Annotated in this window: 51 protein-coding genes and 1 tRNA gene (2 of these 52 running past the window's edge); 27 read left to right on the top strand and 25 right to left on the bottom strand. The window is 65.9% G+C overall.

Features of this window, described 5'->3' with window-relative positions; translation table 11 throughout:
• The 4 genes from J2X50_RS13815 to J2X50_RS13800 all read right to left on the bottom strand — a co-directional run.
• Positions 1-285, bottom strand: partial view of a DUF4870 family protein gene (locus J2X50_RS13815; RefSeq protein ID WP_429095800.1) — the 5' portion only. Its footprint begins 93 nt before the window's first position; 285 of the gene's 378 nt are visible here — the first part of the coding sequence; it begins with the start codon at positions 283-285; its stop codon lies off the left edge, out of view.
• Complete coding sequence (gene glcE / locus J2X50_RS13810; protein ID WP_429095799.1) at positions 282-1,535, bottom strand: glycolate oxidase subunit GlcE; 1,254 nt, start codon at positions 1,533-1,535, stop codon at positions 282-284. The genes J2X50_RS13815 and glcE overlap by 4 nt, the downstream gene beginning before the upstream one ends.
• Before the next feature lie 232 nt (positions 1,536-1,767).
• Positions 1,768-3,264, bottom strand: coding sequence for an FAD-linked oxidase C-terminal domain-containing protein (locus J2X50_RS13805; RefSeq protein ID WP_429095797.1), 1,497 nt, complete (start codon positions 3,262-3,264; stop codon positions 1,768-1,770).
• 322 nt (positions 3,265-3,586) lie between these two features.
• Positions 3,587-4,930: a DUF3422 family protein gene (locus tag J2X50_RS13800; RefSeq protein WP_429095795.1), complete on the bottom strand. Its 1,344-nt coding sequence runs from the start codon at positions 4,928-4,930 to the stop codon at positions 3,587-3,589.
• Positions 4,931-5,108: 178 nt separating this feature from the next.
• Between J2X50_RS13800 and J2X50_RS13795 the strand changes: the two genes are divergently transcribed.
• Positions 5,109-5,906 (top strand): FCD domain-containing protein, encoded by a 798-nt coding sequence (locus J2X50_RS13795; RefSeq protein WP_429095793.1) that lies wholly within the window; start codon positions 5,109-5,111, stop codon positions 5,904-5,906.
• Entirely contained in the window at positions 5,903-6,661 is a 759-nt protein-coding gene (locus J2X50_RS13790) for a metallophosphoesterase family protein (RefSeq protein ID WP_429095791.1), read from the top strand. The genes J2X50_RS13795 and J2X50_RS13790 overlap by 4 nt, the downstream gene beginning before the upstream one ends.
• Here the strand turns inward: J2X50_RS13790 and J2X50_RS13785 are convergent.
• Both J2X50_RS13785 and J2X50_RS13780 read right to left on the bottom strand, forming a co-directional pair.
• Positions 6,645-6,782, bottom strand: a complete 138-nt coding sequence (locus J2X50_RS13785) for a hypothetical protein (RefSeq protein ID WP_340036423.1) — start codon at positions 6,780-6,782, stop codon at positions 6,645-6,647. The two genes, J2X50_RS13790 and J2X50_RS13785, sit on opposite strands and share 17 nt — an antisense overlap.
• Positions 6,783-7,090: 308 nt before the next feature.
• Positions 7,091-7,789 carry a type 1 glutamine amidotransferase gene (locus J2X50_RS13780; RefSeq protein WP_429095789.1) on the bottom strand — a complete coding sequence of 233 codons (699 nt, stop codon included), beginning with the start codon at positions 7,787-7,789 and terminating at the stop codon, positions 7,091-7,093.
• An 81-nt stretch (positions 7,790-7,870) separates the two neighbouring features.
• On the opposite strand from J2X50_RS13780, the gene J2X50_RS13775 reads away from it, so the two are divergent.
• Positions 7,871-8,518, top strand: coding sequence for a hypothetical protein (locus J2X50_RS13775; RefSeq protein WP_429095788.1), 648 nt, complete (start codon positions 7,871-7,873; stop codon positions 8,516-8,518).
• A gap of 31 nt (positions 8,519-8,549) precedes the next feature.
• Positions 8,550-9,281 (top strand): 16S rRNA (uracil(1498)-N(3))-methyltransferase, encoded by a 732-nt coding sequence (locus J2X50_RS13770; RefSeq protein ID WP_429095787.1) that lies wholly within the window; start codon positions 8,550-8,552, stop codon positions 9,279-9,281.
• On the opposite strand, the gene J2X50_RS13765 is transcribed toward J2X50_RS13770, so the two are convergent.
• Positions 9,282-10,193 (bottom strand): alpha/beta hydrolase family protein, encoded by a 912-nt coding sequence (locus tag J2X50_RS13765; protein ID WP_429095785.1) that lies wholly within the window; start codon positions 10,191-10,193, stop codon positions 9,282-9,284.
• Between the two features lie 77 nt (positions 10,194-10,270).
• On the opposite strand from J2X50_RS13765, the gene J2X50_RS13760 reads away from it, so the two are divergent.
• The 3 genes from J2X50_RS13760 (at position 10,271) to J2X50_RS13750 (ending at position 13,432) form a co-directional block, all read left to right on the top strand.
• Positions 10,271-10,852 (top strand): TetR/AcrR family transcriptional regulator, encoded by a 582-nt coding sequence (locus tag J2X50_RS13760; protein ID WP_429095783.1) that lies wholly within the window; start codon positions 10,271-10,273, stop codon positions 10,850-10,852.
• A 143-nt stretch (positions 10,853-10,995) separates the two neighbouring features.
• Positions 10,996-12,369 carry a glutamate--cysteine ligase gene (locus J2X50_RS13755; RefSeq protein ID WP_429095782.1) on the top strand — a complete coding sequence of 458 codons (1,374 nt, stop codon included), beginning with the start codon at positions 10,996-10,998 and terminating at the stop codon, positions 12,367-12,369.
• Between the two features lie 160 nt (positions 12,370-12,529).
• Positions 12,530-13,432 (top strand): DUF937 domain-containing protein, encoded by a 903-nt coding sequence (locus J2X50_RS13750; RefSeq protein ID WP_429095781.1) that lies wholly within the window; start codon positions 12,530-12,532, stop codon positions 13,430-13,432.
• Positions 13,433-13,659: 227 nt separating this feature from the next.
• On the opposite strand, the gene J2X50_RS13745 is transcribed toward J2X50_RS13750, so the two are convergent.
• Positions 13,660-13,950, bottom strand: coding sequence for a DUF1127 domain-containing protein (locus J2X50_RS13745; RefSeq protein ID WP_429095780.1), 291 nt, complete (start codon positions 13,948-13,950; stop codon positions 13,660-13,662).
• 176 nt (positions 13,951-14,126) lie between these two features.
• Here J2X50_RS13745 and J2X50_RS13740 point away from each other — a divergent pair, with 176 nt between their 5' ends.
• Both J2X50_RS13740 and xseA read left to right on the top strand, forming a co-directional pair.
• Positions 14,127-15,083, top strand: a complete 957-nt coding sequence (locus tag J2X50_RS13740) for a LysR substrate-binding domain-containing protein (protein WP_429095779.1) — start codon at positions 14,127-14,129, stop codon at positions 15,081-15,083.
• 56 nt (positions 15,084-15,139) lie between these two features.
• Positions 15,140-16,705, top strand: coding sequence for an exodeoxyribonuclease VII large subunit (gene xseA, locus J2X50_RS13735; protein WP_429095777.1), 1,566 nt, complete (start codon positions 15,140-15,142; stop codon positions 16,703-16,705).
• A gap of 14 nt (positions 16,706-16,719) precedes the next feature.
• Here the strand turns inward: xseA and J2X50_RS13730 are convergent, their stop codons facing one another.
• Entirely contained in the window at positions 16,720-18,570 is a 1,851-nt protein-coding gene (locus tag J2X50_RS13730; RefSeq protein ID WP_429095775.1) for an AsmA family protein, read from the bottom strand.
• A 183-nt stretch (positions 18,571-18,753) separates the two neighbouring features.
• Between J2X50_RS13730 and J2X50_RS13725 the strand changes: the two genes are divergently transcribed.
• On the top strand, positions 18,754-20,712 hold the full coding sequence (locus tag J2X50_RS13725) for an acetoacetate--CoA ligase (protein ID WP_429095773.1): 1,959 nt from the start codon (positions 18,754-18,756) through the stop codon (positions 20,710-20,712).
• Between the two features lie 257 nt (positions 20,713-20,969).
• On the opposite strand, the gene J2X50_RS13720 is transcribed toward J2X50_RS13725, so the two are convergent.
• The 3 genes from J2X50_RS13720 to J2X50_RS13710 form a co-directional block, all read right to left on the bottom strand.
• Positions 20,970-22,661, bottom strand: a complete 1,692-nt coding sequence (locus tag J2X50_RS13720; protein ID WP_429095770.1) for an ABC transporter permease — start codon at positions 22,659-22,661, stop codon at positions 20,970-20,972.
• A 105-nt stretch (positions 22,662-22,766) separates the two neighbouring features.
• Entirely contained in the window at positions 22,767-23,807 is a 1,041-nt protein-coding gene (locus J2X50_RS13715; RefSeq protein WP_429095768.1) for a Fe(3+) ABC transporter substrate-binding protein, read from the bottom strand.
• A gap of 241 nt (positions 23,808-24,048) precedes the next feature.
• Complete coding sequence (locus J2X50_RS13710; RefSeq protein ID WP_429095766.1) at positions 24,049-27,459, bottom strand: PAS domain S-box protein; 3,411 nt, start codon at positions 27,457-27,459, stop codon at positions 24,049-24,051.
• Positions 27,460-27,701: 242 nt separating this feature from the next.
• Here J2X50_RS13710 and J2X50_RS13705 point away from each other — a divergent pair, with 242 nt between their 5' ends.
• The 3 genes from J2X50_RS13705 (at position 27,702) to J2X50_RS13695 (ending at position 28,812) form a co-directional block, all read left to right on the top strand.
• Positions 27,702-28,160 (top strand): phasin, encoded by a 459-nt coding sequence (locus tag J2X50_RS13705; RefSeq protein ID WP_429095765.1) that lies wholly within the window; start codon positions 27,702-27,704, stop codon positions 28,158-28,160.
• A 257-nt stretch (positions 28,161-28,417) separates the two neighbouring features.
• Positions 28,418-28,494, top strand: a tRNA-His gene (locus J2X50_RS13700).
• Between the two features lie 123 nt (positions 28,495-28,617).
• Positions 28,618-28,812, top strand: a complete 195-nt coding sequence (locus tag J2X50_RS13695; protein ID WP_429095762.1) for a hypothetical protein — start codon at positions 28,618-28,620, stop codon at positions 28,810-28,812.
• A 114-nt stretch (positions 28,813-28,926) separates the two neighbouring features.
• On the opposite strand, the gene J2X50_RS13690 is transcribed toward J2X50_RS13695, so the two are convergent.
• The 6 genes from J2X50_RS13690 to J2X50_RS13665 form a co-directional block, all read right to left on the bottom strand.
• Positions 28,927-29,238 carry a hypothetical protein gene (locus J2X50_RS13690; protein WP_429095760.1) on the bottom strand — a complete coding sequence of 104 codons (312 nt, stop codon included), beginning with the start codon at positions 29,236-29,238 and terminating at the stop codon, positions 28,927-28,929.
• Positions 29,239-29,381: 143 nt separating this feature from the next.
• On the bottom strand, positions 29,382-30,200 hold the full coding sequence (locus J2X50_RS13685) for an ABC transporter permease (RefSeq protein ID WP_429095758.1): 819 nt from the start codon (positions 30,198-30,200) through the stop codon (positions 29,382-29,384).
• A 1-nt stretch (position 30,201) separates the two neighbouring features.
• Complete coding sequence (locus J2X50_RS13680) at positions 30,202-31,113, bottom strand: ABC transporter permease subunit (protein WP_429095755.1); 912 nt, start codon at positions 31,111-31,113, stop codon at positions 30,202-30,204.
• Between the two features lie 8 nt (positions 31,114-31,121).
• On the bottom strand, positions 31,122-32,261 hold the full coding sequence (locus J2X50_RS13675) for an ABC transporter ATP-binding protein (protein WP_347964494.1): 1,140 nt from the start codon (positions 32,259-32,261) through the stop codon (positions 31,122-31,124).
• Positions 32,262-32,330: 69 nt separating this feature from the next.
• Positions 32,331-33,428: a polyamine ABC transporter substrate-binding protein gene (locus tag J2X50_RS13670; RefSeq protein ID WP_429095753.1), complete on the bottom strand. Its 1,098-nt coding sequence runs from the start codon at positions 33,426-33,428 to the stop codon at positions 32,331-32,333.
• Between the two features lie 238 nt (positions 33,429-33,666).
• Complete coding sequence (locus tag J2X50_RS13665; protein ID WP_429095750.1) at positions 33,667-34,629, bottom strand: DMT family transporter; 963 nt, start codon at positions 34,627-34,629, stop codon at positions 33,667-33,669.
• Positions 34,630-34,884: 255 nt separating this feature from the next.
• Between J2X50_RS13665 and J2X50_RS13660 the strand changes: the two genes are divergently transcribed.
• Complete coding sequence (locus J2X50_RS13660; RefSeq protein ID WP_429095748.1) at positions 34,885-36,942, top strand: putative bifunctional diguanylate cyclase/phosphodiesterase; 2,058 nt, start codon at positions 34,885-34,887, stop codon at positions 36,940-36,942.
• A gap of 3 nt (positions 36,943-36,945) precedes the next feature.
• On the opposite strand, the gene J2X50_RS13655 is transcribed toward J2X50_RS13660, so the two are convergent.
• Complete coding sequence (locus J2X50_RS13655; protein WP_429095746.1) at positions 36,946-38,385, bottom strand: helix-turn-helix domain-containing protein; 1,440 nt, start codon at positions 38,383-38,385, stop codon at positions 36,946-36,948.
• Positions 38,386-38,630: 245 nt separating this feature from the next.
• On the opposite strand from J2X50_RS13655, the gene aceA reads away from it, so the two are divergent.
• From aceA to J2X50_RS13640, 3 genes are all read left to right on the top strand, one after another.
• Positions 38,631-39,920, top strand: coding sequence for an isocitrate lyase (gene aceA / locus J2X50_RS13650; RefSeq protein WP_340036394.1), 1,290 nt, complete (start codon positions 38,631-38,633; stop codon positions 39,918-39,920).
• Between the two features lie 98 nt (positions 39,921-40,018).
• Entirely contained in the window at positions 40,019-40,261 is a 243-nt protein-coding gene (locus tag J2X50_RS13645; protein ID WP_018426579.1) for an SMc00767 family acetate metabolism repressor, read from the top strand.
• 218 nt (positions 40,262-40,479) lie between these two features.
• Positions 40,480-40,935, top strand: coding sequence for a response regulator (locus tag J2X50_RS13640; RefSeq protein WP_340036392.1), 456 nt, complete (start codon positions 40,480-40,482; stop codon positions 40,933-40,935).
• A 2-nt stretch (positions 40,936-40,937) separates the two neighbouring features.
• Here the strand turns inward: J2X50_RS13640 and J2X50_RS13635 are convergent, their stop codons facing one another.
• Positions 40,938-41,648, bottom strand: coding sequence for an HAD family hydrolase (locus tag J2X50_RS13635; RefSeq protein WP_340036391.1), 711 nt, complete (start codon positions 41,646-41,648; stop codon positions 40,938-40,940).
• Positions 41,649-41,788: 140 nt separating this feature from the next.
• On the opposite strand from J2X50_RS13635, the gene J2X50_RS13630 reads away from it, so the two are divergent.
• The 5 genes from J2X50_RS13630 to J2X50_RS13610 all read left to right on the top strand — a co-directional run bounded on the left by J2X50_RS13630 (position 41,789) and on the right by J2X50_RS13610 (position 46,407).
• Positions 41,789-43,222: a glutamine synthetase family protein gene (locus J2X50_RS13630; RefSeq protein ID WP_340036390.1), complete on the top strand. Its 1,434-nt coding sequence runs from the start codon at positions 41,789-41,791 to the stop codon at positions 43,220-43,222.
• A 134-nt stretch (positions 43,223-43,356) separates the two neighbouring features.
• On the top strand, positions 43,357-44,643 hold the full coding sequence (locus J2X50_RS13625) for an NAD(P)/FAD-dependent oxidoreductase (protein ID WP_429095742.1): 1,287 nt from the start codon (positions 43,357-43,359) through the stop codon (positions 44,641-44,643).
• A gap of 96 nt (positions 44,644-44,739) precedes the next feature.
• Positions 44,740-45,150 carry a DUF5602 domain-containing protein gene (locus J2X50_RS13620; protein ID WP_429095739.1) on the top strand — a complete coding sequence of 137 codons (411 nt, stop codon included), beginning with the start codon at positions 44,740-44,742 and terminating at the stop codon, positions 45,148-45,150.
• Positions 45,147-45,671: a plastocyanin/azurin family copper-binding protein gene (locus J2X50_RS13615; protein ID WP_429095736.1), complete on the top strand. Its 525-nt coding sequence runs from the start codon at positions 45,147-45,149 to the stop codon at positions 45,669-45,671. The genes J2X50_RS13620 and J2X50_RS13615 overlap by 4 nt, the downstream gene beginning before the upstream one ends.
• A 28-nt stretch (positions 45,672-45,699) precedes the next feature.
• The gene (locus J2X50_RS13610; RefSeq protein WP_429095733.1) at positions 45,700-46,407 is read left to right on the top strand and encodes an RNA polymerase sigma factor; all 708 of its coding nucleotides are present in this window, start codon (positions 45,700-45,702) and stop codon (positions 46,405-46,407) included.
• On the opposite strand, the gene J2X50_RS13605 is transcribed toward J2X50_RS13610, so the two are convergent.
• Complete coding sequence (locus J2X50_RS13605; protein ID WP_429095731.1) at positions 46,394-47,518, bottom strand: beta-ketoacyl-ACP synthase III; 1,125 nt, start codon at positions 47,516-47,518, stop codon at positions 46,394-46,396. The genes J2X50_RS13610 and J2X50_RS13605 overlap by 14 nt on opposite strands.
• Positions 47,519-47,626: 108 nt before the next feature.
• The gene (locus J2X50_RS13600) at positions 47,627-48,373 is read right to left on the bottom strand and encodes an SDR family oxidoreductase (RefSeq protein WP_429095728.1); all 747 of its coding nucleotides are present in this window, start codon (positions 48,371-48,373) and stop codon (positions 47,627-47,629) included.
• 267 nt (positions 48,374-48,640) lie between these two features.
• Here J2X50_RS13600 and zwf point away from each other — a divergent pair, with 267 nt between their 5' ends.
• The 5 genes from zwf (at position 48,641) to J2X50_RS13575 (ending at position 53,491) form a co-directional block, all read left to right on the top strand.
• Complete coding sequence (zwf, locus tag J2X50_RS13595) at positions 48,641-50,110, top strand: glucose-6-phosphate dehydrogenase (RefSeq protein WP_429095726.1); 1,470 nt, start codon at positions 48,641-48,643, stop codon at positions 50,108-50,110.
• A gap of 4 nt (positions 50,111-50,114) precedes the next feature.
• On the top strand, positions 50,115-50,810 hold the full coding sequence (gene pgl / locus J2X50_RS13590; RefSeq protein WP_429095724.1) for a 6-phosphogluconolactonase: 696 nt from the start codon (positions 50,115-50,117) through the stop codon (positions 50,808-50,810).
• Between the two features lie 157 nt (positions 50,811-50,967).
• Entirely contained in the window at positions 50,968-52,791 is a 1,824-nt protein-coding gene (edd, locus tag J2X50_RS13585; protein WP_429095722.1) for a phosphogluconate dehydratase, read from the top strand.
• Between the two features lie 53 nt (positions 52,792-52,844).
• Positions 52,845-53,096 carry an AbrB/MazE/SpoVT family DNA-binding domain-containing protein gene (locus J2X50_RS13580; RefSeq protein ID WP_347964477.1) on the top strand — a complete coding sequence of 84 codons (252 nt, stop codon included), beginning with the start codon at positions 52,845-52,847 and terminating at the stop codon, positions 53,094-53,096.
• Entirely contained in the window at positions 53,093-53,491 is a 399-nt protein-coding gene (locus J2X50_RS13575) for a type II toxin-antitoxin system VapC family toxin (RefSeq protein WP_429095719.1), read from the top strand. Before J2X50_RS13580 ends, J2X50_RS13575 begins: the two co-directional genes overlap by 4 nt.
• A gap of 7 nt (positions 53,492-53,498) precedes the next feature.
• On the opposite strand, the gene J2X50_RS13570 is transcribed toward J2X50_RS13575, so the two are convergent.
• From J2X50_RS13570 to J2X50_RS13560, 3 genes are all read right to left on the bottom strand, one after another.
• On the bottom strand, positions 53,499-53,849 hold the full coding sequence (locus J2X50_RS13570) for an MliC family protein (RefSeq protein WP_429095716.1): 351 nt from the start codon (positions 53,847-53,849) through the stop codon (positions 53,499-53,501).
• Between the two features lie 90 nt (positions 53,850-53,939).
• The gene (locus J2X50_RS13565) at positions 53,940-55,469 is read right to left on the bottom strand and encodes an ABC-F family ATP-binding cassette domain-containing protein (protein ID WP_429095713.1); all 1,530 of its coding nucleotides are present in this window, start codon (positions 55,467-55,469) and stop codon (positions 53,940-53,942) included.
• A 316-nt stretch (positions 55,470-55,785) separates the two neighbouring features.
• Positions 55,786-56,563 carry the 3' portion of a vWA domain-containing protein gene (locus J2X50_RS13560; protein WP_429095711.1) on the bottom strand. Its footprint extends 872 nt past the window's final position, so the window shows 778 of its 1,650 coding nt (coding positions 873-1,650); its start codon lies beyond the right edge, outside the window; its stop codon occupies positions 55,786-55,788.

Raw genomic sequence — 56,563 nt, 5'->3', positions numbered from 1 at the left:
CGCGAACATCAGGATGATGCCGATGAACAGGAACATCAGCACGAAGGAGGCCAGCGCGTAGAGCAGGCCGATCCAGAAGGTGCGGATGAGCCAGGTGTAGTGGGTCTCGACGATGCCGCCGGCCTTGCCGCGGTTCATGTAGGCCAGGATGATGCCGATGATGCCGGTAATGCCGATGACCAGCCCGGCGAGATAGAGAACATAGATCACCTGGACGTTGGTCGGGCCAGGTTCGAGCCAGCGGTCGGTCTGGCGTGGCGTGGGGGTCGGCTGCGTGTCGCTCATGAAGTGGCTCCCTCTGTTGCACGCGCCAAGGTAGCAGAGTCGGGCGAATGCACCATCCGGCCGGGATTGAGGATGTGCCTGGGGTCAAACTCGGCCTTGAGCCGCGCGGCAAGCGCGGCAAGGGCCGGCGGCTGCGGCTCGAAGACGGGAATCGCGGCGCGCCAGGCTGGCGCGGCGCGGACCAGCGTCGCATGGCCGCCGCTGAACTTCCTGATCAGCGCGCGCAGCAAGTCCGCCTCCGGCTCGCCTTCCATGCGCAGCCAGACCAGGCCGCCCTGCCAGTCGTAGAAGGCATCCACTGCTGCCTGCATGCGCAGCGCCAGCACCATGTGGTGGGCGTTGGCCGGCGGCATGGAAATGCGCCAGACGGGCTTGTCCGTGCCGTCGGCGAAGGGCCGGCAGTCGCGCACGTCGCGCCACAGCGCCCGCGAGGCCTCGTGGGCGATCTCCTCGATGGGGCCGGCGTTGCCGAGCAGATGCCGGAGCTGGCCGAGACGATAGGCGACCGACGGGCCAAAGCCCTCGACACGCAGCAGGGTGGCCGGATCGCCACCGAGCCTGCCGTCGAGGACGCGGCCCGCCATGCGCTCGGGCAGGTGGGCGGAGGAAGAAACCTCGGCGCTGGACCCCATGGCGATCGACATCGCAGCGGTGGCGTTATCGTCCAGCAGTCCTCGGATAGCGAGCGTGGTCTCGGTTTCCGCAGCCGGAAGCACCTTGAAGGTGAGGTCGGTGACGACGGCCAGCGTGCCCCACGAGCCGGCCATGGCCTTGGAGAGATCGTAGCCGGTGACGTTCTTGACGACGCGGCCACCCGACTTGAAGGCCTCGCCGCGCCCGGACACCGCGTGGATGCCGAGGATATGGTCGCGGGCGGCACCGGCCTTGAGGCGGCGCGGACCGGCGAGATTGGCCGCCAGCACGCCACCGATTGTGGCACGCCCGGGCGCCTGTCCCAGCAAGGGGCCGTAGTCCATCGGCTCGAAGGCGAACTGCTGGCCGTTGTCGGCGAGCAGTTTCTCGATCTCGGCCAGCGGCGTGCCTGCCCTTGCCGACAGCACCAGTTCGGCGGGCTCGTAGAGGGTAACGCCCGCGAGTTGCGACAGATCGAGCGTATGTTCGCATTGCAGCGGCCGGCCGAGCGCGCGCTTGGAGCCTTGGCCGAGGATCTCCAGCGGCGCGCCTTCGGCAGAGGCCCATTGGACCGCGGAGAGGACATCAGCTGCGGTGGCGGGGGTAAAGGTGGTCATGGGTTGAGCCCGCCAGGAACGTCCGAAAGGCCGCGTTTCTTCCCACCCCCCTCTGGCCTGCCGGCCATCTCCCCCACAAGAGGGGAGATTGGCAGTTGCGGCCGCAGCCTCCACCTTTCGGCGCTGGCGATTGGCGAAGGAGGCGATGACAGCTGCTCTCCCCCCTTGTGGGGGAGATGGCCGGCAGGCCAGAGGGGGGTGGGACAGAGCGCCAGCATCAAATTTTCACCCCTCAGAACCTCGGAATGTCCGGAAACGCCACCTGGCCGCGGTGGACATGCATTCGGCCGAGCTCGGCGCAACGGCGCAACTGCGGGAAGACCTTGCCGGGATTGAGCAGATGATTGGGGTCGAAGGCGCATTTGACCCGCATCTGCTGGTCGAGATCAATGTCGTCGAACATCTCCGGCATCAGGTCGCGCTTTTCGACCCCGACGCCGTGCTCGCCGGTCAGCACGCCGCCGACCTTTACGCATAGGCGCAGGATGTCGGCGCCGAACTCTTCCGCTTTCTCCAGCTCGCCCGGCTTGTTGGCATCGTAGAGGATCAGCGGGTGGAGATTGCCGTCGCCGGCGTGGAAGACGTTGGCGACACCTAGGCCGTAGCGCTCCGACAGTTCGCGCATGCCGGCGAGCACGCGCGGCAGTTCCTTGCGCGGGATGGTGCCGTCCATGCAGTAGTAGTCGGGCGAGATGCGGCCGACGGCCGGGAATGCCGCCTTGCGGCCGGCCCAGAAAGTCAGCCTCTCCTGCTCGGACTGGGAGATGCGGCAGGTGGTGGCGCCGTTACGGTTGGCGATCGCCTCGACCAGGCCGATCAGATGGTCGACCTCCACTGCGGGGCCATCCAGCTCGACGATGAGCAGCGCCTCGACGTCGAGCGGATAGCCGGCATGGACGAAGTCCTCGGCGGCGCGGATCGCCGGGCCGTCCATCATCTCCATGCCGCCGGGAATGATGCCGGCGCCGATGATGTCGGCGACGCACTGGCCGCCCTCTTCGCTTGTCGGGAAGCCGATCAGCAGCGCCCGCGCCGTCTCGGGCTTCTGGAGGATTCGGACGGTGACCTCGGTGACGACGCCGAGCAGCCCTTCCGAGCCGGTCATGACGCCGAGCAGGTCATAGCCCTCGGCGTCGAGATGCTTGCCGCCGAGCCGCACCACCTCGCCGTTCATCAGCACCATCTCGATGCCGAGCACGTTGTTGGCGGTGAGCCCGTATTTCAGGCAGTGCACGCCGCCGGAATTCTCCGCGACGTTGCCGCCGATCGAACAGGCGATCTGCGACGAAGGATCGGGGGCGTAATAGAAGCCGTCCTGCTCGACGGCGGTCGTGATGCCGAGATTGGTGACGCCCGGCTGGGCCGTGACGGTGCGATTGGGATAGTCGATCTCGAGAATACGGTTGAAGCGGCTCATGACCAGAAGCACCGCGTCCTCGAGCGGCAGCGCACCGCCCGAAAGCGAAGTGCCCGCGCCGCGCGGCACGACGCGGATGTTGCGCTCATTGCAGTATTTCAACAACCGCGACACCTGGGCGACGGTTTCGGGCAGCACGACGACCAGCGGCAGCTGACGATATGCGGTCAGGCCATCGCTCTCGAAGGCGCGCATCTCATTGACCGTGTCGACCACGCCCTCGCCCGGCACGATGATGCGCATGTCGGCGACGATCTCGGCGCGGCGGGCAAGCGTCGCCGCATCGGGCTTGGGCATCAATATGCCGGACATCGGTCACCTGCGGTCGAGAACTGGTAAAAAGCTTTTACCAGTTGAGGCGAACGCATGCAAACCGGAAGAAGGTCGATGACAGAAGCGGCGCGCCGGGACCTTCCCGCAGCGTCAATCTGCCGCTGGCAACGCCCTTGCTTCTCCCCTTTTGGGAGAAGGCGGATCAGCGCGAGGCGCCAAGACGGATGAGGGGTGCTGGACGGACGGAGCGTGAGGTAGCAGAGGGGCTTGGCGTACCGAACACCGGCCGTCGCGCACTCCGGCCAACACCCCTCATCCGCCCCTTCGGGGCACCCCCGCAAGGGGAGAAGGCAAAGCGCCGCTATTCTCCGGGGTGCAGCTTGGATTCGCTATGGGCGCGGCGCACCCGGCGGACGCCCCACCAGACGAGCAGCACGGCAAGCGGCACGGCGGCGGCGGTGACGATCTCCGGCGCGAAGGCGTGGTCGACCGCCGAAGCACCCTTGGCGATATATCCGACCAGGCCGACGACGTAGTAGGACACGGCGGCGACCGACAGGCCTTCGACGGTCTGCTGCAGCCGCAGTTGCAGCCGGGCGCGGTTGTTCATGGAGGCAAGCAGGTCGCGGTTCTGCTTCTCGACCTCGACGTCGACCCAGGTGCGCAGCAGCGTGGTGGCGCGGGTCAGCTTGCGCGAGAGATTGGCCTGGCGCTCCTCGACCGAACGGCAGGTGCGCATTGCCGGCGCGACGCGGCGCTTGAGGAAGCCGGCCCAGGTGTCGTAGCCCGGCACGACCTCCTCGTCGAGCGCTTCGAGGCGCTCGCGGACGATGCCGTCATAGGCGCGGCTGGCGCCGAAGCGGTAGAGGCTGGAGGCGGCGTCGGCCTCGAGCTCGGCGGCAAGCTCGGTGAGGTCGGCAAGCAATGCCTGGCTGTCGCGCGTCTCGATCGCCTTCATCTCGCGGGTGATCTGGGCAAGCCGGTCCTCGATGCGGCGGACGCGGCCCGAAAGCGACAGCGCCATCGGCAGGCCCAGCATCGCCAGGGTACGGTAGGTCTCGATATCGGTCAGCCGTGCCGAAAGCGCGCCGGTCCGCGCCGGCGTCAGTCCGCGGTCGAGGATGAGGATGCGGGTCAGGCCATCGCCGTCCTGGCGGAAGTCGGTGACGATGGCGGCGGCCCCGCTCTCGACCAGCGAGTAGCACAGGCTGGTGGGATCGAAGGTCGCGATCAGCTTCTCGCTGGCCGGCGTCCACTTGCGGATCTCGAGCCGGATGCCGGAGATGACGGTACCGGGCGGGCTGAAGCCGTTGCCGAAGGGCGAATCCTCCTGGGCGCGGCCACCGTCGCTCAGCGGCCCTTCCCACAGATAGGTAGAGAACTCGGTGTGGCGCTCCCAGCGCAGCGAGCCCTGGCCCCACTTCATCGCATGGTGGCGGGCCTGGCGGTCGGGCGCGGCGATGCCGAGGCGGCGCGACAGTTCCGAAAGCACCGCCTGGTCGACGGCGGACCCGCCCTCGGTCATGAAGGAAAGCTGGACCAGCACGCGCGGGCTTTCGACCAGCGGATGCGGCCGCGAATGGACCTCGCCGAGGGCGCCGGGACGTCCCTCATGGGCCGGAAAACCCATGACGCTGCCGGTCGCGCGCGGCAAAAACTCCAGTGAGGACGGCTCGGCTGTCACTTGCGGCTCCCTCGATGCCATGACCTTCCTGCCTCTAGGTAAGTTTACCGCAACAGGCAAACGCCAACTTTAGCGGCGGCTGATACTGTGCATCACAAGTGGCACATCGAGATACTGCCGGAGTGGATAAATAATTTGACCAGTCGGGGGCCTCCCACCTATCCTTGCGGCCAAGGACAGAGCTTCCGGACAGCACCCCTTGAGCGACATCTTTTCCAGGATCGAGCATTCGCGCACCGCCGACGAGGTGGTTGAGCAGATCGAAAGCCTGATCCTCGAAGGCGTGCTGCGGGCCGGCGACCGGCTGCCCGGCGAACGCGAGATGGCCAAGCAGCTCGACGTGTCGCGGCCGATCCTGCGCGACGCGCTGAAGGCGCTCGAAGCGCGCGGCCTGATGGTGTCGCGCCACGGCGGCGGGACGCATGTCGCCGACGTCATCGGCCAGGTGTTCTCCAAACCGGTCATGGAACTGATCGTCAGCCACAGGAAGGCTGCTTCCGACTACCTCGAATACCGGCGCGAGATCGAAGGGCTCGCCGCCGAATACGCCGCGCGGCGGGCGACCAGGGAGGACCTGGCGATGCTCGACGGGATCATGCAGCGCATGGAGGCGGCCTATGGCCGGGCCGACTTCGAAGAGGAAGCGGCGATCGACGTCGAGTTCCACCACGCGGTCGGCGAATGCGCCCACAACATCATTTTGCTGCACACGCTGCGCTCCTGCTACCGGCTCCTGTCCGACGGCGTGTTCCAGAACCGGCTGGTGGTATTTGCACTGCCGGCGGCGCGCGACGCGCTCTTCGACCAGCACAAGGCGATCCACCGCGCCGTGGCCGCAGGGGATGCCGCCGGCGCGCGCAAGGCGGCGATGGACCATATCAGCTATCTCGAACGCGCCATGGCCGAGGCCGAGCGCAGCAGCGACTGGCAGCGCATTTCCCGCCTCAGGCTGAAGCAGCGGCTCGAAACCGGCGGAGCCGACCGGAAACAGCCATGACCGGCATGCATTTTCTCGATGCCCGAGGCCCGGAGGGCATTCGCCTTTATGCGGTGGGCGACATCCACGGCCATCTCGACCTGCTCGTCGAAATGCATGCGCGCATCGCCGAGGAGATCGCCCGCGACCGGCCGCCCGACTGGCGCATCATCCACCTGGGCGACCTGGTCGACCGCGGTCCCGACTCGAAAGGCGTGATCGAGTTCCTCATCGCCGCCGTCGCGCGCGACAACCGCAACATCGTGCTCGCCGGCAACCACGACCAGGGGTTTCTCGACTTCCTCGACTATCCCGATCCCGCCGGGCTTTTCGCCCGCAACGGTGGGCCGGAGACGGCGTGGTCATACGGCGTCGCATTGCGGATGGCCGATGCGCTCGGCCTGCATCAGACCCATGCCGCACTGGTCAGGGCGGTTCCCGACAGCCATCGGCGCTTCCTGCGCCGGCTGCCCGCCTCGGCAACGTTCGGCGATTTCTTCTTCTGCCACGCCGGCATCCGGCCGCAAGTCCCGCTCGACGAGCAGGACCCGCGCGACCTGCTGTGGATCCGCGGCGAATTCCTGAACTATCCGGCGCTACACCCGAAGGTGATCGTGCACGGCCATACACCCCAGGCCGAAGCCGAGGTGATGCCCAACCGCATCAACATCGACACGGGCGCGTTCCATTCAGGCAGGCTCACGGCGCTCGTCGTCGACGGAGCCGAAAAGCGACTGATTTCAGTAGAGGTGGCGCGCGTCAGCGGGCGGCGGTGACGCCGTAGCCGTCGACGACGTTGTGATCGGACGCGGCGTCCGCGGAATAGATTCCGAAGCCGCCGAGCACGATGGCCGACAGCATGGCGAGGGACAGGAGCACTGCTTTCACAGGGGTCATCTCAGGTTGAGCTTCCTGCACTCTGCATGAGCAGAGTTACGAACAAGTTTACGAAAAGTTGCTGCACGGCACTGCTGCCCGGCCAGTCGAGCCGAGCTTGTAGGGTCGTTCTGTATCGGGCTTGTGTCGCTCCGAATGCGGGAACGGTTCATTCGCGATACCATTTCCGCCCGGCGCGGGAGTTCTCATAGAAAGGCTTTTCGGCACAATCCAGCGGGCAAACGACCGTCCACAGCGGATTTCTTTCGCAGTGCCAAAAATGTCACGAAATGGGATGGCGGACGGTGATCGGCTGCCGCCGTCAGCCGTCAGATCGCGGCCACCCAGGCGCGCGCCAGGGCCATGCCCACGGCATCCGCCTCGGGCCCATGACGGGCAGCCTCGGCCTCGTGCCGTTCGGGCCAGTCGGGATTGGCGCTGGCGATCACGTCGGCGAAGGCCTCGTTCCATTCGCGGACCATCGCCCGGTCGGCTTCGAAATGGAACTGGATGCCATAGCCGGCGCGGCCGACCCTGAAGGCCTGGTTGCCGGTGACGGAACTTGCGGCAAGGCGCACGGCATCGCCGGGCAGGCTGAAGGTGTCGTCGTGCCACTGGAAGATCGGGAAACTGTCGGGGAGCTCGGCGAAGACCGGATCTTCGAGGGCCTCCTCGGTGAGCGAAATGCCGTGCCAGCCGAACTCGGTGGCGCCGCCGATGCGGTTGTGGCCGCCGAAGGCGCGTGCCAGCAGCTGGCTGCCGAGGCAGATGCCGAGCACCGCCTTGTCCCTGTCGACGAATTCGCGCGCCAGTTCGAGCAGTTGCGGGAAATAGGGAGAATGGCCGTCGTCGAGCGCATTCTGCCCGCCGCCGAGCACGACGAGCGCATCGTGGCCGTCCGCATCCGCGGGCAGCGGCTCGCCGAGATAGGCGTTGCACTGGACGATCTCGGCGCCCGCCTCGGTGAGGGCCGCACCCAGCTGGCCGAGACCCGTCTTCTCAAAATTCTGGACGATCAGAACGCGCATTTCGGCCCTTCGAGCGGTGGCGTGACAAAGCTGCGGCGAGCCCTATCATGCGGTCCCCGACGCAGCCAAGAAGGATCGGCTATGCCACTTCAGAACAGGGTCGATCCGGCCGGGGAAATCCACGCGCATCCGGCGCGCGGCCTGTTCACGGGCAATCGCGGCATCATCCACGATCCCGAAACCCACACGCTGCTCCGGCGGCGCTGGGCTACCAAGGCGTGGATCACTTGCGCGCTGCACTTCAAGGGCGTCAGGCGCGTGCCCATGGGGCGCAACCGTCCCGGCGGCAAGACCGGCTGGACGGAGCTGTTCTTCCTCGACGAGGTAACCGCCCTCGCCGCCGGGCACCGGCCCTGCCACTATTGCCGGCGCGACCGGGCCAGGGAATTTGGCGCAGCCTTTGGCCGTGCCTTCGGCGTCGACAGCCCGAAGGTCGCCGAAATCGACCAGCGCCTCCACGGCGAGCGCCTCGCCTCGGGCGGAATCCCAGTCACGATCGAGTGCCGCGGCCTCGCCCTTTTGCCCGCCGGCGCGATGGTCTCGGACGGCGCGTCGGACTATGCGATCCGCCAGGGCCAGGCTCTGCGCTGGAGCTTTTCCGGCTATGACGCACGGTTCGGCCTCGACGAACTTGCGGATACCAAGCTGTCCGTCATCACGCCGGAGACGACGCTCGCCGTGCTCAGGCAGGGTTATCGGCCAGATTGGCATCCGAGCGCCGGCCCTTGACCGCCGTGCCGCCCTGCCGCATTGCTCGACCATGCGCGCGAACTACAAGATGCAGCGGCTTTTCGTGCCGCACGACCTCTCCGCCGGTGCTGCCTTCGACGCCGACCCGCAGCAGAGCCACTATCTCGGCAACGTGCTGCGCCTCGGCGATGGCGCGGCGGTACTGCTGTTCAATGGCCGCCATGGCGAGTGGACGGCGAAGGTTGCCGGGCGCACAAAGAAGGCGGTGCGGCTCGAAGTGCTGGAACTGCAACGGCCGCAGCCGGAACATCCCGACCTCGTCTACTGTTTCGCGCCGCTGAAGGTGGGCCGGCTCGACTATCTCGTGCAGAAGGCGGTGGAGATGGGCGCGGGTACATTGGTGCCCGTCATCACCCAGCATACCCAGGTGAAGCCCGGCATCGACCGGCTGCGCGCCAACGCCGTCGAGGCAGCCGAGCAATGCGGCATCCTGGCCATCCCGGAGGTGACGGAAGCGGTGAAGCTGGAGCAGCTGCTCGCCGGCTGGGACAAGGAGCGACGGCTGATCTTCTGCGACGAGGACGCCTCGACCAACAACCCGATGGCGGCGTTGCAGGGCATCAAGGAGCGCAAGCTCGCCCTGCTGGTTGGGCCGGAAGGTGGGTTCTCCGACGAGGAGCGCCGCATGCTGCGCGCGCTTCCTCACGTCACTGCCATTCCGCTCGGCCCCCGCATCCTGCGCGCCGACACGGCTGCGGTGGCAGCACTTGCCGTCATCCAGGCGACCATCGGCGACTGGTAGTCAGGCAAGAACCTTTGCCGGCCACGGGTTGAGGCCGTCGCGCAGCCAGAGCAGCGTGTCGAGCCAGAAATCCGTCGCATGGCGGCTGTGGAACAGGCCGAAATGGCCGACCTCCTGCCTGTCGAAATCAGCTGGCGACAGCAGCACCTGAGTCGCGTTTGCGCCTGAATAGTAAGCAAGCGCCCGGCCAATCGCGCGCGGCGTGCCAAGGCCGTCGTCGCTGACGCCCACGGCGAGGATAGGCGCCGTGACGGCGGCAAGGCGCCTGAGCACCGCCTCCCGTTCGCTCTCGGGGTGGCCAAGTTCCATGCAGGCGCGGCGAAAGCTCCATTCATTGGCGACGCCGGCGGGAAGATCCTCGAGCCAACCGAGCCGCCTGCCTGGAAAATAGCCGCACAGGGCCGTGAGCGCGGGCATGGCGACGTGCCATTTCAGGAAAAGCCGAGCCCGCCGGTCTGCGGCGTAGTCGCGCCACCAGGCATATTGCGCGCCGACGGTGAGCATGCGGGCGATGGCGGGCGCCGATTCGGCCAGTCCGGGCAGGAAGCCGCCGATGCTGTGGCCGACGACCATCAGCGGCGCGCCGCGATCGAGGCGCCTTGCCACACGCAGCACCGCTTCGAAGTCGCGCTCGCCCCAGTCGCGCCAGCGATAGCCGCAGCCGCGCAGTTCCGCGGGTCGCGATGCGCCGATGCCGCGATAGTCGTAGGTTACGACGTCGAAGCCATGTCCGGCGAGAAAGGCAGCATAGCGATGGTAGTAGCGCGCCAGAACGCCGGTGGCCGGGTTGACGATGACCGTACCGGTCTTTTCGCCCCGAGCATGCGGCCAGATGTGGCCGCGCAGCGCCACGCCGTCGCCGCAGGCGATTTCGACCGCCCTCTGCTCGACCATTGAAACCGCTATCGACATGGGGACCTCGCATCTTCCACCGAAGGGTTAGCGAAATCCGCCTTCCGATTACACTCACTAGTCGGTATATATATGAAATGAAAACACCCGAGAAACCAACGCGTGAGCGCATCGTCGACGCGGCCTCGAAGCTGTTCTACGGCGAGGGCATCCGCGCCGTCAGCGTCGATGCCGTGGCCGAGAGGGCCGGGCTGACGAAGCGCACGCTCTATTACCATTTCCAGAGCAAGGACGAGCTGATCGCCGCCTATCTCGAAGGCCGCGACCAGCCGAACCTCGCCCTGTTCCAGCGCTGGTTCACGGAATCCCAGGGCGGCCTCGCGGAAAAGGTGGAAGCCATCTTCCTGAACCTCGCAAGGGCCGCGCGCCATCCGAAATGGAAAGGCTGCGGCTTCCTGCGCACCGCCGCCGAGCTCGCCGACATGCCCGGACATCCTGCGATCAAGACCGGCATTGCCCACAAGAAGCGCGTCGAAGCGTGGCTGCGCGAGGTTTTTGCCGAAGCGGGAGCGGCTGAACCGGAGATTCTCGCCCGCCAGGTCGTGCTTCTGCTCGACGGGGCGTTCGCGGTGGTGCTGCTCAACCGCGACGCCAGCTACATGGAAACGGCGGGCGAAGCCGCGGCGACGCTTGTTCGGACCGCACTTCCGGCGCGATAGTCAAGGCAAGGACTTGCCAGGGGCACCGCGCATCGCGAAAACCATTCAATTCCAGTTGACGAAGGCTCAGGATTTTTCGCTTGATCGGCAAGCGCTGGATCGTCCATCAAGCGCCACCGTCCTTCCGCCCAGGAGAAGCTTTAATGGCGCGCGACACCACCGACTTCCAGCCCATCGAGGGAATGGATGAGCTCGTCGGCTATCTGGCTGCCGGCAACAAGCCGCGCGACAAGTGGCGGATCGGCACCGAGCACGAGAAGTTTCCGTTCTATGTCGACGGCAACGCCCCCGTGCCCTACGGTACCGACCGCGGCATCCGCGCCCTGCTCGAGGGCATGCAGAAGACGCTCGGCTGGGACCCGATCATCGACGCCGGCCGCATCATCGGCCTGGTCGAGCCGACCGGCCAGGGCGCCATTTCGCTGGAGCCGGGCGGGCAGTTCGAGCTGTCGGGCGCGCCGCTGGAGACGATCCACCAGACCTGCCGCGAGGGCAACGCGCATCTGGCGCAGCTGCGCGAGATCGCCGAGCCGCTCGGCATCCGCTTCCTCGGCCTCGGCGGCAGCCCGAAATGGACGCTGACCGATACGCCGCGCATGCCGAAGTCGCGCTACGACATCATGACAGCCTACATGCCGAAGGTCGGCAGCAAGGGCCTCGACATGATGTACCGAACCTGCACGATCCAGGTGAATCTCGACTTCGAGAGCGAGGCCGACATGCGCCGCAAGATGCAGGTCGGGCTCAAGCTGCAGCCGCTGTCGACGGCGCTCTTCGCCAACTCACCCTTCACCGACGGCAAGCCGAACGGCATGCAGAGCTGGCGCGGCGACATCTGGCGCGACACCGACAACCAGCGCTCCGGCCTGCTCGAATTCTGCTTCTCTCCGGAATTCGGATTCGCCGACTATGCCGAATGGGCGCTCGACGTGCCGATGTATTTCGTCATCCGCGACGGCCGCTACCACGACATGACGCACATGACCTTCCGCCAGTTCATGAACGGGGCGGCGCGCAACGAAGTGACCGACGGCATGCCGACCATGGGCGACTGGGCCAACCACCTGTCGACGCTGTTCCCTGACGTGCGGCTGAAACGTTTCCTCGAAATGCGCGGCGCCGACGGCGGCCCGTGGCGGCGCATCTGCGCCCTGCCCGCCTTCTGGGTGGGTCTGCTCTACGATGCCGCGACGCTCGATGCGATCGACGACTACACCCGCGACTGGACCTACGCCGAAGTGCTGGCGATGCGCAACGCCGTGCCCGAGCAGGGCATTTCGGCGCCGTTCCGCAACACGACGCTGCGCGAGATCGGCCGCGAGGTCCTGGCCCTGTCGCGCCAGGGGCTCGTCAACCGCGGGCGCAAGAATCGCGACGGCTTCGACGAATCCGGCTTCCTCAGCACGCTCGACGAGGTGATCGCCCGCGGCACGACCAGCGCCGAGGAGATGCTCAACGCCTACCACACGCGCTGGGGCGACTCGATCGAACCGGCATTCATGGAGTACGCGTACTAACTATCGAGCATCCGACTGACGCGGTCCACTTTGCTGAATCTGCGCACCGGCCCGAAGATCGATTCCGATTTTCGGGCCGGCGCGCATTGGCGAAAGCCACTTCATTCCAAGCCGGAAACACAATAGGCTCCCCCGCAGCCAACGACCTGCGGAGGAAAACATGCTGCCCCTGTTCGACATGCTGGCCAATGCCCAGAACGGCAATGGCATGGAGGCACTGGCGCGCCAATTCGGGCTCTCCCAGCAGCAGACGCAATCCGCCATCGAGGCGCTGATGCCCGCCTTCAGCCAGGGCCTCAGGCGCAACGCCTCCGACCCCTACGGCCTGGGCTCGTTCCTGCAGGCGATGGCCACCGGCCAGCACGCCAAATATTTCGACGACGCCAGCCGCGCCTTCTCGTCCCAGGGCGTGGACGAGGGCAACGGCATCCTCGGCCATCTGTTCGGCTCGAAGGACCTGTCGCGGGCGGTGGCGGCGCAAGCCGCGCAGGCCACCGGCGTCGGCCAGAACATCCTGCAGCAGATGCTGCCGGTCGTGGCTTCGATGATCATGGGCGGGCTGTTCAAGCAGTCCACCGGCCAGATGCAGGCCGCGGCCGGCTTCGGCGGCGGCAACAACCCGCTCGGCGACATCATCGAGCAGATGATGCGGCAGGGTGGCGGCATGATGGGCGGCGGCCAGCAGCCGCAGCGGCCGGCGCCGCAGCCGACCCAGGCGCCCGACCCGTTCGACAATCCGTTCGGAAAGATCCTCAAGGATATGTTCGGCGGCGGCCAGGTGCAGCAGCCGGTGCCGCGCCAGCCGCAGCAATCTCCCTACGGCGACAACCCGCTGGGCAAGATCTTCGAGGAGATGCTGGGCGGAGGCCGCGGCCAGCCTGCCCCGCAGCCTCAACCGCGCCAGCCGCAGCCGCAGCAGAACCCCAGCGGCCGGCCGCGCAATCCCTATGACGACCTGTTCGGCAAGATGTTCGAGACCGGCAGCCAGCAGCGCGACGACTACCAGAAGGGCGTCGAATCGATCTTCGAGCAGTTTTCGCGCGGGATGGACAGGTATCGGTAGGGGAATAGGGGAGTAAGGCAGTAGGGGAATAGGGCAATGAAAGTCCTAACCTACTGCCCTACTGCCCTACTGCCCTACTGCCCTACTGCCCTACTGCCCTACTGCCCTACTGCCCTACTGCCCTACTGCCCTACCCAACGAAAAAAGCCCGGTCCCTTGGGAGGACCGGGCAGCTTGCAGGCAGAGCCGGCGGGGAACCGGCTGGGAGTGGGAAGCCTGCGAAACTCTCAGGCGACGCGACGGGCCAATTGCTCGACGTTCTCGCTGCGCGCCTGGCGGATCGAGCCCAGCCGTGCGGTCGGATCGCTGGCGAACGGCAGGTCGATGGCGACATGGAGATCGCCACGGGTGAGACCGATATCGGCCAGTTCGGTGTCGGTCATTTCGCCGAGACGATAGAAGGCACGCCGATTTTTCCAGGCGCGCAAAACGTCGGCGAAGTGGGTGACGATACGCATCGCATTCACCGGGCGAGCCGCGGAATGCGCCGTCTCAGTGCAATGGTCGAGCGCAGTCATGTCGATCTCCTCTCTGATCGGGGACAAACGGGCCCCTTCCGGTCGGCACTCCTTTTTCGCCGCCCCGGTTCCGATTCACATGCCTCATGTGGACGCTAGAACATTGCCATCGCTGTATTGATTAATCCAACGAATGTTTTTAATGTATCGCATCAAAGTTCATGATGGAAACGACCATGGCCGCTCCACTCGACCTTGACCAGCTCCACACCTTCATCTCGATCGTCGACACGGGCAGCTTCACGCGCGCGGCAGACGAGGTCCACCGCACCCAGTCGGCGGTGTCGATGCAGATGCGGCGCCTGGAGGATCGCATCGGCAAGCCGCTGTTCGAAAAGGACGGCCGCATGAACAAGCTGACAGAAGAAGGCGAAAGGCTGCTCTCCTATGCCCGCCGGCTGCTGCAGCTGAACCGCGAGACGCTCGCCGCCTTCGACGATCGGGCGCTCGAAGGTACCATCCGCATCGGCGTGCCCGACGACTATGCCGACCGCTTCCTGCCCGAGATCATGGCGCGGTTTTCCCGCTCCAACCCGCGCGTCGAGCTGTCGGTCGTATGCGAGCCCACCGTCAACCTCGCCGACCAGATCCGGCGCGGCAATCTCGACATCGCGCTGGTGACGGAGTGCGCCGACACCAGACCCACCGAGATCGTGCGCAACGAGCCGCTGCTGTGGGTGTCGTCGGCCGCGCACATGGTGCACGAGGAAGAGATCCTGCCGATGGCCTTCGGGCGGCCGACCTGCCAGTGGCGGCGCATGGCGACCGAGATTCTCGACGCCAGCGGCCGGCAGTATCGCGTGCTGTTCACCAGCTGGTCGGCGACCGTCATCACGGCGGCGATCCTGGCGGGGCTGGCCGTATCCGTTCTTCCGGAATGCGCGCTCAGGCCCGGCATGCGGGTGCTGGGCGATGCCGACGGCTTCGGCCCCCTGCCCGACTGCAAGATCGGCATCCTGCGCGGCCATTCCAGCCGGCCCGAGATCGTCGATGCGCTCGCCCGCCATATCAGCGAGAGCCTGGACAACATCTCCGTGCCGATCCCGGAGGACGCCGGCACCTTCGACTTCCAGGCCCTGATGGCCAATCGCGGGCGCAGGCACAAGCCGAGCCACATTATGCCGGGATGGTAGGCCGCGCCTGACGCTCCAAGCTTGACGAGCCGGGCCTGCCGGACCTCAATCGCGCCATGACCGAGCTTGCCACCGAATCACGCACCAACGCTGCCGAATACACTGTCAGCGAAATCTCCGGCGCGCTGAAGCGCACGGTGGAGGACGCCTTCGGCAATGTGCGGGTGCGCGGCGAAATCTCCGGCTACCGCGGACCGCACTCGTCGGGCCACGCCTATTTCGCCCTGAAGGACGACCGCGCCCGCATCGAGGCCGTGGTGTGGAAGGGCACCATGAGCCGGCTGAAGTTCCGTCCCGAGGAAGGGATGGAGGTCATCGCCTCGGGCAAGCTCACCACCTATCCCGGCTCGTCGAAATACCAGATCGTCATCGACAATCTCGAGCCGGCAGGTGCGGGCGCGCTGATGGCGCTGCTCGAGGAGCGCAAGCGCCGGCTGGCGGCCGAAGGCCTGTTCGACGAGCGGCGCAAGCAGCTTCTGCCGTTCATGCCGATGGTCATCGGCGTCGTCACCTCGCCCACGGGCGCGGTCATCCGCGACATCATCCACCGCATCAAGGACCGCTTCCCGCTGCATGTCATGGTGTGGCCGGTGCGGGTGCAAGGAGAGACGTCGGGCGCCGAGGTGGCGGCGGCCGTCAACGGCTTCAACGAATTTCCGGACGACGGTCCGATCCGCCGGCCGGACCTTCTGATCGTGGCGCGCGGCGGCGGCAGCCTCGAGGACCTCTGGGGCTTCAACGACGAGGCGTTGATCCGCGCCGTCGCCGCCTCGCATATTCCTGTCATCTCGGCGGTCGGCCACGAGACCGACTGGACGCTGGTCGACCTCGCCGCCGACATGCGCGCGCCGACACCGACGGGCGCTGCCGAACTCGCCGTACCGGTGAAGGCCGAACTCGAAGCGACGCTCGCCAATCTGCACGCCCGTCTGAAGGGCTGCATGTCGCGCAACGTCGAGCGCAAGCGCCAAGCGGTGCGTGCGGCCGCCCGCGCCCTGCCGACGCCCGACCAGTTGCTCGCGCTGCCGCGCCGGCGCTTCGACGAGGCGACGAGCCGGCTGGGCCGCGCACTCACCGTGTCGACCGAGCGCAAGCGCGCCAGGCTGTCCGCGGTGCGGCTGTCGCCGGCCACGCTGTCGCGGCGGATCGCCGAGACCCGGCGTCACCTCGACCGCGACATGCTGCGGGCGGATGCGGCGCTGCGGGCCATGGTGCGCGAGAAGCGTGTCCGCTTCGACCGCACCCAGGGGCGGCTTTCGCCCGAGCCGCTGGCACGCAGGCAACTGGCTTCCAGAGACAAGGTCACCCTTTTGGAGCGCCGCGCCACCCAGGCCGTGGGCCTTCGCCTCGAACGGGCGCGTACCCGGCTGTCGCAGGCGGACCGGCTGATGGCGACCCTGTCGCACAAGGCGGTTCTGGCGCGCGGCTTCGCGCTGGTGCACGATGCCGAAGGCACCGTGCTCAAGCGCGCCGGCGACGTTGCTGCCGGCATGGCACTTTCGATCGAATTCGCCGACGGGACCGCCGATGCCATGGCCACCAGCGGCGAGGCACGCCCGAAGTCGGCAGCCAAGCCGGCCGCCAAGGCCAAGGAAACAGGCAAGCAGGGCAGCTTGTTCTAATTCTCCAGGCATGTTCAGTCGCGCGAGGGCACGGGCGGCGCCACGGTCTCGGGTGCCGCGAGCGGCGAGATGAACGGGGCTCCCCAGGAGCCGCCGACGAAGAAGGCGATCCGCTTGGCCAGGTTGCTCGTCGAAGCGGTCGGATCCCTTGGCTCGATCGCGCCCGACAGGGCGAGCCCGCGGCCGAGATAGGGCACGATCCCGGTGAGCCAGATGCGGTTGCCTGGCGTACGCGCCTCGGCCTTGTCGATCCTGGCCACGCCGTTGGAGATTGCCGCCTTCAGTTCGACGCCGTCGACCGGCAGCGTCCCTTCCGCGACCTCGTCGAGAGAGAAGAAGCCGCCTTCCGCCGCGCGCGCCGCGAAGGCCTGAAGGTCGAGACCGGCGATCGCGCCGACGCCGAAGGTGGCCGAGATCGAGCCGTCGGCGTTCTGCAGCAGGGTTTCCCAATTCGTACCCGGTCCCTTGAGGATCACGGAAACCGTTCCGCGGCCGATCGGCACCAGGTGGCTCATGCCTGCGGCCGTGCCGAAGGCGCCGCCGTCGATGTCGGTGGCAAGCAGCCGAAGCTCGGCCTGCGTGCCGCCCGGCTTGCGGTCGAAGCGGACGCCGGCCTGGACATTGCCGCCAAAGGCCTCCGCATCGGAAATGTCGAATGCCGCGAGGCCGCCCTTGACCTGCGCGGTTGCCGCAACCTCGGCCAGTGTGATCGAACCGGCGGTCGCCTTGGCGGCCGAGAGCCTGAGGTCGAGATTGACGCGATCGGCGAAGCTGGTGTCGATCGACGTGGGGCTACCGCCGGGCGGGGCAAATGCCGACGCGAAGGCGATGACATCGATGGTGTCGAAGGCAAGCGTGCCGGCGATGGAAGGCACCGAATGGAGCGACAGTTCGAGCACGCCCGTGCCGGGACTGCCGTTCAACGTGACCTGCGCGCCCTCCAGCTTGAGGCGCGCCGGGTTGCCGGAGACCTTCGCCGAAACCGCGATCGGCCCGACCGGGCTGTCGGGCAGGATGCCGGGCCGCGACCACTCCAGCACGCGCCGCAGCGAAGGCGCGGCAAGCTTGGCCTGGCCGTCGAAATGGGCTTCGCCGGCGAAACCCGCGACACCATCGAACGACGCTTCGACGGGAGCTGCCTTCAGCGAGGCAGAGAGCGGTGCCTCGCCTCCGGCAAACAAAAGCAGCGGCCGCGGCGACGACATTTCCACCGCCACCGGCTCACCCCGCCACACGCCGGTTGCGCTCAGGCTGCCGGACTTGTTGAGCGCACCCCAGCTGACCTTGCCGGTGAGGTCGCCGAGCAGTTCGTCCTCACCCTTGTCGGTTGCGGCGACGACACGGCCATCGACGAACTCGATCACGCCGAACTCATCCGCGGGAAGCCTGGCGAGATCGGGCGCGCTCGGATCGGAAGAGACCGCGCTCCGGGCGCGCTCGATCGAACGGATGATGCGCCCGCCGCGCGAACGCGGCCACACGTAGGTGCCGTCGGCTGCGCGTTTGAGGCGAAGCGTGGGCCGTTCGAAATGTGCATCGGAAAAATCGACATTGCCCAGGGCGGCCGACAGCGACGACAGCTCGATCTCGACACGCTCGGCCTCGAAGACCGGTGCGTTGCTCGGGTCGTCCCAGTCGCTCAGCGTCACGTCGGTGAGCGTGGCGCGGAAGTCGGGCCATATCTCGATGACGGGCGCACCTTCGATGGAAACGCGAAAGCCGCTCCATGCGCTCAGCTCGAAGGCAATGCGATCCCTGACGATCCGGGTGGAGGCGATGAAGGGCAACGCGACGATCACGGCGGCGACCAGGACGGCAATGCCGGCAATCGCCCAGATGCTGCGCCTGAACAGTGGTGATGGCATGTTGCCCTTGTGCCGCCCGTGCTGCGCCTTTGTGAGAACCGGGTGTAACCGACCGACGCGGCATTTCAAGTCTTTGTGGCCATGCGATGGCGTTTGCGCACAGCGCATTGGCGCAAACCGACATCTCCTTGATCTGCTGCAGTGCGACATGCATAAACCAAACCGGTTCTGGGAGAGACGCAGATGTCAATTGAAATGCCCCTCTGGACACCCTCGGCCGAGCGGATCGCGGCGGCACCGTTGACGGCCTTTGCGACGAAGGCGGAGAAGCGGGCGGGACGGTCCCTTTCAGGCTATGCCGAACTGCATGCCTGGTCGATTGCCGAGCGCGAGGCGTTCTGGGACCTGGTCTGGGATTTCTGCGGCGTGATCGGCCAGAAGGGCGGCCGCGTGCTTGCCGACGGCGACCGGATGCCGGGGGCGAGGTTCTTCCCCGAGGCACGGCTCAACTTCGCCGAGAACCTTCTGCGCGGCTCGGGCAGCGGCGAGGCGATCGTCTTCCGCGGCGAGGACAAGGTTTTCCGCCGCATGAGCTGGGACGAGCTGCATAGTCTCGTGTCGAAGCTGCAGCAGCTGTTCGTTTCGCTCGGCGTGCAAAAGGGCGATCGCATCGCGGCGATGATGCCCAACATGCCCGAGACGGTGGCCGCGATGCTGGCGACCGCCTCGCTCGGGGCGGTGTGGTCGTCCTGCTCGCCCGACTTCGGCGAACAGGGCGTGCTCGACCGCTTCGGCCAGATCGAGCCGAAAGTGTTCATCGCTCCCGACGGCTACTGGTATGCCGGAAAGCGCATCGAGGTCGGCCAGAAGATCGCCGCGGTGGCCGACAGGCTGCCCAGTGCGACCAAGGTGCTGGTCGTCGACTATCTCGGCACGGCCAAGGAGGTTGCATCCGGCATCGCCAAGGCCGAGGCGCTCGCCGATGCGCTAGCGCCGTTTGCAGCGAAGCCGGTGACGTTCGAACCCCTCCCCTTCGACCATCCGCTCTACATCCTGTTCTCCTCGGGCACGACCGGCATTCCCAAATGCATCGTGCATTCGGCCGGCGGCACGCTGCTGCAGCACCTCAAGGAGCAGCGCCTGCATGCGGGACTCGTTCCGGGCGACCGCTTCTTCTACTTCACCACCTGCGGCTGGATGATGTGGAACTGGCTGGTGACGGGGCTCGCCTCGGAAGCGACGCTTTTGCTCTATGACGGCTCGCCATTCCATCCCGACGGCAACGTGCTGTTCGACTTCGCCGACGCCGAGAAGATGACCTATTTCGGCACTTCGGCGAAGTTCATCGATTCCGTCCGCAAGGCCGGCCTGCGCCCCATCGCCAGCCACGACCTGTCGACCGTGCGCACCCTGTCGTCGACCGGCTCGCCGCTGTCGCCGGAGGATTTCCAGTTCGTCTATGACGGCATCAAGACGGACGTCCACCTCGCCTCGATCTCGGGCGGCACCGACATCGTCTCGTGCTTCGTGCTCGGCGTGCCGATCGAGCCTGTCTGGATGGGCGAGATCCAGGGGGCAGGCCTCGGCATGGCGGTCGACGTCTGGGACGATGCCGGCCGGCCGGTGCGCGGCGAGAAGGGCGAACTCGTCTGCACCAGGGCGTTCCCGTCGATGCCGGTCGGCTTCTGGAACGATGCCGGCGGCGAAAAATACCACGCCGCCTATTTCGACCGCTTCGCCAACGTCTGGTGCCATGGCGACTTCGCCGAATGGACCGCCCATGGCGGGCTGATCATCCACGGCCGCTCCGACGCCACGCTCAATCCCGGCGGGGTACGCATCGGCACGGCCGAGATCTACAATCAGGTCGAGCAGCTGCCGGAAATCCTGGAGGCGCTCTGCATCGGGCAGGATTGGGAGGGCGACGTGCGCGTCGTGCTGTTCGTCCGCCTCGCGCCGGACGTCGCACTCGACGCCGACCTCGAAAAGCGCATCCGCACAAAAATCCGCACCGGCGCCAGCCCGCGCCACGTGCCGGCGAAGATCGTCGCGGTCAGCGACATCCCGCGCACCAAGTCGGGCAAGATCACCGAGCTTGCCGTGCGCGACATCGTCCACGGCCGCCCGGTCAAGAACAAGGAGGCGCTCGCCAATCCCGAGGCCCTCGAACTCTACAGGGATGTGGAACAACTGCGGAGCTGACGGGCCGCGGCCGAGCTATGGTAAATGACTCGTGAAGGGCAAATTTACCTAGACTTCAGGAGTGGTACACTTTCGTAAACATTTCATATGCGCGGTAATGAGCTGTTAAGGTTCGGCCGCGATAGTCGAGCCTAACTTGAGGGAGAAATCCCTTTCCTCGCAGGAGGATGGCGTATTTGCTCAAGTCCCCGTTGAAACAGCATCATCTCCAGGGCGCCCGTCGGGCGCCTTTTTCTTTGCGTGCTTGAGATTGGGACCTACAGCGAAGCCTCGGCGTCGCGCACCAGCGCGCCAGACAAAAGCACCACCGGCACCATGGCGGTGATGATGATGACGATCGCGGCCACCGCCCCTTCTTCCGGCACGCCGCGCGAGGCGTTCTCATAGACGTAGGTGGCAAGTGTGCTGAAGCCGAAGGGCCTGAGCAGGATCGTTGCCGACAGTTCCTTCACCGTGTCGACGAAGACCAGCATCGCGGCGGTCAGGATCGCCGGCCTGAGCAGCGGCAGCAGCACCTTCGCGGCACTCTGGCTGGGCGTCTTGCCGAGGCTGCGGGCTGCCTCGTCGAGGCTGCCGGGGAGCTTTTCCATGCCGGAGCGGATCGCGCCCTCGGCGAGAGCGACGAAACGTATGGTGCAGGCAAGCACGACGGCCGCCGCCGATCCGGTGAGCAAGAGGCCCGTCGAGAAGCCGAACTGGGCGCGCGCGAAGCCGTCGACGACGTTGTCGAAGCGCGCCAGCACGAAGAGCAGACCGAGGCCCAGGATGCCGCCCGGCAGCGCATAGCCCACCGAGGCGAGCCGCACGGTCGCCGCCATGGCGCGGCCCTTGGACAGGCGCTGCGCATTGAGCAGGAACAAGGCGATTGCCACGGTGACGATCGCCGTGATCGAGGCGGTCATCAGGCTGTTGAGGAAGGCCCTGGCCACATCGGGCGAGGTGAACTGTTCGAGCCTGCGCGAGGCATATTGGCCGAACACGGTGATCGGCACGCCGAAGCCGCACAGGATAGGCAGGGCGACCGCGACCGGCAGGGCGCAGCGCGTCCACCCCTTCAGGGCAACGCGCGGCGGATGCACCTTGAGGTGCGTGCCGCGCCCGGCGTGGAAGCGCTGCCGCCGGCGCGCCCACTGCTCCGCCACCAAAAGCAGGACGACGAGCACCAGCATAAGAATGGCAATCTGCGCTCCGCCTTCCAGGCTGCCGCGGTTGAGCCAGGTGGTGTAGACGGCGACCGTCAGCGTTCGCACGCCGAAATACTCGGCTGCACCGATGTCGTTGATCGTCTCCATCAGCACCAGCGCCACGCCGGCGACGATGGCCGGACGGGCTACCGGCAGCAGCACGCGCCAGAACACGCGCGCCGGACGCGCCCCGAGCGTACGGGCGACATCGGCGATGTTGCGCCCCTGCATGAGGAAAACGATGCGGGTGGTCAGGTAGACGTAGGGGTAGAGCACGGAGCCGAGCACGAAGGCGGTGCCCCAGGTGGAACGGATGTCGGGGAACCAGTAGTCGCGTATCGTCTCGAAGCCGAAGAGCGAGCGCACCAGACTCTGCACCGGCCCCTGGTACTGGAAGAACTCGCCGAAGGCATAGGCGGCGAGATAGGGCGGCACGGCCAGCGGAAGCACCAAGGCCCAGGACAGGACGCGGCGGAAGGGAAATTCGTAGGCGACGACGGCCCAGGCGCAGGCGACGCCCGCGACCGTCGTGAGCATGGCCACCATGGCCAGCAGGGCAATCGTCGTCCGTGTCGCGCCGGGCAGCACATTGTCGATCAGGTGAGGCCAGTCCTCGCCCGTGCCGGAAAGCGCGACGAAGGCCAGCGACAGCACCGGCAGGACCACGACGAGGCCGATGGCGAGCGCAAAGGCACTGTGCAGCGGATGGCGCAGCCGTTTGACCGGCAGCGGCCGTCCGTTCGGGACTTCGGCCGTCCCGATCACGCTTCCGCTCTTGTTGCCGCCCGTCAGCAAGTCATTTCCCCTGCAATGCGGAAAAGCCGGGCCGATTGCCCGGCCCGGCCAAGTCCGCAGATCCTGTCAGCCCGATCAGCTGTTCGGGCCGTCGTCGAGACCGACGCGGTCGACCATCTCGGAAGCGGCCTTGCGGCCCTTGGCGATGTCGACGAGCGGCAGCGTATCGGCGTTGAGCGTGCCGAAAGCCTTGACCGTCTCGGACGGCTCGAGGCCCGGCTCCACCGGATATTCGTAGTTCTTCTCCGCGTAAACCTGCTGCGCCTTGTGGCTGGCCAGGAAGCGGATCAGCTTGACCGCGTCATCGCGGTTCGGCGCATATTTGGCAAGGGCCGCGCCGGAGATGTTGACGTGGGTGCCGCCGTTCTCGAAGGTCGGGAACAGCACGTTTATGGCGTTGCCCCACTCCTTCTCCTTCGGGTCCTTGTCGTTGTTGCGCATCAGTCCGACGTAATAGGTGTTACCGATGGCGATGTCGCATTCGCCGGCGGCGATGGCGCCGGCCTGCGGGCGGTCGCCGCCGTCGGGCTTCTTGGCGAGATTGGCCTTGAGGCCCTTCATCCACTCCTCGGTCTTTTCGGGACCCCAGTGGGCGATCGCGGCAGAGAAGAGCGCGAGATTGTAGTCGTGCTGGCCGGAACGCATGCAGATCTTGCCCTTCCACTTCGGGTCGGCCAGCTCGGCATAGGTGATCGCGGTATCCTTGACGCGCTCCTTCGAGGCATAGACGACGCGGGCGCGCTTGGTCAGGCCGAACCAGTGGCCCTCGGGATCGCGGTATTCGGACGGCAGCAGCTTGTTGACCTCTTCGTCGACCAGCGGCTGGGTGACGCCCTTCTCCTTGGCCGAGGTCAGGCGGGCGATGTCGACGGTCATGATGACGTCGGCGGGCGAATTCTCGCCCTCTGCGAGGATGCGTTCCTCAAGTCCCTTGTCGAGGAAGAGCACTTCCGTCTTGATGCCGGTTTCGGCGGTAAAGGCATCCAGAACGGGCTTGATGAGGTCGGGCTGACGATAGGTGTAGATGTTCACGACGCCGTCGGCGAGCGCCGAACTGGTGAAAAGTGCCGCAAGGGCGAAGCCGGCCACGATCGACCGCGCGTTTCCAATCTTCATCTTTCTCTCCTGGCCAAAGGGGTCAAAAACCCTCGGGGGAACAATTCATCGCAGCCTCGCAAGCGAAGCTGCCTTTCCTATCCCCAATCTGACTGGAAAGGTCAAGATTAAAGTCTAGCAAATTCAATAGTTTAGAACTATTCTAAACTGGACTGTTGCACACTGGATTCAAGACCTTGCCGGCGCTGCTGGGCAAATATGCACCCAATAGCCGCAACCTGCGCTCACAATGCCGCAGCGGCTATTCGGCGAGAACGCGCGTGGACGGGAACGTGACCTCGACCAAAGTCCCCTCGCCCGGGGTCGAGGCGATGCTGAATCGCGCGCGGTTGGCCTCCACCATGGCCTTGGTCAGCGGCAGGCCGAGGCCGGTGCCGTCGCCGCGCGCGCGCTTCAGCGAATTGATCTGCTTGAACGGCTTCAGCGCCTGCTCGATCTCGGCCAGCGACATGCCGATGCCGGTATCGCGTACCCGCATGACGATGTCGCCGGAGGTCTCGTAGGCGGTCGACACGATGACCTGGCCGCCCGCCTGGGTGTAGCGGACAGCGTTGGAAAGGATGTTGAGCGCGATCTGGCGCACGCTGCGCCGGTCGGCGACGACCTCGGGAAGCCGCGAAGCCAGGCTCGACCTGATGATGACGCGCTCGCGGTTGGCCTGCGGCTGCATCATCGCCACGGTCTCGGCCAGCGTGTCGTTGAGCGACACGGCCTCGTAGTCCATCTCCTGCTGGCCCGCCTCGATCTTGGAGATGTCGAGCAGGTCGTTGACCAGGTCGAGCACATGGTTGCCGGAGCGGTTGATGTCGCGCAGATAGTCGCGGTAGCGGTCGTTGGCGACCGGCCCGAACTTCTCGTCGATCATCAGTTCGGAGAAGCCGATGATGGCGTTGAGCGGCGTGCGGATCTCGTGGCTGATGCGGGCGAGGAAGTCGGTCTTCTGGGACGACGACCGCTCGGCCGCGGCGCGTGCCTGCGTCAGCTCCTCCTCGGCGCGCTTCCACGGCGTGATGTCGCGCACGACGGCGCAGAAGCCGGCATCGCTCGGCAGGCGGCCGATGGTCATGAACAGCGGGATGAAGCGGCCCTGGGCCTCGCGCCCTATCACTTCGCGCCCATCGTTCAGAACGCTTGCCACGCCGTGCTCGGAAAGCCCCGAAAGGTAGTCGCGCGCGGCGCGCTGGCTCTCGATGGCGAAGAGCGAATGGAACGGCTTGCCGGCGACCTCGTCGCTGTCGAAGCCGAACAAGGCTTCCGCCGGGCGGCTGATCGAGCGGATGGCGCCGTCGCGGTCGATCAGCACCACGCCGTCGGTCGCCGTGTCGATGATGGTGCGCATCTCGGCGAGGCGCGCCTCGAGCTCGGCTATCTGATCCGAGGCACCGTCGAATTCGTCGTCGCCGCTGATGCGGCGCACGACCAGCATCAGCGCTTTCCCGTCCTGCCAAGGTACCGAGCGGAGCACCGCTTCAATCGGAAACTCCTCGCCGTCGCGGGTCTTCAACCTCAGATCGTGATCGGAACCAGGTTCGTCGCCGTAGCTCTCGGCAAACAGCGCATCGAGCCCACCGGCGCGCGCCAGTTCGTCGACCGAGCCGTAGCCGGTAAGGTTCAGGAACTCGGCATTGGCATAGTGCAGCATGTCGCCGGCATGGATGAGCACCGGCACCGGCAATTGCTCGAGGATGGGCGCGTCCATCGGCATGTCGCGGCCGCCCGCGAACATTTCCCTGGGAATGATGTCCTCGGCCCTGAGCGGCGGCTTTTCGGGCCGCTCCGGCGCCGCCGTGTCGCGATCGGCTTCGGCGTCGACCGGCCTCAGGGTCGAAAGGTTGACGACCTCGCCGCCACGCTCCGCCGTTTCCGCCGCCGCAGCCTCCGAATAGGCGGCGATCTCGGCTGAATTCTGCTCGCCGTTTTTCTGTTCGACCGCGGGCTGGTCCACAGCCTTGTCCTGCTGCTGCCGCGCGGCGACGACCTCGCTCGCCCGCTTCAGGCGCTCGCCGATCTCGCGGAAGGCATGCCGCTCGACGCTGGACAGCCCCTTGCCGTTGCCCGGCTCCGCCGGGGTCTGGCGGTGCTCCGCGAGGTGAATCACCTTGTCCGAACGATCCGGTCCGGCCCCAGCAAGTGTCGACGGCATATCGCCGCCTTGCTGCGCCTCGGAGACCTGGTCGGGCAGCATGTCTTCCCTCGCCGGCGCGGCCGGCTCGGCACCGGCTTGCGGCTCGGGCTCCCGGTCAGGCTTGCCGTTGGGCACCAGCGCCAGCCCGATGCGCTCGTGATCGATGACGGCCTCGCCCGGACGCGCCACGCCGAAGCCGCGGAAGCCTTCGAAGCTGCGGTCGCGGCCGTAGACCGGCAAGGCGGCCAGATCGACCGGGATGCGCCGGTCCGAGCCTGCGACCGGCCAGAGCACCGAACGGCCGGACCAGGTGTCGCGCCGCTGCAAAAGGCCGGCGATCTCGCCGGACGGATCCAGCTCGAAGGTATTGGAGACGTCTTCGAAACGCCGACCGACGACATCGGCGGCATGCTCGCCAACCAGGGCAACGAACTCCGCCGAGACTGCGCTGAACCGGCCCTCGGCGTCGGTGCGCCAGACGAAGCGCACGGGCGCGGCCGAGCGGCCGGCAAGCTCGTCGCGTTCGGCGACGGCCGGCTCAACCGGGCCGGCATCTGCGGCGGGCGCGGTCGAGCGGCCGGCGAGGTCTTCGCGTTCGGGGGCGGCGGGCTCGATCGGCCGGGCTTCCGTGGCGGGAGCCGCTTCTGCCTTTTCAGTCTCCTCCGGCGCCGGCACGGTCGCCGCAGTCTTCGCCGCCATCTCGCGGACGACGAGGCCGGCCTTGCTCTCGCGCTCCTCGGGGCTGAAATACCAATGATCGTGGTCGGCGGGGTGCTCCTTGGGCGCAGCCGCAGGGACCCGCGGCGGCACTTCCTCGCGCGGCGCGGCCTCGTCCCGGTGATCGTCGCCCGCCTCCTCGACCACCTCGGCGCGCTCGTCCACGACCACCAGCAGATGGCGTTCGTCGGTCAGGCGCGCGATGCCCGCCGGCACATGGCCGGCGGCGGCGGGAATGGCCCGCTTGATCATCCGGTCGCGTTCGCCGGCAACCGCGGCGACCAGCCCGGCCAGCGTCGGCCGTGCAATGCCCAGTCCGGAAAAGCCGTCCGTCGCAGCCACGACGTCGCCGTGGATATCGACGAAGGCTAGGAAGTGGCCAGGCGCGGCGAAGCCGCTGATGGCGGCCGCTGCGACCTCCCCGGCAGAGCGGGATGCGCCGCCCGCAACCGGAACGGCGAGCATGATGCCTGCCTCGCCGTCGGGCAGGCGGACGGAACTCGCGACGAAGGCGACGGCCCGGCTGCTCAGGCCGGAGGCCACGCGCACCATGATCGACCGGTCGCGGCCGATGTCCGGAAAGCCCGGGGTGGCGGCGATCTGCCGGCGGGCGGCGAGGCCGAGCCGCGCCGGCGCGCCGATGACCGCGTCGACGTCGTCATAACCCAGGACCGTGGCGCCCGGGCCGTTGGCCCACAGCACCTGCTCAAGGTCGACCGACAGCACGACGACGGCGTCGCCGGCAGCGAAACGCTGCCTTACGCCATCGACCACGGCGACGTCGATGAAGGAGTAGGCTGCTGACGGCATTCACATAACCCGCAAGGCACACATTCTCGCAATTAACGGTTTGTTAATAAAAGCCGTCATCGCCTAGGTCTACCAAACAGCTGTCATAGAGCGTGATTATTCTCGCCATGTGGTTAACCGAGGCGCCCGGCCGATCATGTTGCGCTGCAGCATTTTTGTTGCAACGCACAATGACATGAACTATATCACTGATGCGAATAAACGAGGCGGGTGCCCACCCGTCCAGTCCACAGGGTGAGACAATGTCCAAGACCAAGACCGCAGAATTCGCAGATACCGTCGAAATGCCGAGCTTCGACGTTTCCAAGGCCACCGACCAGTTCCGCGCCTTCGCCGAGAAGGGCGTCGAGCAGTCGAAGGAGGCCTACGCCAAGCTCAAGACCGGCGCCGAAGACGCCCAGAAGACGCTCGAGACCACCTACGAGACCGCCCGCAGCGTCGGCAGCGAGCTGTCGCTCAAGACCATCGCTGCGCTGCGCACCAACGCCGAAGCGGGCTTTGCCCATCTCGAGGCGCTGGCCGGCGCCAAGTCGCTTTCGGACATCTTCGAACTGCAGACCGCCTATCTGCGCAAGCGCGTCGAGCTGAGCGTCGAGCAGGCCAAGGAATTCCAGGCAGTTGCCTCGAAGGCCGCCGAGGACGTGGCCAAGCCGGTGAAGACCGCCTTCGAGAAGGCCCTGAAAGACCTGAAGGCCGCCTGAGGGCGAGCCACACGAAATCCCGGCGGGCGGTTCTCCTCCCTTAGTCCGCCGGGCCAAGCGGCCAGCTCGCATTCCGCTGGCCATGCATAGAAAAAGGCCGGCTCCTCCTCCCGCCGGCCTTTTTCTTTTTCCGAGGCCGAAAGGCCCGGCAATCAAGGGCTTTGCGACGGCGGCGCAAATCACCGCAGTGGAATATGCGCAAAGCTCTTGAAATGCGGCGGAATTGTCCGTATGGACGCGGCACCAGAGCAAGGCACGCGGTTGTAGCTCAGCTGGTTAGAGCGCCGGATTGTGGATCCGGAGGTCGCTGGTTCGATCCCAGCCAACCGTACCATCTTCTTTTCCAAGACAATCAACACAGTTGACGCGCAAGCATCATTCAAGGCTCGCCTCCCCGCTGGCCAAGCCATCCGTTTGTTGATGAAAAGCTCATCACAAGCTGCATTTGGGGAAGAGCATGCAATCGGATTCGATCATCGAAGCAATTGTCGCCTGGTTGCCGTTTCTGATTTATCTCCTGGTCAATATCTGGCTGACATTCAAAATAATACGAGTTCAGCGAGACATGGTGACCGCCCAGCAGGGCATACTCCAGAAGATGATCGACTTCGAACGGCGGCTCTACCAAAAGCCGGCGAATCCGACGGAATAGCCAAGCGTCCCAGAGCCGTGGCCGCGAGACCGCCAAACGAAAACGGCGCCCCTCCGCGAGGAGGGGCGCCGTTCGATGCTGAGGCGGCCCGGAGCCGCCGGTGATTCTACGGCGTTACCGGCAGGGGGCCAGATAGGTCACCGGCCTGCCGTCGCGATCGTACATCGGCCGGCCGCGGCTGTCGTAGCGGTGGTAGCGGCATTCGCCGGGAGCCGTGCCCGCGCCGATCATGGCGCCGGCGAGGCCGCCGATCACCGCGCCCGCCACCGTGGAACCGGTATTGCCGCCGATGGCCTGGCCGACCAGGGCGCCGCCCGCCGCGCCGATGGCGCCGCCGCCGACAGCGCGCTCCTGGGGTGTATTGCAGGCAGCAACGGCCAGGCCGGCAAGGGTCAGCGCGGCCGCGGTAACGATCAAATTCGCCATAAACTCAACTCCTTAAGTTCATCGCGGCGACGCTACCACGGCAATCCTTCCACATCCAGTAACCTTCATGCGCAATGGTTGACGGGATTTGACGAACAACCACAATATTGTTGACAGCGGCCGATCCCGCCCACGCGCCGCGCTCAGTGGCGCTGGGCCATCCGCTCGTCGCGCTGCCGCTGGGCCTCGCGCTGCTTGTTGACCAGCGAGGCGACGATCACGCCCACCGCGACGACGCCGATCAGGATGGTGCTGGCGGCGTTGATCTCCGGCGTGACGCCGAGGCGCACCTGGCTGTAGATCTTCATCGGCAGCGTGGTTGCCCCCGGCCCCGAGGTGAAGCTCGAAATCACCAGGTCGTCGATGGAGAGCGTGAAGGCCAGCATCCAGCCCGAGATGATCGCCGGCAGGATGACCGGCAACGTGATCTGGAAGAAGGTCTTGACCGGCGGGGCGCCGAGATCCATCGCCGCCTCCTCGAGCGAGCGGTCGAAGGTGACCAGCCGCGACTGCACGACCACGGCGACGAAGCACATGGTGAAGGTGATGTGCGCGAGCGTCAGCGTCACGAAGCCCCTGTCCAGGCCGACGGCGACGAAAAGCAGCAACAGCGACAGGCCGGTGATGACTTCCGGCATGACCAGCGGCGCAAACACCATGCCCGAGAACAACACCCGGCCCCTGAAGCGCGTGTAGCGCGTCAGCGTGATGGCGGCGAGCGTGCCGAGCACGGTCGACACGGTCGCGGAGATGAGGCCGACGCGAACCGTCACCCAGGCCGCGTCCATCAGGCCCTTGTTGCGGAACAGTTCGCCGTACCACTTGGTCGAGAACCCGCCCCAGACGGTGACGAGCTTCGATTCGTTGAACGAGAAGATGACCAGCAGCAGGATCGGCAGGTAGAGGAACGCGAACCCCAGGACGATCGCGCTGATGTTGAAGCGGCTCCAGGTCGAGTTCATGTCAGCGCCCCTGTTCCTGGGCGCGCGCCTGCGCCTGCTGGAAGAACATGATCGGTATGACCAGGATCAAGAGCAGGATCACCGCCACGGCCGATGACACCGGCCAGTCGCGGTTGGCGAAGAACTCGTTCCAGAGCGTCTTGCCGATCATCAGCGTCTGCGAGCCGCCGAGCAGGTCGGGGATGACGAACTCGCCGACCGCCGGGATGAAGACCAAAAGGCAGCCGGCGATGACGCCCGGCAGCGACAGCGGGAAGGTGATCTTCCAGAAGGCGGTCATCGGCGGGCAGCCGAGGTCCTGGGCGGCCTCGATGAGCGAATAGTCCATCTTCTCCAGCGCCGAATAGAGCGGCAGGATCATGAACGGCAGGTAGGAATAGACGATGCCGATGAAGATGGCCGTATGAGTGTTGAGGATCACCAGCGGCTGGTCGATGATGCCGGTGGCGAGCAGGAACTGGTTGAGCAGGCCTTCGGGCTTGAGGATGCCGATCCAGGCATAGACGCGGATCAGGAAGCTGGTCCAGAACGGCAGGATCACCAGCATCAGAAGCGTCGGGCGGATGGCCGTGGGCGCGCGCGCCATGCCGTAGGCGATGGGATAGCCGACAAGCAGGGCCAGCAAGGTCGAAACCCCTGCGATGACCGCGCTCGATATGTAGGCGGTGTAGTAGAGCGGGTCCTCGGTCAGCCAGAGATAGTTGTCGAAGCTGAACTCGCCGAACTGCGCCATGAACCCCGAGAAGCCTTCGGAGACGTCGAGGACCGGGGTGTAGGGCGGCATCGCGATCGCCGTCGTCGACAGCGAAATCTTGAAGACGATGAAGAACGGAACGAGGAAGAAGAACAGCAGCCAGACATAGGGGACGAGAATGACCAGGCGGCTGGTGACGGCTGACGTGAGGCTCTTCATCGCCGCTCCTATCGCGTCAGCAGGACACCGGCATCAGGCCGGAAGCTGATCCAGGCCCTGTCGTCCCAGCTCAGCGGATCTTCCGTGGCGCGGGTCGCGTTCATCGAACTCGCCTTGACCACCTGGCCGTTGCCGAGCTTGACGTGGAAGATGGTCATGTCGCCGAGATAGGCGATGTCGTAGATTTCGCCCTCGAGCACGTTGTCGCCACCCTCCGGCTTCCTGGACGACACCTTGATCTTCTCGGGGCGGATGGCGAAGGCGATGTCGGAGCCCACCGGCGTCTCGCCGGCATTGGCGGCCTTGATCGTCACTCCGCCGGTCCCGGCGATGGTGGCGCCGCCGCCGTTGCGGTCCGTCACCTTGCCGTCGAACATATTGATGTTGCCGACGAAGTCGGCGACGAAGCGCGAGGTCGGCGCCTCGTAGACCTCTGCCGGCGTCGCCACCTGCATCACCTCGCCCTTGTCGAGGATGGCGATGCGGTCGGCCATGGTCATGGCCTCTTCCTGGTCGTGGGTGACGATGACGAAGGTCAGCCCCAGCGTCTGCTGCAGGTCCATGAGCTCGAACTGGGTTTCCTCGCGCAGCTTCTTGTCGAGCGCGCCGAGCGGCTCGTCGAGCAGCAGTACCTTCGGCCGCTTGGCAACGGCACGGGCGAGCGCGACGCGCTGGCGCTGGCCGCCGGAAAGCTGGTGCGGCTTGCGTTTGGCGAACTGGCCGAGCTTGACCAGCTTCAGCATCTCGCCGACGCGCTTTTCGATTTCAGGCTTCGGCATGCCGTCCTGCTTCAAGCCGAAGGCGATGTTCTGCTCGACCGTCATGTGCGGGAACAGCGCATAGGACTGGAACATCATGTTGACCGGCCGCTTGTAGGGCGGGATGCCCCTGAGGTCCTGCCCGTCGAGCAGGATCTGCCCCTCGGTCGGCTCCTCGAAGCCGGCCAGCATGCGCAGTAGCGTGGACTTGCCGCAGCCGGAGGCACCCAGGAGCGCGAAGAACTCGCGTTCGTAGATCGACAGCGACAGGTTGTTGACGGCGGTGAAGTCGCCGAACCGCTTCGTGACGTTCTTGAATTGGATGTATGGCCTGGCGTCGGGCTGGTTCCAGGGCGCAAATTCCCTGCGGATGTTGCCGAGCGATTTCATGTCCCTCTCCGTCCCCCTGCCCACGCCGGAACATCCCGGCGCCCAGGGCGCCGGGATTGCGTGCGACCGTTACTGCCCCGTGACGACCTTGGTCCAGCTGCGCGTCACCAGACGCTGGCTCTTGGGATCGTAGGGCGACACGGTGAACAGCTTCTGGAGCGTGGCGTCGTCCGGGTAGATGGCCGGATCTCCGATAATGTCCTTCTCGATGAACTGCTGCGACGCCTTGTTGCCGTTGGCGTAGTAGATGTAGTTGGAGGCCTTGGCGGCGACTTCCGGACGCATGATGTAGTTCAGGAACTCGTGCGCCTCGGCGACGTTCTTGGCATCCGCCGGGATGGCCATCTGGTCGAACCACATCTCGGCACCTTCCTTCGGCACGACATAGTCGATGACCACGCCCTGGTCGGCCTCGGCGGCACGGTCGCGCGCCTGGAAGACGTCGCCCGACCAGCCGACGGCCAGGCAAATGTCGCCGTTGGCGAGCGCGTTGATGTATTCGGACGAATGGAACTTGCGGATCGACGGCCGGATCTTGAGCAGTGCCTCTTCGGCCTTGGCCAGATCCTCGGGCGTGCGGCTTTCGGTATCGATGCCGAGATAGCGCAGCGTCGTCGGAATGATGTCGGTCGGCGAATCGAGCATGTAGACGCCGCAATCCTTCAGCTTGGCGATGGTGTCGGGATTATAGACGACATCCCAGCTGTCGATCTTGTCGACACCGAGAGCTTCCTTCACCTTCTTCTCGTTGTAGCCGATGCCGACGGTGCCCCACATGTAGTTGATGGAGTACTCGTTGCCGGGGTCGTACTTTGCGGTGCGCTCGCTGACGACGTCCCACATGTTGGAGAGGTTCGGCAGCTTCGACTTGTCGAGCTTCTGGAACACGCCGGCCTCGATCTGGCGGGCGAGGAAGTTGGCGGTCGGCACGACCACGTCATAGCCGCTGCCGCCGGCGAGCAGCTTGGTTTCGAGAATCTCGTTGGAATCGAAAACGTCGTAGACGACCTTGATGCCGGTTTCCTTGGTGAACTCGTCGATGATCGAGGAATCGATGTAGTCCGACCAGTTGTAGACGTTGACGACACGCTCCTGGGCGTCGGCAGCGGTTGCGGCAATGGCAATCAGGGCTGACGCGGCGGTCAGCAAAAGCGATCTGCGGTTCATGATAGTCTCCTTCCTTGGGCGCGACCTTGCGGCTGCGCCCTGCTCCCTGGGCAGATTCGGGTGATGAGGGTGGCGCTCCCGCCGATAGCCGGCGTCGCGCTAACATACTGGCGATTTACGTCTCCGGACACCGAAGCCCCGGCAGTGAGACCTGGCAAGATACGCCTGTCTTGTTGTTACCCTCGGTCGCAGCCTGCCCGCCCGACAGGTGCATTGTCAATGCCCAACAAGCGGCCGCTCAATTGGGGGTCGGCACGCCCGTGACGCCGGGTTTCTGCGCGCGGGCCTGGCGCTTGAATTCGAGCGCGAGATGGACGATCAGCGCGGCGAAGATGACCGCACCGCCGGCGATGGTGCGCGACGACGGCACCTCGGCATGGACGAGCCAGACCCAGATCGGGCTGAGCAGCGTCTCGAAGGTTCCGAGCAGCGCCACGATGGCCGCGGGCACCAGACGCGCACCGGTGGCGAAAAGGGCAAGCCCCAGGCCGAGATTGGCAGCGCCGAAGGTGAACAGAAAGCCCATGTCGCGCGGCGACACGGCGAGCGCCGATGCCTGGGAAGCGGCGAAGCTGGCCGCGAAGATGGTGCCGAGGCAGGTGGCCGGCGTCATCCGGACATGGGCGAAACGGCGGGTGATGACGGTGGCGATGGAAAAGGCCACCGCGATCAGCAGGGCCAGCCCGTCGCCGACCGGCGACACTCCGCCGCCGAGCGATTCCGAGACCATGATGGCCACGCCGCTGATGACCGCCGCTATCGCGACCCAGGTGGCCGCCGATACGCGCTCGCCGAACAGCACCCAGGCGAACAGCGCAGCGAGCAGCGGCACGCCGGCCTGCATCAGCACGATGTTGGCGACCGTCGTATAGGCGAGTGCCACGACGAAACAGGTCGAGGCGATGCCGAAGCAGGAGGCAACGAGCAGGCCCGGCAGCCCCATGTCGCGGAAAAGCCTGAGCGTGCCGCGTCCGCCGTCGCGCCAGGCCATGAAGGCCAGCAGGAATGCCGCCGCCCAGAACGAGCGCCAGAACACCACCGTCCAGATGTCCGGCGCATCGATGAAGCGGGCGATGGCGCCCCCTAGACTCCACATCAGCGCCGAGAGGAACACCAGAAGCATGCCGACGCGCTGCTCGCGGCCGGTGGCTACGGCGCCGCCGGCGGGTCCCAATCCAGATGCTGACGCCTGTTCGCTCATTTGAGGTGTCGCCGTAGTTCGAGGCCTCCGCGGTTCGACCGCGCATCGTCATCCACTAGACAGGCACGTTCGATTTCGCGAGGTCCAGTGCTTCCAGCTCATTAGGACACTCGAAAGTAGCTCGCGATCAGGGCGACCGGGCTGCGCTTTCCGACCCGTCGCGGCCAGCATCCGATTCGCCCAGACTGGGCCGGCCGGCAACAGATCGGCAAGAATTCGCGTCTAAGCACTGCAGGGCAGTCTCGGGAACCTCGCATGCTGACCGTCATCAATTGCATCGTCTACGCGCATGACTACCGTTTCGTGGCCGCGGCACTCTTCATCTGCACCATCGGTTCCATCGTCACCATCCGGCTGTTCGCGCGCGGACGCCGGGCGGTGCGGGCCAAGCATGCCGTGCTCATCCTGATGGCCGGCCTCGCCGGCGGCATGACGATCTGGACGACGCATTTCCTGGCGATGCTCGGTTTCATGCCCAAGGTCGGCCACGGTTTCGAGCCGATCTACACCCTGGTGTCGCTCGCCGTGGCCATCGCCACTTCGATCTCGGGCCTGTTCCTTGCCGCAAGGCGGCAAACCGGGCCGATGGTGGAGTTCGGCGGCTTTGTCCTGGGCTGCGGCATTGCCGTGATGCATTTCCTCGGCATGGCCGGCTTCGTCGTTGCCGGCCGCATCGACTACGATCCTGCCTTCGTCATTGCCGCCATCGTCGGCGGTGCGGCACTTGGCATGCTGGCCACCAACCGCGTCGCCGACGGCAAGGGGCACCGCGGAGTGGCGCTCGGCATCGTCGCGCTCATACTCGGCATCGGCTTCATGCATTTCACCGCGATGGGAGCGGTGCAGATCACACCGGACCCGCGGGTGGCGGTGCCGACGCAGATTCTCTCCGTACCCGTGATGGTGACCCTGGTCATGGCCATGACGGTGCTTGTCATGCTCCTGGGCCTGGCCACCCACATGGCCGAGGAACAAGGCGAGAAGGAAGCCGTGGAGCACTACCGCCATCTGGCGCTGCACGACCCGCTGACCGGGCTGCCGAACCGAGCCGCCGTGCGGGACGAACTGCCGCGCCGGCTCAAGGACGCGGCAGGCATGTCGCTCGCCATCATTGCCGTCGATCTCAACCGATTCAAGGAAATCAACGACGTCTACGGCCACGCGGCGGGCGACGCGGTACTGACGCAGACCACGGGACGCGTCCGCGCCGCACTGGCCCGCGATGAGTTCTTCGCACGCATCGGCGGCGACGAGTTCCTCGCCGTGAAGCCGTTCACGCGGGAAAACGAGATCGAGGAGTTCGCCGCCCGCATGGCAGACGCCTTCTCGCGCCCGAACGAACTCGGCAACGCCACGTTCCAGGCGAGCGCCAGCATCGGCATCGCCGTATATCCCAGGGACGGCGTCGACATCGACGAGCTCACCATGCGCGCCGACCTTGCCATGTACCGCTCGAAAAAGAGCCAGAACGGTGCCTGGTGCTGGTATGACGCCGACGCCGATGAAGACGGCAGGCGGCGCGGCCTGATCGCCATCGGCCTGCGCAGTGCGGTGGCCGACGGCGCGCTGCGCCTGGTGTTCCAGCCGCAGATCTCGATGAAGAAGCGCGACCTCCTCGGCTTCGAGGCGCTGCTGCGCTGGGACAGCCCGCAGTTGGGCGAGGTCCCGCCATCGGACTTCATTCCGGTGGCGGAACAGACCGGCATGATCGTCGGCATCGGCGACTGGGTGTTGCGGGAGGCATGCCGCGAGGCAACCCAATGGCCGGAGCCGCTGGGCGTGGCCGTCAACGTCTCGCCGGTGCAGCTGACGCGCCCCAATTTCGGCGACCGGCTGAAGGAGATCCTCGACGAGACGGGCCTCGCCCCCTCGCGTCTCGAGATCGAGGTCACCGAGACGGCGCTGATCGAGAACCCCGGCCAGGCGCTGCTGATCCTGCGCCAGGTCAAGGCGATGGGCGTGCGCGTCGCCATGGACGACTTCGGAACCGGTTACTCATCGCTGTCGACGCTGTTCTCCTTCCCATTCGACAAGATCAAGGTCGACCGTACCTTCCTCAAGGCGCTCGGCCGGCAGGCCCAGGCGACAAGCGTCATCGAGACCGTGATCGAACTCGGCCACAAGCTGTCGATCCCGGTGCTGGCAGAAGGCGTGGAGACGGATTTCCAGGCCGCGTTCCTGAAGGACCGCCGCTGCGACGAGGCGCAGGGCTTCCTCTATGGCAAGCCGCTCGATTCCACCGCCGCCCGGGCGATCGCCAAGACCGGCATCGACAAGGAAGCGCAGGCGGCAATCGCCCGCCTGATTGCTTGATTGCTATTGGAAATCGAAGGCCGAAAGCCCCGTCACCATCTCGTCGAGGCCGAGCGGCCGGGTGACCGGCGGTTCGGCGCGCGACAGGCAGCCCGAACGCTCGCACAGCCGGCATGCCGGGCCGACCGGCGTTGCCGCGACCGCGCCCGGCTTGCCACCGAGCGCGGCCGGCAAGGCGGCGCCATAGACAATCTCGTCGCGGAAGGCGATGTCACAGCCGAGCAGGATGGCAGTACGGCGCGGCCGCTCGCTGAAGGCTCCCTGCGGGCCCTCGAGCGTGCGGGCGACGCAGAGGAATTCGGCGCCGTCGGGCATCTCCACCGCCTCGACGAAGATCTGGCCGGGCTGGGTGAAGGCGGCGTGTACCGGCAGCTTCGGGCAGCCGCCGCCGAAGCGGCTCTGCGGAAAGCCCTGCGCGCCGGCCTTGCGGAAGCGGTTGCCGGCGTTGTCGACCTCGAGCATGAAGAACGGCACCGCCGAGGCGCCGGTCCGCTGCAGCATCGTCAGCCGGTTGGCCGCCTGCTCGAACGACACGCCGAAACGCGAGCGCAGCACGTCGACGTCGTAGCGGGCGCGCTGCGCCGCCGAGTGGAATGCCTGGTAGGGCATCATCAGCGCATGCGCGGCATAGCGGCCGAGTTCGAAGCGGGCCAGCCGCCTGGCCTCGTCCGACGACAGCTTGAGCGCCTGGATTTCGGCCGCGACCGCCACCTGCATGCGGATCAGGCTCGCCTCCATCGCCACCTCGCGCAACTGGTCGAAGGGCGACAGGCGCTCGGACAGAAACAGGCGCTGCGAGTGGCGGTCGTAGCGCCGGCGCCAGTTGGGCATGGTGGCGACCGGCAGCACCTTGACGACGATGCCGTGCTCGCGCCGGAGCCAGGCCTTCAGGGCGCCGAGCAGGTCGTCGCCGGGATCGAGCAGCGAGGTGAAGGCCTCTGCCTCGCCCTCCAGTGACGCGAAGTGGTTGGGCCGGCGCTCGAACACCTCATGCACCTCGTCGATCGGCAGGCGCGCTCCGGACAGCGCCGTCGTATGGCCTTCGCGGGCGAGCAGTTCGGTGAGGTCGGTCAGCCGCTCGGCCTGCTCGCGATAGGCTCGGAACAGCTTGATCACCGCCGCCGCCGCGTTCGGTGCGGCCTCGGCGATCTCGATGAGTTCCTGGTCGCCCGGCAGCTCGCCGGCCAGCAGCGGGTCTGCGAAGACCTCGCGCAGGGCCGCGATCGAGCCCCTCGCCTCGCCCTGCAGCTCGTCGGGATCGACCTTGTACACGGACGCCAGCTTGAGGATGAGCTGCACCGTGAGCGGCCGCTGGTTGCGCTCGATGAGGTTGAGGTAGGAGGGCGAGATGCCAAGGCCCTCGGCCATCGCCGTCTGGGTGAGCCCCTTCTGATTGCGGATGCGCCGGATGCGCGGCCCGGCGAAGATTTTCTGCTCGGCCATCGGCTTTTACACCAGTTTTACAACGAAAGTAGGGGCTTTGCCCTACCCGACCATTTACATTCTTTACAATTTTACAGCGCCGTATTGTCAAACGCAACACAGGTTTTCCCTATTATCATGCGCATTTCGTTGAATTTTCTGGCTGCTTCGGCACCGCAATGTCAAACAAGTCACATAGAAATCGCCGCAACAAACCCAAGACGCGGTGCCGCCCCCAAGACCAAAGTGACCAGACGGAGTCGACAATGACCGATTTTTACAACCTCGTCCCCTCGGCCCCCGAGGGTCGCTTCGACGGCATCGAGCGCCCCTACTCGCCGGAGGACGTGAAGCGGCTGCGCGGCTCCGTCCAGATCAAGCACAGCCTCGCCGAAATGGGCGCCAACCGTCTGTGGAAGCTGATCCACGAGGAGGACTTCGTCAACGCGCTCGGCGCGCTCAGCGGCAACCAGGCCATGCAGATGGTCCGCGCCGGCCTGAAGGCGATCTACCTGTCCGGCTGGCAGGTCGCCGCCGACGCCAACACCGCGTCCGCGATGTATCCGGACCAGTCGCTCTACCCGGCGAACGCCGCCCCCGAGCTCGCCAAGCGCATCAACCGCACGCTGCAGCGCGCCGACCAGATCGAGACCTCCGAAGGCAAGGGCCTGTCGGTCGACACCTGGTTCGCGCCGATCGTGGCCGACGCGGAAGCCGGCTTCGGCGGTCCGCTGAACGCCTTCGAGATCATGAAGGCCTTCATCGAGGCGGGTGCGGCCGGCGTCCACTTCGAGGACCAGCTGGCTTCGGAAAAGAAGTGCGGCCATCTCGGCGGCAAGGTCCTGATCCCGACCGCGGCGCACATCCGCAACCTGAACGCCGCGCGCCTCGCCGCCGACGTGATGGGCGTGCCGACGCTGATCGTCGCCCGTACCGACGCGGAAGCCGCGAAGCTGCTCACCTCCGACATCGACGAGCGCGACAAGCCGTTCGTGGACTATGATGCCGGCCGCACGGTCGAGGGCTTCTACCAGGTGAAGAACGGCATCGAGCCGTGCATCGCCCGCGCCATCGCCTATGCGCCGCACTGCGACCTGATCTGGATGGAGACCGGCAAGCCGGACCTCGCGCAGGCCAGGAAGTTCGCGGAAGCCGTGCAGAAGGCACACCCGGGCAAGAAGCTTGCCTACAACTGCTCGCCGTCGTTCAACTGGAAGAAGAATCTCGACGATGCCACGATCGCCAAGTTCCAGCGCGAGCTGGGCGCGATGGGCTACAAGTTCCAGTTCATCACGCTGGCCGGCTTCCACCAGCTGAACTTCGGCATGTTCGAGCTGGCCCGCGGCTACAAGGATCGCCAGATGGCGGCCTATTCGGAGCTGCAGGAAGCTGAATTCGCGGCGGAAGCCAACGGCTACACCGCGACCAAGCACCAGCGCGAGGTCGGCACCGGCTACTTCGACGCCGTGTCCATGGCGATCACCGGCGGTAAGTCGTCGACGACCGCGATGCACGAGTCGACCGAAACCGAACAGTTCCGCCCGGCCGCCGAATAGGCCGAGGCCCTAGCGACAATGCCGGAGGCGCAGTAGCCTCCGGAAGCCAGCAAAGAATGCCCCGAGGGGCAAAAGGCAACACTCCGAGGAGAACCGCAATGGCACCGCGCACCCGTGTCAAGGAACGAGCCGAAGAACAGGCGACCACCATGAGCGCCGACCAGCAGGCCGTGATCCGCATCGTCGCCAACGACCTGCACCGACTGAACCAGTCGGTCATGAAGGCGGTCGAGGCAGGCGTGTCGGTGGAACTGGTCCGCTCGGCCCGTCACCATGGGGGTAACGGCAACTGGGGTGATCTGCTGATCCCCGTCATCGTCACCCAGCAGCCGCACGGCTGACCCACCAAGCATGCCCCCAAGGATCCCGTCCGCGGTTCGCCGTGGACGGGATTTTTGCATTTGGACCAATGGGAAGAGCGGCTTCAACCCGCGGTTATAGAACTAAAGTCTCATATCATAGTGCGCGAGGCACTTGACACTTCTCATACATCCGGGCGTTACTCGGCGGACGCAACCAGCCATTGAATCAACGCCCCCCCAAGCTGTCGGTCGCGCTAATGAAAAGAAGAGACATCGGTCCGGGACCGCACCCGGATGCGAATTCGCGCAGCCCCGCGACGCAAGGATCGGCGACGGCCGACCTCAACCAGGTGCTCGTCGTCGGCCGATCGCAGATCAATCGCGTCGTCGTCGCAAAGATCGTCGAACGGTCGGGCCTAAGGCCGGTGACGGAAGGGCCAGACACGGCGGCGCTCGCGCTGCGCAGCCTGGCGCCCGGCACGATCATCCTCGACGGGGGCAGCGACAACAGGGACTGCGATGCGCTGCTGCCGTCGATCGTGTCGCTGCGCCTGGCATCCGGCACCAACCTGCCGGCGGTCATTCTGCTCTCGACCAAGGCCGGTACGCCGGAAAGCCTGTCGCTTTCAACTGCCGTCGACATCGTCGTCGCCAAGCCGATCACGCCCGAGCGGTTGCAGCCTGTGGTCGAAAGGCTTCTCGGCCGCGTCTGAAGTCAGCCCAGGCTTCGAAGCAGATCCTCGAGTTCGCCGAGATGCCGCAGCTTGCGGAAACGCTCCGCGCCCGCCGGCTCGTCGACATGTTCGTAGACCCAGGTCAGGTCGTGCGGCACGTAGACGCCCCAGCTGCCGGCCTCGATGGCCGGGACGACGTCCGACTTCAGCGAGTTGCCGATCATCATCGCCCGGTCCGCGCCCTCGCCGTGGCGCGCGAAGATGCGCTCGTAGGTCGGCCGCGACTTGTCGCTGACGATCTCGACGGCGTCGAAGAAATCGCCGAGGCCCGATTGTGCCAGCTTGCGCTCCTGGTCGAACAGGTCGCCCTTGGTGATGAGCACCAGGCGGTAGCGCCCGGCCAGCCCGGCAAGCGTTTCGTGGACGTGCGGCAACGTCTCGATCGGGTGGCTCAGCATCTCGCGGCCAGCGGCCAGGATCTTGCCTATGACCTCGGCCGGCACACGGCCCTCGGTGACGTCGATGGCGGTCTCGATCATCGACAGGGTGAAGCCCTTGATGCCGAAACCATAGGTGCCGAGATTGCGCTTTTCGGCTTCGAGCAGCCGCGCCATGAGATGGTCGGCCTCGCCATGTTCGGCCAGGAGTTCGGCGAAGTGCCTTTCGGTCATGCGGAAGAACTGCTCGTTCTGCCACAGGGTATCGTCGGCGTCGAAACCGATGGTGGTGAGGGTTGGGGAAGCTGAAATCATGGCGGCTATCTAGGCCGATATCCGACCCAAAACCAGCAGATGGTGGGCAAACTCATCGCGGAATCGGTCATTTGCCCCCCTTTTCTTATTTCACGGGCCCCGGCTATACTCCGCCATCTGCAACGACAATCTGGTGATTGATGCCGCCTGCAAAGAAGGAAGTCCGTCCGTCCAACCGGGGGGGACGAGCCCGCACGCCCGCATTCGTGAAGAACAAGCGAGGCGTGAAGAACTGGAAGGAAGCTTCCGAGTGGCTCGAGTGGCGCGGCATCGAAGACATAGAATGCATCACGCCCGACCAGGCCGGCGTCGCCCGCGGCAAGATGATGCCGTCGAGCAAGTTCACCTCCAACACCTCGCTTGCGCTGCCGTCCGCACCGTTCATGATGACGATTTCGGGCGACTATCCGGAGAACGGCAACGGATTCCAATATCCCGAGGACGATGGCGACCTGAAGCTGGTGCCAGATCTGTCGACGCTGTCGGTGGTACCGTGGGAGGACGACCCGACCGCGCAGGTGATCTGCGACCTCGTGCATCAGGACGGACGCAACGTCGAGTTCACCCCGCGTAACGTGCTGAAACGCGTGATGGCCGCCTATGACAAGCTCGGCCTCAAGCCGGTCGTCGCGCCCGAGATCGAGTTCTATCTCGTCCGCAAGAATCCCGACCCCGACTATCCGCTGACCCCGCCGGTCGGCCGCTCGGGCCGCCCCATCGGCGGCGGCGCCGGCTATTCGATCGCCGGCGTCAACGAGTTCGACGAACTGATCGACGACATCTACCACTTCTCCGAGGCGCAGGGCCTGGAGATCGACACGCTGATCCACGAAGAGGGTGCCGGCCAGCTCGAGATCAACCTGCGCCATGGCGACCCGATCGAGCTCGCCGACCAGGTGTTCATGTTCAAGCGCACGATCCGCGAGGCGGCGCTGAAGCACGACACCTACGCCACCTTCATGGCCAAGCCCATCCAGGGCCAGCCGGGCTCGGCGATGCACATCCACCAGTCGATCATCGACAAGAAGACCGGCAGGAACATCTTCACCAACGAGGACGGTTCGGAGACCGAGGCCTTCACCCATTTCATCGGCGGCATGCAGAAGCATGTGCCGAACGCACTGGTGATGCTGGCGCCCTACGTCAATTCCTACCGCCGGCTGACGCAGGCGGCCTCCGCCCCGGTCAACAACAAGTGGGGCTACGACAACCGCACCACCGCCTTCCGCGTGCCGCGCTCGGACCCGGCGGCGCGGCGCGTCGAAAACCGCATCCCGTCGTCGGACGCCAATCCCTATCTGGCGCTCGCCGCCTCGCTCGCCTGCGGCCTGATCGGCATGAACAACAAGCTGCCCTGCGAACCGCCGGTGCTGACCACCGCCAACGAGGACGAGATCGACCTGCCGCGCGGCCTGCTCGAGGCCGTCGACCTGTTCGAGAGCGACGACGAGCTTGCGGCGATGCTCGGCAACTCCTTCGCCTCGACCTTCGCGGCGATCAAGCGCGCCGAGTTCGAGACCTTCATGGAAGTGATCAGCCCGTGGGAGCGGGAGTATTTGCTTCTCAATGTGTGAGAGTGAGTGAGTAGGGAATAGTGATTAGTGAATAGAGAAAGGGGTTTGCCTTTTTCACCCACTACTCACTGCTCCCTATTCACTACTCACTACTCGCTACTCGCTCCCTGCAATCCCGGAGCCCTCTCCGCATCATGCCCTACCAATCCCCTATTTCCCCCGGCTTCTCCTGGTATGAAGACACCGCCGGTCCGCGGCCCGAATATCCGGCGCTCGACGGCGACCGACAGGCCGACGTCGTCATCGTCGGCGGCGGCTTCACCGGACTTTCGGCAGCCGTGCATCTCGCCAAGGCCGGCACCAATGTCGTGCTGATCGAGGCGCACCGCTTCGGCGACGGCGCCTCGGGCCGCAACGGCGGCCAGATGGGCACCGGCCAGCGCGCCTGGGCCGAGGAACTCGAAAGCGAATACGGCTTCACCCGGGCGAAGGCGCTGTTCGACCTCGCCGAGGAAGCCAAGGCGCATCTGCTCGACTTCTCGGCCGCCAACGGCATCGACATCGACTACATGCCGGGCCAGATGTCGGTGGCGCACAAGCCGCGCTATGTCGACGACTACAAGGCGCACGCCGAGATCATGGCGAGCCGGTTCGATTATCCGCACGTCAAGTTCATGGACGCCAAGGAAACGGCCGAACGGCTGGGCTCGACGCATTACTACGGCGGCACGCGCGACAGCGGCACCGGCCACATCCATCCGCTCAAGCTGGTGATCGGCACAGCGCGGGTGGCGGCGACCTCAGGCGCACGGATCTTCGAGATGACGCCCGCCACCGGCATCACCTCGCAAGGCGGCAAGGTCCGGGTGACCACGCCGCGCGGCACGATCACCGCCCAGAAGTGCCTGATCGCGACCAACGCATATGGCGGCGAGTTGGAGCCGATCAGCGCCTCGCACATCATGCCGATCGGCTCCTTCATCGGCGCGACCGTGCCGCTGGGCGCCGACAGCAAGGTCATCCCCGGCGGCGAGTCGGTCGACGATTCCCGCTTCGTGGTGCGCTATTTCCGCAAGTCGAAGGACGGCCGGCTGCTGTTCGGCGGCCGCGAGATCTACGCGGTCAACGATCCCAAGGACATCCATATCCACATCCGCAAGCAGATCGCCGAGATCTACCCGGAGCTGAAGGACGTCGAGATCACCCATGGCTGGGGCGGCTATGTCGGCATCACGGTGCCGCGCAAGCCCTTCGTGCGCGAGGTGATGCCCAATGTCATCTCCGTCGGCGGCTATTCCGGCCACGGGGTGATGCTGTCCAACTTCTTCGGCAAACTCTATGCGGAGACCGTGTCGGGCAACCGCGACCGGCTGAAGCTGATCGAGGACCTGAAGATCCCGTCGTTCCCCGGCGGACGCCGCTTGCGCGCGCCGCTCCTGTTCCTGGCGCTCAACTGGTTCGCCCTCCGCGACAGGATCTGAACCGGCCCGGGTCCGGGAACCTTTTTCGACTGCCGGCATCCAATGGTTCGAAGCCGCCGCAGAACGCGGGGCGCGAGCGACAGAAGGAGATGCCCGATGAAAATGGTTTCCGCCGCACTGGCCGTGGTGCTTGCCGGCGCGCTGCCGGCACTGGCCGAGGACGTGAGCAAGGCGCCGCCTCCGGGCGCCTTCAAGGCGGTGAGCAGCCTGGTCAAGCTGCCCGACTTCCTGCCCGGCATGGGCCAGCTCTTCGTCGACCCCGCGACCCTGCCTGCCGGTCCGTTCCTCGCCTACGACCATGACGGCAAGCTGGTCAGCACCATCTACATGCTGCCGGTCAAGGACTTCAATCCGGACAAGCGCTTCGACGACCTGGCCTCGCCCGGCGGCAACGTCGACCACGTAAGCGTGTACTACAATGCCGGCCACCCCGGGGTAGAGGAGCCGCATGTCCACGTCGTGCTGTGGCATGTGGCGAAAGCCGACGAGGCACGGGTGGCGAAATGATCGTCACGCGCAGAACCATCATCGAAGCCGGCGGGGGAGCTTTCCTCGCCGCGCTTCTGGCGGGGCCGGCAGCCGCTGCCGGCGCCGCAGTCAATATCGAAATGCGCGGCACGGACGATGGGGCGCATGTCTGGTTCGACCCCATCGGCATCCGCATCGAGCCGGGCCAGACCTTGCGCTGGACCAACCGCGATCCCGGCAATTCGCATACGGTGACGTCCTATCATCCCAAGATGTACGACCGGCCGCTGCGCATCCCGGCACGTGCCGCGCCATGGGACTCGGACTATCTGCTGCCGGGAGAGAGCTTCTCGGTGACCCTGACGGTGCCGGGGGTGTATGACTACTACTGCGTACCGCACGAACATGCCGGCATGGTCGGACGCATCGTGGTGGGGGTGCCCCAGCCGCTGATCCCAAATGCGGCGGACGCGTCGCTGACGCCGCTGCCGGAAGTGGCCCTGATCGGCTTCCCGCCGGTCGAGGAGATCATCGCCAAGGGCATCATTCGCCGCGCGTAGCGGCGGCGACCGGAAATGGAGGCGAACCATGCAACTGGCAGTCTTGCGGCAAGCCGTCGACCTTGACGGCCTTCGCGACGAGCAACTGGTGGCGCTCGCACGCAGCGGCGGTGAGAACGCCGTCCGTGCGCTCATCAAGCGCAACAATCAGAGGCTCTTCAGGGTCGCCCGCGCCGTCATGCGCAACGACGCCGAAGCCGAGGACGTGGTGCAGGAGACCTATGTCCGGGCCTTTACCCGGCTCGACGGTTTCAAGGGAGATGCCGCGTTTTCGACCTGGCTGACGCGCATCGCGCTCAACGAGGCGCTGACCCGCGTCCGCCGGCGACGCCCCATGGCGGGCATCGAAGAACTCGACAGCGCAGCCGCGGCGGATGGAGGCCGTGTGATCATGTTTCCGACATCGCTCATACCGCCCGGCGCGGATACCGAGGCAGGACGCAGCCAGGCAAGGGAGTTGCTCGAACAGGCGATCGACGAGTTGCCGCAGACGTTCCGCATCGTCTTCATCCTGCGCGACGTCGAGGAACTGAGCGTCGAGGAGACGGCCACCCAGCTGTCGATCAGGCCCGAAACCGTCAAGACGCGCCTGTTCAGGGCACGCCGTCTGATGCGCTCGGCCATCGAGAGGCGGCTGTCGGCAGGCTTCGCCGAAGTGTTCCCGTTCGACGGCAGGCGCTGCGAAACCATGGCCGACCGCGTCGTCGACAGGCTGCGCGGGGCTACAATTTCCTGACGATGACGCTGCCGGCGGAGTAGCCGGCGCCGAAGGAGCAGATGACGCCGAGGCTGCCCGCAGGCAGGTCGTCGGAGAACTTCGAAAACGCGATGATCGAGCCGGCCGACGAGGTGTTGGCGTAGTCCTGCAGCACGTTGGGCTGCTCGGCGCGGCTCGGCTCGCGGCCGAGCACCCTGGAGCCGATCAGGTCGTTCATGCCCTTGTTGGCCTGGTGCAGCCAGAGCCGCGACAGGCTCTGGGGCTCGATGCCCTGGTCGGCGAGATGGGTGAGCATCAGTTCGGCCACCATCGGCACCACCTGCTTGAAGACCTTGCGGCCCTCCTGGTGGAACTGCATGTCGCGGCGGTCGGCCATGTGGCCCTTACGGGTGCGGCGCAGGAAGCCGTCGTTGTTGCGGATGTTGTTGGAGAACTCGGTGAGGCAGCGGGTGGCCAACACCTCATAGGCATTGTCCGACTTCACCTCGTCGGCGCGCTGCAGCACGACGGCGGTGCAGACATCGCCGAAGATGAAGTGGCAGTCGCGGTCGCGCCATTCCTGGTGGCCCGACGTGATCTCCGGATTGACCATCAGGATCGCGCGGGCCGAGCCGGTGCGGATCATGTCGGTGGCGAGCTGGATGCCGAAGGTCGCCGACGAACAGGCGACATTCATGTCGAAGGCGAAACCCTTGATGCCGAGCGCCTGCTGCACCTCGATGGCGATGGCCGGGTAGGCGCGCTCATGATTGGAGGCGGCGCAGATGACGGCGTCGATGTCTTGGGCGGTGAGGCCGGCCTTCTTCATCGCCGCGTCGGCCGCCTTGACCGAAATTTCGGCCATCAGCGACAGCTCGTCCTCGGCGCGCTCGGGCAGCACAGGATGCATGATGCCGGGATCGAGGATGCCGAACTTCGACATCACATGGCGACGCTCGATGCCCGAGGCCTTGACGATGAACTCCTCCGACGACATCGCCATCGGCTCGCGCGCGCCGGCCTCGATAGCGTCGGCGTGCAGACTGTTCTGGCGCTGCGCATATTCGTTGTAGGAGGCCACCAATTCGGCGTTGGTGATGACCTCCTGCGGCGTGAAGATGCCGGTACCGCTGATCGCAACCCTGTGCATGGCGTTTCCCATTGGTTTTGGCCATTGGAATAGGGTCTGCGCCTCCACGGTCAAGCGCGGAGGCCGCCATTTCGGCCCGATCTGGCGGTTACGGTGCGGAACTTCGCCTCAGATGCAGCGGCCGCCGTCGACTTCCAGCGCCACGCCGGTGACCAGCGATGCCTCGTCCGAAACGAGGTAGAGGGCGGCGTTGGCGATATCGAGCGGCGTCGAGAAGCGTCCGAGCGGGATCGACGAGCGGAACTTCTCGCGGACTTCCGGCGTGTCCTTGCCCATGAACTTTTCCAGCATGCCGGTTTCTCCCGCGACCGGGCAAAGGCAGTTGACGCGGATGTTCTTCGGCGCAAGCTCGATCGCCATGGACTTGGTGGCGGTGATCGCCCAGCCCTTGGAGGCGTTGTACCAGGTCAGGCCCGGGCGCGGCCTGAGGCCCGCCGTCGAGGCCGTGTTGAGGATCGCGCCGCCGCCCTGCCGCTCCATGATCGGCACCACCGCACGGGCCGCATGGTAGATCGCCTTCATGTTGACCGCGGTGATGAGGTCGAAGACGTCCTCCTCGACGTCCAGCATGTCGCCGTTGCGATGGGTGTAGCCGGCGTTGTTGACCATGATGTCGATGCGGCCGAAGGCGCCCATGGCGGCATAGACCAATTCGTCGAATTCCGACTTCAGCGAAACGTCCGTGGTGACTGCAATGGCGTTCTTGCCGATTTCGCCGGCGACGCGCTCTGCCTCCTTGGTGTTGAGGTCGGCCACGACGACCCTGGCTCCCTCCTCGGCAAACCGCTTGGCCATGCCCTCGCCGAAGCCCGCGGCAGCGCCGGTGATGATTGCAACCTTGCCCTTGAGACGCATCGTCCTTCGATCCCATCTTTTGTTCGCCTCCGGTCTAGCCGCCGATGATGCAGCCGGCAATGCCTGCCGCCGCGCAGCATCGGGCAAAGGATCGGGCCAGTGCTCCCGGCTTTGGATTTTGCGGTGCCCAGGGCTTATGCTCGGCAGCGCAACGCCGAACCGGAAACGAAACTGTGACACCATGGCGCTGGCTTAGGGCTAGCGTTTTTAAATCGATTAGATTATATCGGTCGGCGACGCGACGACCGTCAGGAAAACGGAAAGACCATGACTAGCCAGATCATCCCCGTCGATCCCTTTGACTTCATCATTTTCGGGGGCACCGGCGACCTGTCGGAACGCAAGCTCTTGCCGGCGCTCTATCACCGCCAGCGCGACCATCAATTTTCCGAGCCGACGCGCATCATCGGCGCCTCGCGAACCAAGATGGACGACAAGGAGTTCCGCGCCTTCGCCAAGAAGGCGATCTCCGATCACGTCAAGCCGGAATATATCGAGGAGAAGGAGCTCAAGACCTTCCTCGACCGCCTGAGCTACGTCACCGTCGACGCCAAGTCCGGCGAGGGTTTCGAGGACCTCAAGAAGTCGCTGGCCGACAGCAAGCGCATCCGCGTCTTCTATCTGGCGGTCTCGCCGATCCTGTTCGGTGACATCTCCGACAATCTCAAGCAGCAGAAGCTGATCACTCCGGATTCGCGCATCGTCGTCGAGAAGCCGATCGGCCGCGATCTCGAATCGGCCAGGGCGCTGAACGACACCATCGGCGACGACTTCGGCGAACACCAGATCTTCCGCATCGACCACTATCTCGGAAAGGAGACGGTGCAGAACCTGATGGCGCTGCGCTTCGCCAATGCGCTCTACGAGCCGCTGTGGAACTCGGCGCATATCGACCACGTGCAGATCACCGTTGCCGAGACCGTCGGCCTGGAAGACCGCGTCACCTACTACGACAAGGCGGGCGCGCTGCGCGACATGGTGCAGAATCACATGCTGCAGCTCTTGTGCCTCGTCGCCATGGAGGCGCCCGCCTCGATGGAGGCCAATGCGGTGCGCGACGAGAAGCTGAAGGTGCTGAACGCGCTGAAGCGCGTCAACGGCAACGAGGCGCCCAAGCATACGGTGCGCGGCCAGTACCGCGCCGGCGCCTCCGCCGGCGGCCCGGTCAAGGGCTATATCGAGGAACTCGGCGCCGAGAGCACCACGGAAACCTTCGTCGCCATCAAGGCGGAGATCGCCAACTGGCGCTGGGCGGGCGTGCCGTTCTACCTGCGCACCGGCAAGCGGCTGGCTTCGCGCGTTTCCGAGATCGTCATCGAGTTCAAGCCGATCCCGCACTCGATCTTCGGCGAAAGCGCCGGGCCGATCTTCAACAACCAGCTGGTCATCCGCCTGCAGCCCGACGAAGGCGTGAAGCAGTACATCATGATCAAGGATCCGGGCCCGGGCGGCATGCGCCTGCGCCAGATCCCGCTCGACATGAGCTTCGCCCAGTCCTTCGACGGCCGCGCGCCGGACGCCTATGAGCGCCTGATCATGGACGTGGTGCGCGGCAACCAGACGCTGTTCATGCGCCGCGACGAGGTCGAGGCGGCATGGAAGTGGATCGACCCGATCCAGCATGCCTGGGAGGCGAGCCGCCAGGAAGCGCAGGGCTACACGGCCGGCACCTGGGGCCCGTCGGCATCGATCGCCCTGATCGAGCGTGACGGCCGCACCTGGCATGAGAGCAACTGACGCCATGGCAGCCCCCCGCTGGAACGAGTTCGGGACACGCGACGAGCTGGCGGCAGCGCTTGCCGCCAGGGTCGCAGACACGCTGAAGGCGGCCATCGCCCGCCGCGGCACGGCTTTCCTCGCCGTGTCGGGTGGCACGACGCCGGGCCGCTTCTTCGCCGCACTGTCGAAAGAGAAGCTGGACTGGAACAAGGTCACGGTGACCTTGGTCGACGAGCGTTTCGTGCCGGAGAGCTCGCCGCGTTCCAACGCAGCGCTGGCCAAGTCCAGCCTGCTGCAGAACGAGGCGACCGCCGCACGGTTTGCGCCGCTGTTTCACGAAGCTTCGTCGGTCGAACAGGGCGCGGACCTTGCCGACGCCGACCTTCGCTCCCTCCCCTGGCCACTCGACGCAGCGATCCTCGGCATGGGCGGCGATGGCCACACGGCTTCGTTTTTCCCCGATGCGCAAGGCTTGGACACCCTGCTCGACCCGGCATCGAGCCGTCTTGTAATGCCGGTACACTCCGAAAGTGCCGGCGAGGCACGGCTGACGCTGACGCTGCCGGCGCTGGTCAACGCCGGGCTGGTGGTCGTGCATATCGAGGGCGCGGAAAAGCGCAGCGTGATCGACGCGGCACTCGCTGCTGAGAAGCCGCTGCCGATCCGCACAGTGATCGACCGGTCGCCGCACGCCACCGAGAACTACTGGGCGCCCTGAGCGGGCGCCTCCCCGCGTCGCGCATCCCCCGGGATCTGCGGCGCCCTGAATGCCGAAATCGAGCATGGTCCGGCGCAATCGGCTGCGCCGTCTTCCGGTCCATGCGCCAGCCCGAAGCTCCTCCCAATTCGGGCGTCGAGTTGAAAGGACTGAGGCCATGACCGCCAGGAAAGACATCCAAGCCATCACCGAGCGCATCCGCGAGCGCTCCAAGGTCAGCCGCGAAATCTATCTCGGCGGCGTCGACGCCGCCGCCGGCAAGACCGCCAACCGCGGCGTGCTGTCCTGCGGCAACCTCGCCCACGGCTTTGCCGTCTGCAGCCCCTCGGAGAAGGCGGCGCTCGGAGCTGACAAGGTGCCGAACCTCGGCATCATCACTTCCTACAACGACATGCTGTCGGCACATCAGCCATTCGAGACCTATCCGCAGCTGATCAAGGACGCGGCACGCGAGGCCGGCGGCATCGCCCAGGTGGCGGGCGGCGTGCCGGCGATGTGCGACGGCGTCACCCAGGGACAGCCGGGCATGGAACTGTCGCTGTTCTCGCGCGACGTGATCGCCATGGCCGCCGCCATCGGCCTCAGCCACAACATGTTCGACGCCGCCGTCTATCTCGGCGTCTGCGACAAGATCGTGCCGGGCCTGGTGATCGCGGCACTGAGCTTCGGCCACTTGCCTGCGGTCTTCGTACCGGCCGGGCCGATGACGTCGGGCCTGCCGAACGACGAGAAGGCCAAGGTCCGCCAGCTCTATGCCGAAGGCAAGGTCGGCCGCGCCGAGCTCCTGCAGGCCGAGTCCAAGTCGTATCACGGCCCGGGCACCTGCACCTTCTACGGCACCGCAAACTCCAACCAGATGCTGATGGAGATCATGGGCCTGCACACGCCGGGCGCCTCCTTCGTCAATCCGGGCACGCCGCTGCGCGACGCGCTGACGCGCGAGGCCGCAAAACGCGCACTCGCGATCACAGCGCTCGGCAATGCCTACACGCCTGTCGGGCGCATGATCGACGAGCGCTCGGTGGTCAACGGGGTCGTCGGCCTGCATGCCACGGGCGGTTCGACCAACCACACCATCCACCTGATCGCCATGGCTGCCGCCGCCGGCATCCGCCTGACCTGGCAGGACATTTCCGACCTGTCGGACACGGTGCCGCTGCTCGCCCGCGTCTACCCGAACGGGCTTTCCGACGTGAACCACTTCCAGGCGGCCGGCGGCATGGGCTTCCTGATCCGCGAACTGCTCGACGCCGGTCTGCTGCACGAGGACGTGCAGACCGTGTGGGGCGAAGGCCTGCGCCCCTACGCGGTCGAGGCCAAGCTCGGCGCCGATGGTTCCGTTGTGCGCGAGGCGGCGCCCAAGGTCAGCGGCGACGAGAAGGTGCTGGCGCCGGCAGCCAAGGCATTCCAGCCGACCGGCGGGCTCAAGGTGCTGGGCGGCAATCTCGGCCACGCCATCATCAAGACCTCGGCGGTGAAGCCCGAGCGGCGCGTCATCGAGGCGCCGGCGCTGGTGTTCGACAGCCAGCAGGGCCTCAACGACGCCTTCAAGGCCGGCCTGCTCGACCGCGACTTCGTCGCCGTCATCCGCTTCCAGGGCCCCAAGGCCAACGGCATGCCGGAACTGCACAAGCTGACCACCGTGCTCGGCATCCTGCAGGACCGCGGCCACAAGGTGGCGCTGGTCACCGACGGCCGCATGTCTGGCGCTTCGGGCAAGGTTCCGGCTGCAATCCACGTCACGCCGGAAGCGCTCGAAGGCGGCTCCATCGGCCGCATCCACGACGGTGACATCGTCCGGCTCGACGCCGAAGCCGGCACATTGGAAGTGCTGGTGCCGGCAGCCGAACTGGCCAATCGTCCGAAGCCCGTCTGCGACCTCTCGGAGAACGAACACGGCATGGGCCGCGAGCTGTTCGCCGGCTTCCGCCAGATGGTCGGCCGCGCCGACCACGGCGCGAGCGCCTTCGGCACGGCGTGACCTCGGCTTGAAAGTAAGGCAGTTCTGCCTTACTTTTCGGTTTGGAGTCCAACATGACCATTCTGACCGTCACAGCCAAGGGGCAGGTCACGCTGCGCAAGGAAGTGCTTCAGCATCTGGGCGTCAAACCCGGGGACAAGATTGCCGTCGACGTTCTGCCCGACGGCAAGGCAAGCCTCAGCGCGGTCAAGCCGAAGGACGCGTTGAAAGGCTTCGTCGGCAGCTTGCATCGACCTGGCGAGCCTGCCCGCTCCCTCGAGGAGATCAACCAGGCCATTCGCGATGGCTGGGCCGGCAAGCGGTGAAGATTACGCCCGACACAAACGTATTGGTGCGGATTGCGACGATGGACAACGAGGTCCAGACCGCCATGGCGCTGCGAGCACTGGAAAAGGCGGAAGCCATTGTCGTGCCCCTGACCACGCTCTGTGAGTTCGTGTGGGTGCTGAAGCAGAGCTACAAGCGCCCCGCTGCAGAGGTCGCGGGGTCGTTGCGGGAATTGCTCTCGTCAAGCATCGTCGAGACCAACCGTCCAGCTGCGGACGCAGGACTCACAGTGCTTTTGGCCGGTGGCGATTTCGCCGATGGCGTCATCGCCTTCGAAGGAGCCCAGTCAGGCGGATCGACCTTCCTGACGTTCGACAAGAAGGCGGCAAGCCTGATCAAGAAGATCGGGATCGAAGCAGAACTGCTGGCCTGAGTGTGCCCTACTTCACCGCCTCGCACGAAAACACCGCCGGCGCGTCCTCACCCTTGAACAGGTCGTAGAGATCGGCGTTGTCGCCCTTGGTCCACCAGACATACTGCTGGCCGGCATATTTGGCGCCGCTGCCGCTGAGCACGTTGACGGTCACGACCGTATCGTCGCCGAGCGTCAGCACCGCGAGCGAGGTAGTGCCGGCGTTGATGTACTCGGCCTTCACGGCCTGGTCGCCGCATTTGTAGCCGACGGTGTTGCGCTCGACTGCAACTTCGCCTGGCAGCTCGAACGTCACGGTCGAGGCCATCGCGGCGCTGGTCGCGGCGGCAAGAATGATCGCGGTAAAGATCAGGCGCATGGCAGTCTCCGATTGATCCTTGCATAGGCGTAGCACGACGCTCATGCCTGCCGGAGCGGAAGCTGCGGCAGGCATGGACAAGACCGTAGGCTATGCGCCGTTTCGCGCCACGTCGGCGAAGAAGGGCTCCGGGCTCTCCACCTCGACGAGCTTGCGCTTCTCGATCTGCCAGAAGCGGTTGCCTGTGGCGCGGACGAAGCTGCGGTCGTGCGACACCAGCAGGCAGCTCGCCTCGTGCTTCAGCAGTTCCGCCTCCAGCGTCTCCTGCCCGTCGATGTCCAGATGGTTGGTGGGCTCGTCGAGCAGGTAGAAGTTGGGGTTGGCGAGCCTCAGCACCAGCATGCCGAGCCGCGCCTTCTGGCCGCCCGACAGACGGCCGATCGGGTTCGACTGCATGTCGACATTCATGCCGGCGCCGGCGAGCAAGGTGCGGGCACGCTGCTCACCGAGCTCGAAGCGGCGCGTCAGGACGTCCAATGGATTGTCCTTGTCGGCAAGATCGGACAAGCCCTGGTCGCCATAGCCCAGCACCAGCGAAGGCGTCGCCTTGATGCCGTCGACGGCGACGTCGGGCTGGGCGATGGCGCGCCGCAGCATGTTGACCAGCCGCGTCTTGCCCGTGCCGTTGCGGCCGAGCAGGACGACGCGGTCGCCCTGGCGGATCCACAGCTTGCCGGTCCGGAACAACAGCGTACCGTCGGGCGTCGTCACCGGCGCATCGTCGAGCGTCACCAGCACCTTGGCGTGCGTGCCGCGGTTGGCGAGCCTGATCGAGCCGGCCGAGCGTTCCAGATGGGCAGGGCGCGCCGTCTCCTCGATGCGCTCCGCCCGCTCCTTCAGCTGCTTGGTCTTCACGACAAGAAGGTCGCTGCCGGAGTTGATACCGATATTGTTGAGCTTGGCCGCCTGGCGGCGCAGCTGCTGGGCCGTCTTCATGTCCTTCTCGAAGCGGCGCGCATCCGAGGCGTCGATCTCGTCGAGCGCTGCGCGGGCCCGTGAATAGGGCAGCGAGAAGGCTTGCGAGTTCTCCGGCCTCAGGAACAACGTCCTGTTGGTCACGGCGTCGAGGAAGGCACGGTCATGGCTGCAGATCACCACCGGCACGTCGCGCGGCAGGGCGTTCAGCCATTCCTCCAGCTGGCCGATGCGGGCAAGGTCGAGATGGTTGGTCGGCTCGTCGAGCAGCAGCATGTCGGGCTCGGTCACCCAGACGCGCGCCAAAAGCGCAAGCCGCTGCCAGCCACCGCTGAGCTGCGACAACGGACGCTGGCGCAGTTCCTCCGGCACGTCGAATTCGCCGAGCGCGACGTCGACACGCCAGCTCTCGCTGTCGGCCTGGTCGGCGGGCAGTGCCTGCAGCACGGCTTCGTAGAAGATGGCCTCCAACAGCTTCGCCGGGACGTCCTGCTCGACATAGCCGACGCGCAGGCCGCGCGAGCGAGTGATATCGCCGGAGGTCGGCTCGAAGCTGCCGGCGATGGCGCGCAGCAGGGTCGACTTGCCACGGCCATTGGCCGCGACGATGCCGAGCCGGTCCCCCGGCTCGACGGAGAGGTTGAGGTTGGAGAAGAGCGGCGCACCGATGGTGACGCCGAGCGACCGCAGATTGATCAAAGCCATTTTCGTTCTCTGGCCTGTCCGGACCGTCGCCCGCACCGTTCAGAGGTGCATGAATGGGGAAATCGGGCCCGGTGGGAATTTCACGAAGCAGGCGCGAGCGAAAAGGCTCAGCGCTGCATCACCACGACGGGCAGACCGGTAAGGAGAACAGCTTCAGTAGGGCTGGCGTCTCGTCTGTGGTCAGCCCTGCAAACGCATTTGCAGGGCGTGGACGGGGCCGCGCTGGCGGTGGAGATAGAAATGCTCGATCACGCAGCCCTCCTTTCCTTTTCGAGTTGCGCCGCCTTCATAGCCGCAATGGCGGGGCGAGACAATCCTACTGGACGGTGAGTTCGGTTCGCTCGCCCGCCTTGACGGTGAAGGGCATCTCGGAGTCCGGCTTGTCCGTCTTGAAGTTGGTGACCAACACATAGTCGCCGCCGACGATGGTAGTCTGCATGGTCTCGCCGTAGCCGTAGGTTACCTGCTTACGCTCACCCTGGAGGTTCTTCTTCGCCTCGAAGATCTTGAAGCCGTCGGCGCCAGGCGCTTCGATCGCCAGCACGCCGGCGTTCAATGCCACCGACAATTCCGTCAGTTCACCGACCTTGACGCTGAAGGGCTGTTCCACGGTCGCCGCTTGCATATCGACGCCAATCACATAGTCGCCGGCAGGCAGGTCGAACTGCTGCCCGGGCCCATAGCCATAGGTCACCTGCTCGCGGCTACCGTCGAGTTTCTTGGCAGCCTTGAATATCTTCCAGGACAGGTCACCGGAATCGACCTTCTCGCCGCCGGCCACATAGAAGGCATTGGCAATGGCCTTGCCGACGCCGACGATGATGTCCTTGTCGATGGTCTGGCCGGCCGCGACCTGGATCGTTTCGTTGGCCTCGCCTGCACCCAGCTTGACCGTTACGTTGCTCTCGCCAACTGGAACAACAGTCTTCACCTGACCGTAGTTGGCAGACGACTCGCCGTCGCCAGGGAAGTCAATAATGATCTGCGCGTCGCCATCGATCTCGGCATTCGGCGAAGGACGAGCCCGTAGAGCGATCACGCCGGCATTCAGAACGTATTGCGGCTCGGCCACCTTGCCGGCCTCCACCGTCAGC

Source organism: Aminobacter sp. BE322 (genome assembly GCF_050433525.1).
Lineage (GTDB): Bacteria > Pseudomonadota > Alphaproteobacteria > Rhizobiales > Rhizobiaceae > Aminobacter.
The sequence above is the reverse complement of the archived record's forward strand: the minus strand, read 5'-3'. Positions and strand labels throughout refer to the sequence as shown.

Bases quoted from the DNA above. Each gene is read 5' to 3' on its own strand.
- glcE (WP_429095799.1), bottom strand. From the start codon at position 1,535: ATGACCACCTTTACCCCCGCCACCGCAGCTGATGTCCTCTCCGCGGTC.
- J2X50_RS13805 (WP_429095797.1), bottom strand. From the start codon at position 3,264: ATGTCCGGCATATTGATGCCCAAGCCCGATGCGGCGACGCTTGCCCGC.
- J2X50_RS13800 (WP_429095795.1), bottom strand. From the start codon at position 4,930: ATGGCATCGAGGGAGCCGCAAGTGACAGCCGAGCCGTCCTCACTGGAG.
- J2X50_RS13790 (WP_429095791.1), top strand. From the start codon at position 5,903: ATGACCGGCATGCATTTTCTCGATGCCCGAGGCCCGGAGGGCATTCGC.
- J2X50_RS13785 (WP_340036423.1), bottom strand. From the start codon at position 6,782: ATGACCCCTGTGAAAGCAGTGCTCCTGTCCCTCGCCATGCTGTCGGCC.
- J2X50_RS13780 (WP_429095789.1), bottom strand. From the start codon at position 7,789: ATGCGCGTTCTGATCGTCCAGAATTTTGAGAAGACGGGTCTCGGCCAG.
- J2X50_RS13775 (WP_429095788.1), top strand. From the start codon at position 7,871: ATGCCACTTCAGAACAGGGTCGATCCGGCCGGGGAAATCCACGCGCAT.
- J2X50_RS13770 (WP_429095787.1), top strand. From the start codon at position 8,550: ATGCGCGCGAACTACAAGATGCAGCGGCTTTTCGTGCCGCACGACCTC.
- J2X50_RS13765 (WP_429095785.1), bottom strand. From the start codon at position 10,193: ATGTCGATAGCGGTTTCAATGGTCGAGCAGAGGGCGGTCGAAATCGCC.
- J2X50_RS13760 (WP_429095783.1), top strand. From the start codon at position 10,271: ATGAAAACACCCGAGAAACCAACGCGTGAGCGCATCGTCGACGCGGCC.
- J2X50_RS13755 (WP_429095782.1), top strand. From the start codon at position 10,996: ATGGCGCGCGACACCACCGACTTCCAGCCCATCGAGGGAATGGATGAG.
- J2X50_RS13750 (WP_429095781.1), top strand. From the start codon at position 12,530: ATGCTGCCCCTGTTCGACATGCTGGCCAATGCCCAGAACGGCAATGGC.
- J2X50_RS13745 (WP_429095780.1), bottom strand. From the start codon at position 13,950: ATGACTGCGCTCGACCATTGCACTGAGACGGCGCATTCCGCGGCTCGC.
- J2X50_RS13740 (WP_429095779.1), top strand. From the start codon at position 14,127: ATGGCCGCTCCACTCGACCTTGACCAGCTCCACACCTTCATCTCGATC.
- xseA (WP_429095777.1), top strand. From the start codon at position 15,140: ATGACCGAGCTTGCCACCGAATCACGCACCAACGCTGCCGAATACACT.
- J2X50_RS13730 (WP_429095775.1), bottom strand. From the start codon at position 18,570: ATGCCATCACCACTGTTCAGGCGCAGCATCTGGGCGATTGCCGGCATT.
- J2X50_RS13725 (WP_429095773.1), top strand. From the start codon at position 18,754: ATGTCAATTGAAATGCCCCTCTGGACACCCTCGGCCGAGCGGATCGCG.
- J2X50_RS13715 (WP_429095768.1), bottom strand. From the start codon at position 23,807: ATGAAGATTGGAAACGCGCGGTCGATCGTGGCCGGCTTCGCCCTTGCG.
- J2X50_RS13710 (WP_429095766.1), bottom strand. From the start codon at position 27,459: ATGCCGTCAGCAGCCTACTCCTTCATCGACGTCGCCGTGGTCGATGGC.
- J2X50_RS13705 (WP_429095765.1), top strand. From the start codon at position 27,702: ATGTCCAAGACCAAGACCGCAGAATTCGCAGATACCGTCGAAATGCCG.
- J2X50_RS13695 (WP_429095762.1), top strand. From the start codon at position 28,618: ATGCAATCGGATTCGATCATCGAAGCAATTGTCGCCTGGTTGCCGTTT.
- J2X50_RS13690 (WP_429095760.1), bottom strand. From the start codon at position 29,238: ATGGCGAATTTGATCGTTACCGCGGCCGCGCTGACCCTTGCCGGCCTG.
- J2X50_RS13685 (WP_429095758.1), bottom strand. From the start codon at position 30,200: ATGAACTCGACCTGGAGCCGCTTCAACATCAGCGCGATCGTCCTGGGG.
- J2X50_RS13680 (WP_429095755.1), bottom strand. From the start codon at position 31,113: ATGAAGAGCCTCACGTCAGCCGTCACCAGCCGCCTGGTCATTCTCGTC.
- J2X50_RS13675 (WP_347964494.1), bottom strand. From the start codon at position 32,261: ATGAAATCGCTCGGCAACATCCGCAGGGAATTTGCGCCCTGGAACCAG.
- J2X50_RS13670 (WP_429095753.1), bottom strand. From the start codon at position 33,428: ATGAACCGCAGATCGCTTTTGCTGACCGCCGCGTCAGCCCTGATTGCC.
- J2X50_RS13665 (WP_429095750.1), bottom strand. From the start codon at position 34,629: ATGAGCGAACAGGCGTCAGCATCTGGATTGGGACCCGCCGGCGGCGCC.
- J2X50_RS13660 (WP_429095748.1), top strand. From the start codon at position 34,885: ATGCTGACCGTCATCAATTGCATCGTCTACGCGCATGACTACCGTTTC.
- J2X50_RS13655 (WP_429095746.1), bottom strand. From the start codon at position 38,385: ATGGCCGAGCAGAAAATCTTCGCCGGGCCGCGCATCCGGCGCATCCGC.
- aceA (WP_340036394.1), top strand. From the start codon at position 38,631: ATGACCGATTTTTACAACCTCGTCCCCTCGGCCCCCGAGGGTCGCTTC.
- J2X50_RS13645 (WP_018426579.1), top strand. From the start codon at position 40,019: ATGGCACCGCGCACCCGTGTCAAGGAACGAGCCGAAGAACAGGCGACC.
- J2X50_RS13640 (WP_340036392.1), top strand. From the start codon at position 40,480: ATGAAAAGAAGAGACATCGGTCCGGGACCGCACCCGGATGCGAATTCG.
- J2X50_RS13635 (WP_340036391.1), bottom strand. From the start codon at position 41,648: ATGATTTCAGCTTCCCCAACCCTCACCACCATCGGTTTCGACGCCGAC.
- J2X50_RS13630 (WP_340036390.1), top strand. From the start codon at position 41,789: ATGCCGCCTGCAAAGAAGGAAGTCCGTCCGTCCAACCGGGGGGGACGA.
- J2X50_RS13625 (WP_429095742.1), top strand. From the start codon at position 43,357: ATGCCCTACCAATCCCCTATTTCCCCCGGCTTCTCCTGGTATGAAGAC.
- J2X50_RS13620 (WP_429095739.1), top strand. From the start codon at position 44,740: ATGAAAATGGTTTCCGCCGCACTGGCCGTGGTGCTTGCCGGCGCGCTG.
- J2X50_RS13615 (WP_429095736.1), top strand. From the start codon at position 45,147: ATGATCGTCACGCGCAGAACCATCATCGAAGCCGGCGGGGGAGCTTTC.
- J2X50_RS13610 (WP_429095733.1), top strand. From the start codon at position 45,700: ATGCAACTGGCAGTCTTGCGGCAAGCCGTCGACCTTGACGGCCTTCGC.
- J2X50_RS13605 (WP_429095731.1), bottom strand. From the start codon at position 47,518: ATGCACAGGGTTGCGATCAGCGGTACCGGCATCTTCACGCCGCAGGAG.
- J2X50_RS13600 (WP_429095728.1), bottom strand. From the start codon at position 48,373: ATGCGTCTCAAGGGCAAGGTTGCAATCATCACCGGCGCTGCCGCGGGC.
- zwf (WP_429095726.1), top strand. From the start codon at position 48,641: ATGACTAGCCAGATCATCCCCGTCGATCCCTTTGACTTCATCATTTTC.
- pgl (WP_429095724.1), top strand. From the start codon at position 50,115: ATGGCAGCCCCCCGCTGGAACGAGTTCGGGACACGCGACGAGCTGGCG.
- edd (WP_429095722.1), top strand. From the start codon at position 50,968: ATGACCGCCAGGAAAGACATCCAAGCCATCACCGAGCGCATCCGCGAG.
- J2X50_RS13580 (WP_347964477.1), top strand. From the start codon at position 52,845: ATGACCATTCTGACCGTCACAGCCAAGGGGCAGGTCACGCTGCGCAAG.
- J2X50_RS13570 (WP_429095716.1), bottom strand. From the start codon at position 53,849: ATGCGCCTGATCTTTACCGCGATCATTCTTGCCGCCGCGACCAGCGCC.
- J2X50_RS13565 (WP_429095713.1), bottom strand. From the start codon at position 55,469: ATGGCTTTGATCAATCTGCGGTCGCTCGGCGTCACCATCGGTGCGCCG.